Genomic DNA, 57,241 nt, shown 5'->3' with positions numbered 1-57,241 from the left:
ACGCCGTTCAGGCGAATGAGCTCGCGGAACAGCTCGCGCTCGCGCTTTTCGGCAAAACCGTAGAGCAGGTGGGCATCCTCGCGCACCACCAGGTGGGTGTGCACGGTTACCGGTTCGCCCACCTTGGGCAGACGGTACAGCGTGGTCATGGGAACTTCCAGTTCATAACCTACGCCGTTGACGTCGATAATCAGGTGCGGCGGCTGTTTTTCCGCCAGGGTGCCGCGCAAACGTCCAATCACGTTCCGATCCTTCCTCTCGGGGAGCCGGTCAAAGACCGCTCAACCCTATCAGCAAATGCAGCAGGTGAACGCATCACCCGAACAAAATGTGTATCAGCGCATGAAGCGCCTACAGACGCAAGCGCCCACCGCGCCGACGCGCCGTTGCCAGGCCATGCGGCACCAGGCTGGAGCGGGTGTGGGCGTGGCACAGGGCAATGGCCAGGGCGTCGGAGGCGTCGATCTGCGGCTTCTGCGTCAGTTTCAGCAGGTGCATGACCATCATCATCACCTGCTCCTTGTTGGCCCCACCGGTACCGGCTACCGCCTGCTTGACCTGGGTAGCGCTGTATTCGGCGATTTCCAGGCCGGCTTCGGCTGCCGCGACGATGGCCGCGCCGCGGGCCTGGCCGAGCTTGAGTGCCGAGTCGGCGTTACGGGCCATGAACACCCGTTCGATGCCCATGGTCACCGGGCCGTGCTGGCTGATGATTTCACTGACACCACGAAAAACGATCTGCAGCCGCTCGTGCAGCTCGCCGCTGCCGGTGCGGATACAGCCCGACGCCACGTACTCGCAACCACGGGCGGTCTGGCGCACCACACCATAACCGGTAATGCGCGAGCCGGGGTCGATACCAAGAATCAGAGTCATATTGCCTGTCAAAAAAATTGATGCATCTGTGCAAACTGTACCGGCCCTTTCGCGGGTAAACCCGCTCCCACAGGTACTGCACCGATTCTGAATGTGGTGCAGTACCTGTGGGAGCGGGTTTACCCGCGAAAGGGCCGGTACAGGCGCTGACAAACTTGAAGAACTGGCCTGGATAGCCAGGACACCTTAGCCGAGGTTTTCCATGATCTCATCGGAAATCTGGGCATTGGAGTAGACGTTCTGCACGTCATCCAGGTCTTCGAGCATGTCGATCAGCTTGAGCACCTTCTCGGCGCCGTCCTGGTCGAGTTCGGCGCTGGTGGTCGGCTGCATGACGATTTCCGCGTCAGCGGCCTTGAAGCCCGCCTCTTCCAGGGCATGGCGCACGGCATAGAAGCTGTTGAACGAGGTGAACACGTCGAACGAGCCGTCATCGTTGGCCACCACGTCGTCGGCATCGGCTTCCATCGCCGCTTCCATCAGCGCGTCTTCTTCCACGCCCGGGGCAAAGCTGATCTGCCCCTTGCGCTCGAACAGGTAGGCCACCGAACCGTCGGTGCCCAGATTGCCACCACACTTGGAGAAGGCATGACGCACGGCGGCGGCGGTACGGTTGCGGTTGTCGGTCATGGCCTCGACCATGATCGCCACGCCACCCGGGCCGTAACCTTCGTAGCTGAGCTCTTCGACGTTGTCGCTTTCGTTGGTGCCGGCACCACGGGCGACGGCACGATCGATGATGTCGCGACTCATGTTGGCGCCCAAGGCCTTGTCCAGCGCCAGGCGCAGGCGCGGGTTGGATGCCGGGTCAGCACCACCCTGCTTGGCAGCGACCGTCAGTTCGCGGATCCACTTGGTGAAGATCTTGCCTCTCTTGGCATCCTGGCGCTCTTTGCGGTGCTTGATGTTTGCCCACTTGGAATGACCAGCCATAACGACTCCGAATCCTTTGAATCACAAACAGCCCCGCCCCTGTTCGGGGCGGGACGGGAAATTGCCTGCGCCGAAACGCAAAGGCGCATCCATGTGGATGCGCCCGGGGACTGCTTACTCGACCTTGGTCTGTTCGCGCAGCCGGATGTGCAGCTCGCGCAGGGCCTTGGCGTCGACCATGCCAGGGGCCTGGGTCATGACGCACGCGGCGCTCTGGGTTTTCGGGAACGCGATCACTTCACGGATCGACTGGGCGCCGGTCATCAGCATGACCAGGCGGTCCAGGCCGAAGGCCAGGCCACCGTGAGGCGGCGCACCGAACTTCAGGGCGTCGAGCAGGAAGCCGAACTTCTCTTCCTGTTCTTCTGCCTCGATACCCAGCAGGCGGAACACCGCCTGTTGCATCTCCTTGCGGTGGATACGGATCGAACCGCCACCCAGCTCCGTACCGTTCAGGACCATGTCGTAGGCACGGGACAGAGCGGTGGCCGGGTTGGCCTCGAGCTCTTCCGGGGTGCACTTCGGCGCGGTGAACGGGTGGTGCAGCGCGGTGAAGCTGCCGTCTTCGTTCTCTTCGAACATCGGGAAGTCGACCACCCACATCGGTGCCCACTCGCAGGTCAGCAGCTCGAAGTCGTGGCCCAGGCGGATACGCAGCGCGCCCAGGGCTTCGCTGACCACCTTGAACTTGTCGGCACCGAAGAACACGATATCGCCGTCAACCGCGCCAACGCGGTCGAGGATGGTGTTGAGGTTGGCCTCGGGGATGTTCTTGACGATCGGCGACTGCAGGCCTTCGACGCCCTTGGCGCGCTCGTTGACCTTGATGTAGGCCAGGCCCTTGGCACCGTAGATGCCGACGAACTTGGTGTACTCGTCGATCTTGCTGCGCGGCATGCTGGCGCCGCCTGGCAGGCGCAGGGCGGTAACGCGGCACTTCGGATCATTGGCCGGGCCGGCGAACACCTTGAAGTCGACGTCCTTGAGCTGGTCGGCAACGTCGACCAGTTCCAGCGGAATACGCAGGTCCGGCTTGTCGGAACCGTAGCGGCGCATGGCTTCTTCGAAGGTCATGTGCGGGAATTCGCCGAATTCCAGGTCCAGCACTTCCTTGAACAGCTTGCGGATCATGCTTTCGGTCAGGCCCATGATCTCGCTTTCATCGAGGAAGCTGGTCTCGATGTCGATCTGGGTGAACTCCGGCTGGCGGTCGGCACGCAGGTCTTCGTCACGGAAGCACTTGGCGATCTGGTAGTAGCGGTCGAAGCCGGCGACCATCAGCAGCTGCTTGAACAGCTGCGGCGACTGCGGCAGGGCGAAGAAGCTACCGGCGTGGGTACGGCTAGGCACCAGGTAGTCACGCGCGCCTTCCGGGGTGGCACGGGTCAGGATCGGCGTCTCGACGTCGAGGAAGCCGTTTTCGTCGAGGAAGCGACGGATGCTGCTGGTAATGCGCGAACGCAGGCGCAGCTTGTCGGCCATTTCCGGGCGACGCAGGTCGATGAAGCGGTAGCGCAGGCGGGTTTCCTCGCCGACGTCGGAGTATTCGTTCAGCGGGAACGGCGGGGTTTCCGCTTCGTTGAGCACGTTCAGCTGGTAGCCGAGGATCTCGATGGCGCCGGAAGCCATGTTGGCATTCACCGCACCTTCAGGGCGCTTGCGGACCTTGCCGGTGATCTGCACGACGTATTCGCTGCGCACGCGGTCGGCAGCGGCGAAGGTTTCGGCGCGATCCGGGTCGAACACGACCTGGGCCATGCCTTCGCGGTCACGGATGTCGAGGAAGATCACCCCGCCGTGGTCGCGGCGACGATGGACCCAGCCGCAAAGGGTGACTTCCTGGCCGTCCAGGCTCTCGTTCAGTTGGCCGCAATAATGGCTGCGCATCATGATGGTGGTTTCGCTTCTCGTGATTCGTGTATTCGGTGGAGGCCTTGGCCGCCCGGAGAGGGCTAATACTGCAAGACCCGGTCACAGCATTCAACTCAGTCGGCTTTGTCGCCGCCTGCCAGATTCTTCTTCGCCCCGGTTTTGAAGTCGGTTTCGTACCAACCATTACCGCTCAGGCGGAAGCCTGGCACCGACAGCAGCTTCTTCAGCGCCGGCGCCTGGCAGGCCGGGCAATCGGTCAGCGGCGCGGCGCTGATCTTCTGCAGCACTTCCATGCGGTGCTCGCAGGATGCACATTGATAGTCATAAAGGGGCATGGGTGTCTCTCGTCAACCACAACGCTGGCTGCCGGGGCAGCAAAAAGCGGGATTATATATGGTTAACAAGCACTGCGCAGCCCGGCAGGCAATCAGCGCACACTTGGCGGGTCCTGAAGCCAGGCGACGCAGATCACCCGGATCAGCCCGCTGAAGTTGCGCACTCCACCCTGACGCAGGTGCACCTCGCGGTCCACATAAGACAGCACCGCACTGACCGAACAGCGGTTGGCCGCGGCAATGCGTTCCAGGATACCCCAGTAGACGGCCTCCAGCCGCAGGCAGGTGGAAAAGCCGTTGAGCCGCACCGAACGTGACACGGGCCGGGTCTGCAACATATCGAAATCCGCCTTGAACGGATCGATGCACTGTTTTCCCGGCCAGCGCCCCTGGCCAGCCACACGTTTGCTTGCTTGCATCATGCGCCACACTTCCTCGTCACAGGTACCAGGTGGCCTATGAAGCGCTGACGGGCGAGCTTAAAGCAGCGGCAAAATCTTCCTGCACAAACACTGATTGTTACGCACGACGCGGACCCTGTGGGAGCGGGCGAGCCCGCGAACACCGGCGGAGCCGGTGCCAACCACCGTGCTGGATTCTTCGCGGGCGCGCCCGCTCCCACAGGGTTACATGACAGCCTTCTACTCGCCGTCGAGCAGCACCCGCAGCATCCAGGCGGTTTTCTCGTGCACCTGCATGCGCTGGGTCAACAGGTCGGCGGTCGGCTCGTCACTGACCTTGTCCACAACCGGGAAGATACTGCGCGCGGTACGCACCACGGCTTCCTGGCCCTGCACAAGCTGGCGGATCATCTCGTCGGCAGGCGGCACCCCTTCCTCCTCCTTGATCGAGGAGTGTCGTGCATAAAATGCATAGGACCCCGGTGCCGGGAAGCCCAGGGCGCGGATGCGCTCGGCGATCGAGTCCACCGCCAGCGCCAGTTCGTTGTACTGCTCTTCGAACATCAGGTGCAGCGTGCGGAACGAAGGACCGGTGACATTCCAGTGGAAGTTATGGGTTTTCAGATACAGCACGTAGGTATCCGACAACAGACGGGACAGCCCATCAACGATGGACTTGCGATCTTCTTCACTGATACCGATATCGATTGCCATGAAGTTCCCCTTTTTCCATAAGGCTTGAGACCCAAGCGGGTGCCGTCCACTGTAGCAACACTTGGTGTACGCCGCCTGTGACATGGCGCAACACATCGCGCCTCGTGGCCTGCGGTTTGAGTAGCCTGCAGCTTTACTGTTAAATAGGCAGGGTGCCACCCGTGCGGACAGCAATTGCCGGGTGCATAGGCTGGCCTGTCACGTGTTCGCGCCCTACACCTCATGCGCACCGTGCCGCCAGCTCTTCCTGTGATCGGCCTTATCAACTGTGAGCCAACCCCATGTTCAAGATCGTCCATCTGGTGACGGGCGTGGCAGCCTTGCTGCTATCGCTCATGCCCAGCCTGAAAACTGATGCGATACCTTTCCTGCAACAACCCGACGCGGTCTACCTGGCCCTGCTCGGCCTGCTCAACCTGGTGCTGGCCCCGGTCGTGCCACTGTACTACCGTGGTGCACGGCAACAGCTGCAGCACCTGGCCTGCGCCCTGCTGGTAGTAGCCGTGGTGCTGCAGACCCTGACACTGCTGGCCCGCCCGGAAATGGGCAACCTGGCCGCACTGGTCTGCGCGGCGCTGGCCGTGGCCGTGCACCTGGCCGTGGGCTTTGCCCGCAGCCCGCGCAAGGCGCGCGCCGGCCAGCACACGGCGCAGGATACCGGCAATCGTGATACCGGTACCGTGAAGTGGTTCAACACATCCAAAGGCTTTGGCTTCATCTCCCGCGACTCGGGCGATGACATCTTCGTGCACTTTCGCGCCATTCGCGGCGAGGGCCACCGCATCCTGGTCGAAGGCCAGCGCGTGGAGTTTTCCGTGATGCACCGCGACAAGGGCCTGCAGGCCGAAGATGTGGTTGCGGTAACACGCCGCTGACTGCATTTGCACAACCATCCTTGTGTGGGAGCGAGCGTGCCCGCCCACACAAGGATCAATAATGAGGCGGCGGCGCCTCGTCCCCTTCGCTGCCGTACTGGCCAACCATCTCTTCGTAACGCTTGATCAGCTCGGCCATCTGCAACTGCAGCCGTTCGATCACTCGCCCCTGCTCGACCACCACATCATTCAGCGCCTGGATGGTGTCATCCTGGAACGCCTGGCGGGTTTCCAGTTCGACCACGCGCAATTCAAGCGACATGTCAGGCCTCCTGGTAACCGGCGAGCTGCAGCCCGCGCAGGCGCTGGCGAATAGCTTGCACCTGATCGTCGGTGTAGGCCAGCGCCGGGCACTTGCCCCACACCGGTGCCGGCCAGGCGGCGTCGTCGCGCTGGCGCACGATCACGTGCATGTGCAACTGGCTTACCACATTGCCCAGGGTCGCCACGTTCATCTTGTCGGCGCCGTAACTGGCTTTCAGCGCTTCGGCCAGGCGGGTGGTTTCCTGCCACAACTGCTGCTGCGCAGCAGCATCGAGTTCGAACAGTTCGCTGATGCCGGCGCGTTTGGGCACCAGGATGAACCATGGATAGTTGGCATCCTTGCTCAGCAGCAACTGGCACAGCGCAAATTCCCCCAGCACCAGCGAATCCTGCTGCAAACGCGAATCGAGGACGAACACGGCAAATCTCCTTCAGGCAGAACCAACCCGCTTCACGCGGAAAACAGGCCTGCAAGGATACCTTGCACGCTCCCGGTAACACAGCGCTACTTTTCGCACCAAAATGAGGCCGCCGGCACACCTCTCACCACACTTGCCACCCCACAAGTGACGCTGCATGAACAAGTTGCGGTAACACATTGACTTTCATGACAGCTTTCCAATTTTTAATGATTCTCGTCAGCAATACATGGCCAGGTCGCTCCCGCCCCGTGTTTACGGCACTTTCCGACCCCCGGTAGCGGGTTTTGTGAAAATTTCATGAAGCGTTGCGAATTTTGAGCACGCTTGTTGCATTCCTTTCACGCCAAGTCGGCACGACATCTGCAGTGGCAGGTGTACGCGACAAATAACAACAGCGGCATTGGTTACCAGGGAGTTCCACCCGCCGGAATCGGTAGTTACAGGTTGATTACGGTGGCAGGAACAGCGCTGGCGTTGTACGGCCCTTAAACCGGGGCGTGATTTGCGACATGGAAATACCTGAAAGCGACAGGGTGAAAAAGTTCCGCAAAGGATGTTTATACCCATATCGCCAACAACAGTCAGCGTGCTATACATTTTCGCCGACATAACAAGAAAGAGCTGCACCATATAACTAAAAGACTTGGACGCAGCGGTACTCTTCCTAAAAACCAAAGGAGCAAATCACGATGCGCGTGATGAAGTGGAGCATGATCGCCCTGGCCGTTGCGGCAGGGACCTCGCAGTTGGCAGTGGCCTCTTCCCAGGACGAGTCCAAAGGTTTCATCGAAGACAGCAAGCTGAACGTCAAGACCCGTATGCTGTACTTCAGCCGTGACTTCCGTAACAACGAAGGCGGCCAGAGCCGTCGCGAAGAAACCGGCCTGGGCTTCCTCGGTACCTTCGAGTCCGGCTTCACCCAGGGCACCGTGGGTGTGGGTGTCGATGCCATCGGCATGCTCGGCCTGAAACTGGACAGCGGCAAGGGCCGCGCCGGTACCGGCCTGTTCCCGACCGGCTCCGACGGCCGTTCGCAGGATGACTACTCCAAGGGCGGCGGCGCGGTCAAGTTCCGCATCTCCGACACCGTGCTGAAAGTGGGTGACCAGTTCACCGCACTGCCGGTCTTCGCCACCGACGACAGCCGCCTGCTGCCGGAAATCGCCCAGGGCACCCTGATCACCAGCAACGAGATCGAGGGCCTGACCCTGCACGCTGGTCACTTCACCAGCCTGACCGCCCAGGAGCAGACCGACCGCGACAGCTTCCACCTGAAGGAAGCCAACGTGGTCGGTGGTACCTACGCCTTCACCGACAACCTCAGCACCAGCCTGTACTACTCGAAGGTTGAAGACTACTGGCGCAAGTACTACGCCAACGTCAACTGGGCACTGCCGATCTCCGACAAGCAAGGCCTGGTGTTCGACTTCAACATTTATGACACCAAGAGCGAAGGCTCGGCCGAGTACCGCGCGTTCGATGGCGACAAGCTGGACAACCGCGCGTTCAGCCTGTCGGGCGCTTACAACATCGGCGCTCACACCTTCACCCTGGCCTACCAGAAAGTCACCGGCGACGGCGACTATGGCTATGGTATCGACGGTGGCGGCACCATCTTCCTGGCCAACTCCGTGGCCCGTTCCGACTTCAACGCCGAAGACGAGAAATCCTGGCAGGCTCGCTACGACCTGAACTTTGCCGAATACGGCATCCCGGGCCTGACCTTCATGACCCGTTATGTCCGCGGTACCGACGCCAACGTCGCCAGCACCAGCAACGGCAAGGAATGGGAACGCGACGTGGATATCAAGTACGTGCTGCAGAGCGGCCCGGCGAAAGACCTGAGCTTCCGCGTACGTCAGGCTACCTACCGTTCTTCCGATGGCACCTACTACGATTCCCCATCGATCGACGAACTGCGCCTGATCGTGGAGTACCCGCTGAGCATCCTGTAAGCCTGGCTTGCAGTGCCCCGCACCTGAAAAAGCCCGGCGATCACGCCGGGCTTTTTCTTGGCTGACAAGCGTCACGCCCTGGGGCATCCTGTACGCCTTCGTTTCGCCCCCGTACAATGCGGGGTCATTTCAATGTCTTAGGCAATCGACACGGCTCACCATGCGCACCAGTCAATATTTGCTCGCCACCCAGAAAGAAACCCCTGCCGACGCAGTGGTCATCAGCCATCAGCTCATGCTGCGTGCCGGCATGATCCGCAAACTGGCCTCCGGCCTGTACACCTGGCTGCCGATGGGCTTGCGGGTGATGCGCAAGGTCGAGGCCGTGGTGCGTGAGGAAATGAACGCCGCCGGCGCCCTGGAAGTGCTGATGCCCAGCATCCAGCCCGCCGAACTGTGGCAGGAATCCGGCCGCTGGGAGCAGTACGGCCCCGAGCTGCTGCGCCTGAAGGACCGCCACCAGCGCGACTTCTGTGTCGGCCCGACCCACGAAGAAGTCATCACCGACCTGGCCCGCAACGAGCTGTCCAGCTATAAACAGCTGCCGCTCAACATGTACCAGATCCAGACCAAGTTCCGTGACGAGATCCGCCCGCGCTTCGGCCTGATGCGCGGCCGCGAGTTCATCATGAAGGACGCCTACTCGTTCCATGCCGACCAGGCTTCCCTGCAGGAAACCTACGACCGCATGCACCAGGCGTACAGCAATATCTTCACCCGCCTGGGCCTGGACTTCCGCCCGGTGCAGGCCGACACCGGCTCCATCGGTGGCAGTTACTCGCACGAGTTCCACGTACTGGCCGAGTCCGGCGAAGACGACGTGATCTTCAGCGACAGCTCCGACTACGCCGCCAACATCGAGAAGGCCGAGGCCATCCCGCGTGAAACCGTGCGCCCGGCCCCTACCGAGGAGCTGCGCCTGGTCGACACGCCGAACGCCAAGACCATCGCCCAGCTGGTGGAAAACTTCGGCCTGCCGATCGAGAAGACCGTCAAGACCCTGATCGTGCGCGGCGCCGAGGAAGGCAAGCTGGTTGCCCTGATCGTCCGTGGCGACCACGAGCTGAACGAAATCAAGGCAGCCAAGCTGGAACAGGTTGCCGACCCGCTGGTCATGGCCACTGACGCCGAACTGCGTGAGGCCATTGGTGCCGGCGCCGGTTCGCTCGGCCCGCTGAACCTGCCGCTGGAAATCGTGATCGACCGTTCGGTTGCCCTGATGAGCGACTTCGGCATTGGCGCCAACATCGACGACAAGCACTATTTCGGCGTGAACTGGGAGCGCGACCTGCCGGTTCCACAGGTCGCCGACCTGCGTAACGTGGTCGAAGGTGACCCGAGCCCGGACGGCCAGGGTACCCTGGTGATCAAGCGCGGCATCGAAGTGGGCCACATCTTCCAGCTCGGCACCAAGTACAGCGAGGCGCTGAAGTGCCAGGTACTGGGCGAGAACGGCAAGCCGGTAACCCTGGCCATGGGCTGCTACGGCATCGGTGTGTCCCGTGTGGTCGCCGCTGCCATCGAGCAGAGCTACGACGACAAGGGCATCATCTGGAACGACGCCCTGGCCCCGTTCCAGATCGCCCTGGTACCGCTGCGCTACGAGACCGACGTGGTTCGCGAGGCAACCGACAAGCTGTACGCCGAGCTGACGGCCGCCGGCTACGAAGTGCTGCTGGACGACCGCGACAAGAAAACCAGCCCTGGCATCAAGTTTGCCGACATGGAGCTGATCGGTATCCCGCACCGCATCGTCGTCAGCGATCGCGGCCTGGCCGAAGGCAACCTGGAGTACAAGCACCGCACCGAGCAGGACGCCCAGCCGTTGCCGCTCAATGAAGTGCTGACCTTCCTGCAGGCCCGCGTTCGCCGCTGATAACCAATGCACGAGTGATCATGTTCAAGCGAAGTACCTTTCCCCTGGGGGGCGCCGCACTGTGCGGTGCCCTGCTCGTCAGCGGCTGCGCCAACCAGATGTCCCAACGCAGCGACCATGAGGAGCGCATCGAGCGCAAATTGCTCGAGCACACCCTGCAGATCGATGTCGGCGAGCCGAAGGTGATGGAGCTTCCGCAGCGACGTGTGCGGGTGCATGAGCAGAAGCGCTTCGAAGTCACCGAGTTCGAAGTCACCCGCAGCTATGACCGCTACACGCCTTACCAGCCATGGCGGGAGATTTACGAGATCCCGCTGGGTGCAGTGGCGGTGGTAGCGGGCGTCGGTGCCAACGTGGTCAACGTCTTCGCCTTGGGCAACCTGCCGGAAAGCATCACCCACGACTGGCTCAGCTACGGTGTGGACGGGCTCAACCCGTTCATGAACGTGCCGTCCAACGGCCGTGCCCAGCAGAACCTGGCCGGGATCAGCGAAGTGCAGAAAGGCAAGCGCGAAGAATCTACCAGCGTGCCCTGGAGCGAACGCCTGGTCGAGGTCAAGGCCGGCAGGATGACCCACGAGCTGACCACCGACAGGAACGGTGTGCTGCGCCTGAACCTGCTCGACAGCCCGTTCTCCGAGCAGAACCTCAACCACATCGGCACCCTGCACCTGCAGGTGCTGGACGAGGACAACGCGGTACGTGGCGATGCCAGCCTGCTGGTCAGCGCTACTTTGCGCAACAAGCTGCTCGAAGCCCATGAACTGATCTTCGATGACCTCGAAGATGACGATGTCGGCCAATGGGTACACCGGGTCAAGCGCTTGTCCGAACTGGGCCTGGAAGAGGAAGCCAGTGAAATGGAACAGAGCCTGATCGAACTGACCCGCAACGACCCGGAGCTGCAGCAGGAGTTTCTGCAGTCGCTGACCAAGGCCACTGGCCGGTTGGTGGCTGATCCAGGCGCGCAATAACCAGCATCACGCAGCCCTTGTAGGAGCGGCCTTGTGTCGCGATGGGCTGCGAAGCAGCCCCAGGAGTTCAGCTTTAATGCATGAATTGCCGGGTCTGCTTCGCAGCCCATCGCGACACAAGGCCGCTCCTACAAGGGCCACGTGAAGCTGCTCTCCTTATTCAGGCGGAAACAGCTCCAGCTGCTCATGCGCCCCGCGCAAGTCGCGCAACCTCACGCCTACCCCCAGCAAGCGCACCGGCTTGCCTCCACGGGCAAACGCCTGCCCCAGCAACTGCCGATAACTCTCCAGGTCCCTGCCCGCCCCCGCCTGCTCCAGGGTGGTCTGGCTGAAATCATGGAACTTGACCTTGACGAAGGGTTTGTCCGGCCGGTAACTACTGTCCATGCGGGCGATACGCTCGTTCAGGCTTTCCAGCAGTTCGGGCAGCCGTGCAAGGCAACTGGCCAGGTCCGGCAGGTCGGTGTCGTAGGTGTTTTCCACGCTGACCGATTGCCGGCGGCTGTCATTGTGTACCGCGCGCTCATCGATACCCCGCGCCAGCCCCCACAACCGCTCGCCAAAACTGCCGAACTCGCGCACCAGCGCCAGACGCGACCATTCACGCAGATCCAGGCAGGTTTCGATACCCAGCCGCGCCAGTTTGTCTGCCGTTACCTTGCCCACCCCGTGTAACCTGGCCACCGGCAGCGCAGCGATGAACGCCTCCACTTCGCCCGGGGTAATCACGAACAGGCCATTGGGCTTGCGCCAGTCACTGGCGATCTTGGCCAGGAACTTGTTCGGCGCCACACCGGCCGACACGGTGATATGCAGGGTGCGCGCGACGCGCCGGCGGATATCCTCGGCAATGCGCGTGGCGCTGCCCGAGTACCATTGGCTGTCGCTCACATCCAGGTAGGCCTCGTCCAGCGACAGCGGCTCGATCAGCTCGGTGTAATCGCGAAAGATCGCGTGGATTTCCCGCGAGGCCTCACGGTAGGCCTCGAAGCGCGGCTTGACGATCAGCAGGTCCGGACACAGCTTCAGTGCGTGCCGCGACGACATGGCCGAACGCACGCCGTAGGCACGCGCTTCATAGTTGCAAGTGGCGATCACCCCACGCTGGTCCGGCGAGCCGCCCACCGCCATGGGCCGCCCGGCCAGGCGCGGGTCGTCACGCATTTCGATCGCGGCATAGAAGCAATCGCAGTCGACGTGGATGATCTTGCGCAAGGACATGGATGACCGTCAGCACTGTAAATTCATACAGATAGTATCGCATGCCCCCTCGGGAGGCTGCAGCCTGTACGCGGCATTGCTCGATAATCGGCCTGAAAGCCCCGTCGCGCCTGAGCTGCGGGCCATATTCAAGCGCTAAGAGTTTGAACAGGAAAGGTTTTTTCAGGAAAAAGCTTGACACCCACCGGTAAATCCGTAGAATTCGATCTCACAGGCGCGGGATGGAGCAGCCTGGTAGCTCGTCGGGCTCATAACCCGAAGGTCGTCGGTTCAAATCCGGCTCCCGCAACCAGATTCGAGAAAAGGCCACTGTTCACACAGTGGCCTTTTTCTTTTGCGTCAAATAATGCTCTTGTAGAAATATTAAAAAAATCAACAAGTAGCGCTTGACGCTCATTCTGAAAGCTGTAGAATGCGCCCCACTGACGCGGGATGGAGCAGCCTGGTAGCTCGTCGGGCTCATAACCCGAAGGTCGTCGGTTCAAATCCGGCTCCCGCAACCATATTCGTCAGAACGAACCCCGCCTGTGTAACAGCAGCGCGGGGTTTGTTGCTTTTCCCTCCTGCTTTTCGTCGCTCCCAATCCCCCCGCCCTCCAGCCAACCCGCAGGCTTGAGAGGTCGTGCCCAGGATGAACTATCTTTAACCCTGCCAGGCCGCTGAAAGTGCCCGAGGCCGGAGTAACATTGGATACGTTTTCCTAAGGGACTTTCACTTGGCCGCACCTTCCCCTCACCTCGCGCTACATGCCGGGGGCAATCCATGACTTCGCACAACCCCGAACCGCCGGTGCCGCTCGCCTCGGCGCTGCCCGGTGCCGTGCAACGCCTGCCCTTGCTCGAACGCTTGAGCCGCTATCGCCAGCCCATTGGCCTGGTAGTGACGCTGGTGTTGTTCACCATGGCCCTGATCGCCTGCCGCCACCTGCTGAGCGAGTTGGACATCTATGCCTTGCACGATGCCATGCTCAGCGTGCCGACACAGTCGCTACTCGGCGCCTTGCTGGCAACCGTGCTCGGTTTCGTGATCCTGCTGGGTTACGAATGGTCGGCCAGCCGCTATGCCGGTGTGAAACTGCCGACGCGCAGCCTGGTGCTGGGCGGCTTCAGCGCCTTTGCCATCGGCAACGCCATCGGCCTGTCGATGCTTTCGGGCGGCTCTGTGCGCTATCGCCTGTATGCACGACAGGGGGTGGGCGCAGGTGAAGTGGCACGGATGACCGTTTTTGCCAGCCTGTCACTGGGCTGCGCGCTGCCGCCACTGGCGGCTTTGGCGACCTTGAGCGACCTGCCGGCAGCCTCGGCTGCACTGGGTTTGGCCCCTGGCTTGCTGGCCGGTATCGCCACAGCCGTACTGCTGGCTTGCAGCATGCTGGTGTTCGGCTTGTACCGCCGGCGCCTGGCTGAACAACCACTGGCCAATAACCTGCTGGTACAACTGGGCCGCCGCACACTGCGCCTGCCGGGCGCACGCCTGGCCGCCCTGCAATTGCTGATCACCGCACTGGATGTCGCCGCTGCCGCCACGGTGCTGTACCTGCTGTTGCCCGAAGCACCACCTTTCGGTGCGTTTGTCCTGGTGTACCTGCTGGCCTTGGCCGCAGGTGTGCTCAGCCATGTACCGGGTGGCGTCGGGGTGTTCGAAGCGATCCTGCTGGCGGCTTTTGCCGACCAGCTCGGCGCGGCGCCATTGGCAGCGGCACTGCTGCTGTATCGGCTGATCTACGTGGTGCTGCCGCTGCTGCTGGCCTGCGTGTTGCTGCTGGCCAACGAAGCCCGGCGCCTGCTGTTCGCGCAACAGGCGATCAAGGCCGCTTCCGGGCTGGCCGCGCCGATCCTGTCGATCCTGGTGTTCCTGTCCGGGGTGGTGCTGCTGTTCTCCGGGGCCACGCCCGAGATCGATACGCGCCTGGAACACATGGGCTTTCTGGTGCCGCACCGTCTGATCGATGCCTCGCACTTTGGCGCCAGCCTGATCGGCGTGCTTTGCCTGCTGCTGGCCCAAGGCCTGCGTCGGCGCCTGTCCGCCGCCTGGCTGCTGACTACCGTGCTGTTGCTGGTCGGCGCCCTGCTGTCGCTGCTCAAGGGCTTCGATTGGGAAGAGGCCTGCCTGCTGACCCTCACTGCCGCCCTGCTCGCTCTGTTCCGCCGTTCCTTCTACCGCCCAAGCCGCTTGCTCGAATTGCCGTTCTCGCCAGTATTTCTGGTGGCCAGTGCCTGTGTGGTCGGTGCATCGGTCTGGCTATTGTTGTTCGCCTATCAGGATGTGCCCTACAGCCATCAGCTGTGGTGGCAGTTCACTCTCGATGCCGACGCCCCGCGTGGCCTGCGCGCCGCCATGGGCAGCGCCTTGCTGCTGGCGGCCGTGGCCCTGACCTGGCTGCTGCGCACGGCACCGCCGGTGATCCACCTGCCTGACGAAGAAGAGCTGCAACGTGCCAACCGCATACTGCTGGCGTCCGACCAGCCCGATGGCGGCCTGGCCCTGACCGGCGACAAGGCATTGCTGTTCCATCCTCGCGACAACGCCTTCCTCATGTATGCCCGTCGCGGCCGCAGCCTGGTGGCCCTGTACGACCCGATCGGCCCGGCCCAGGAGCGTGCCGAGATGATCTGGCAGTTCCGCGACCTGTGCGACCTGCACCATGCCCGCCCGGTGTTCTACCAGGTGCGCGCCGAGAACCTGCCGTTCTACATGGACATCGGCCTGACCGCGCTGAAGCTGGGCGAAGAAGCCCGGGTCGACTTGCGCCGCTTCGACCTCGAAGCCAAGGGCAAGGAGATGAAGGACCTGCGCTACACCTGGAACCGTGGTGGGCGTGACGGGTTGAGCCTGGAAATCCACGAACCCGGCCATGCCCCGCTGACAGAACTGAAGGAAATTTCCGATGCCTGGCTCGGCGGCAAGAACGTGCGCGAGAAAGGCTTCTCGCTGGGGCGCTTCAGCCCTGAATACCTGCAGCACTTCCGTATTGCCCTGATCCGCTTCCAGGGCCGCCCGGTGGCTTTCGCCAACCTGCTGGAAACCCATGGCCACGAACTGGCCAGCCTCGACCTGATGCGTGCGCACCCCGAGGCCCCGAAGCTGACCATGGAATTCATGATGATCGGCCTGATCCTGCACTACAAAAACCATGACTACGCCCGCTTCAGCCTGGGCATGGTGCCGCTGTCCGGCCTGCAACCGCGGCGTGGCGCGCCCTTGACCCAACGCCTGGGCTCGATGGTGTTCCGCCGTGGCGAGCAACTGTACAACTTCCAGGGGCTTCGACGCTTCAAGGACAAATTCCAACCGGACTGGGAACCCCGCTACATGGCCGTGCCGGCCGGGCTCGACCCGCTGGTGGCACTGGCCGACACCGCCGCCCTGATCGCAGGCGGCCTGACTGGATTGGTGAAACGTTGATGACCCGACGCTTTTGGCTGTACCTGCTGGTTCCTCTGCTGTTGGCCACCCTGGGAGGTGCGCTGGCATTCTGGCTGTGGACGCGCCCGGCTCCCGAGGCACACCTGGAACAACTGAGCCTCAATGACACCCGCATCACCCGCGTGACCCCAGGCGTGCACCCCAAGGCCCGGGTGGCCATCGGTGTGCCCCAGGACCAGGCACTGACCGACAGGCAGCTGCTGGACCTGGCCCAGGCCGGTGAAGCGCAACTGGTGCAGGTGATCCTGCCGCCCAACGACTGCAGCAAGCAGCAACAGGCCATGGACCAGGCCTTGGGCCAGCTGTCGGAGAAGCCGACGCTGGTCGCCGGTATCGGCCCTGGCGCCGCCCAGGCCTGGCGCTGGCTGGCCAACCAGAACAACGACAAGGCGCGGGCGATTTCCGTGGACTTCAGCCTGGAACAACCTGGCTGCCAGGTCCCGCTGCCAAAATCTGCGGCCCATGGCCACTGGAATGTCGCCTGGAACGACAACCCGGATGACGCCAGCGCTGCCTTCGTACGCGACCAGGCCAATGCCGAAACCAGTATCAGCGACTACGACATCCACCTGCCACAAGTGCTCAAGGCCCAACTGACGCAGGCCCTGGTCGGCCACGACGGCAACGCACTGGCCATCCCGGTGGTCGAGGTGCCAGCCGGGCAGACCACCGACACGGTTACCCTGTTCCTTTCCGGAGATGGTGGCTGGCGTGACCTGGACCGCGACGTGGCCGGGGAAATGGCCAAGCTGGGCTACCCGGTGGTGGGCATCGACACGCTGCGCTACTACTGGCAACACAAGACCCCGGAACAAAGCGCCACCGACCTGTCCGAGCTGATGCAGCACTACCGGCAGAAGTGGGGCACCAAGCGCTTCGTGCTGACCGGCTATTCGTTTGGTGCCGACGTGCTGCCGGCGATTTACAACCGCCTGCCGGCCGAGGACCAGCAGCGGATCGACGCGGTGATGCTGTTGGCCTTTGCCCGCAGCGGCAGCTTCGAGATCGAAGTCGAGGGCTGGCTGGGCAAGGAAGGCCAGGAAGCGCCAACCGGGCCGGAAATGGCCAGGCTGCCGGCGTCCAAGGTGGTGTGCGTGTATGGCGTGGAAGAGGCCGACGAAAGCGGTTGCACCGACAAGACTGCGGTGGGTGAACGCCTGAAACTGCCAGGTGGGCACCACTTCGACGAAAACTACCCGGCACTGGCCAAGCGCCTGATCGGCGAGATCGAGACGCGCCAGGGCAAGTCGAGTGTGGCTGAGCAGAACTGATTAGACCTTGCGGCCCATTCGCGGGTACAGCGCAAGCCTTGAAAGCTATACGGGCCATGTGGGAGCGGGCATGCCCGCGAACACCGGCGAAGCCGGTGCCCTACACCGAGTTGCCGGCTTCGCGGGCACGCCCGCTCCCACATGGGGCGGGTACTGCCTTGAAATCTGTATTGTCCCTCAGATCTCGACCTGGGTCCCTAGCTCGATCACCCGGTTCAGCGGCAGGTTGAAAAAGCGCAAGTTGCCGTTGGCATTTTTCAGCAGGAACGCGAACAGGTTGCCCCGCCAGCGCGACATCCCCTCCAGCCGTGAGGCGATCACGGTCTCGCGGCTGAGGAAGTAGGTGGTGCGCATCGGGCTGAAGTCCAGCTCTTCCAGGTGGCAAAGCTTCAGCGCCGCCGGCACATCCGGTTCGTCCATGAAGCCAAAGTGCAGCAACACGCGGAAGAACCCGTCGCCATAAGCCTCCACTTCAAAACGCTCCTGCTCCGGTACCCGTGGCCGGTCCTCACTGACAACCGTCAACAGCACGACCTGACTGTGCAGCACCTGGTTATGCAACATGTTGTGCAACAGCGCATGGGGCACCGCATCGGAGCGCGCCGTGAGGAACACCGCCGTGCCTTCGACCCGGTGCGGCGGCTGAATGCGTATGCTGCTGATGAACAGCTGCAGTGGCAGCGCGCCTTCGTCGATACGCTCCATCAGGATTTGCTTGCCGCGCTTCCAGGTGCTCATCAACAGGTACAGCACGCCCCCTGCCAATACCGGGAAGGCACCGCCCTGGGCGATCTTCGGCACGTTGGCGGCAAAGAACAGCCCGTCGACGAACAGGAAGCCCAGCAGGATCGGCACTGCCAGCACCGGTGGCCACTTCCACAGCAGCAGCATCACCGCCGAGACCAGGATGGTGGTCATCAGCATGGTACCGGTCACCGCCACGCCGTAGGCCGCCGCAAGGGCTCCGGACGACTCGAAACCGACCACCAGCAGTACCACGCCGACCATCAGCGACCAGTTGATTGCGCCGATGTAGATCTGCCCCTGTTCGTCGCTGGAGGTATGCTGGATCTGCATCCGGGGAATGTAGCCCAGCTGAATGGCCTGGCGGGTCAGGGAGAACGCCCCCGAGATCACCGCCTGCGAAGCGATCACCGTGGCCATGGTAGCCAAGCCGACCATCGGCAGCAGCGCCCAGCCCGGCGCCAGCAGGTAGAACGGGTTACGTGCCGCCTCTGGGTCTTGCAGCAGTAACGCGCCTTGGCCAAAGTAGTTGAGCACCAGCCCCGGCAGCACCAGGGCAAACCAGGCCCGGGCGATCGGCTTGCGGCCAAAGTGGCCCATGTCGGCGTACAACGCCTCGGCACCGGTCAGTGCCAGCACCACCGCACCGAGAATGGCGACACCCATGCCGGGGTGAACCACGAAAAAGTTCACTGCCCAGACCGGGTTGAATGCCTTGAGCACTTCCGGGCTCTGCGAGATGCCATACACCCCCAGCGAGCCCAGCGCCACAAACCAGGTGACCATGATCGGGCCGAACAGCTTGCCGATCTTGTCGGTGCCGTGCTTCTGCACCAGGAACAACGCCACCAGTATCACCAGCGAAATCGGCACCACCCAGTGGTCGATACCCTCGAACGCCAGGCCCATGCCCTCTACCGCCGACAGCACCGAAACCGCCGGGGTGATCATGCTGTCGCCATAGAACAGCGAAGCGCCGATCAACCCGCACACCACCATCAGCGTACGCAACCTCGGATAGGCCGCCGTGGCCCGCCGTGCCAGCGCAGTCAACGCCATGGTGCCACCCTCGCCCTGGTTGTCGGCACGCAGGATGAACATCACGTACTTGAACGACACCACCCACAGCAACGACCACAGGATCAGCGACAGGATCCCCAGCACGCCGTCATGGTTGACCGGTACCCCGTACCCGCCACTGAAGACTTCCCTGAGGGTATACAACGGACTGGTACCGATATCGCCATAAACAACCCCGACTGCCGCTACGAGCAGGCTCAGCGACCGCGTCGCGCCCTGCTTCCCCTCGTGCCCGCCCTCGGCGTGACTGCTTGCCTGAACCATCGACCACTCCCGCAGACGGCCTTGCAAGGCCAGTAGAATTACCCATGCGCCAAGTGATACCGATACCCCCGACGCAATGGCGCGAAGCATAGCGCAGCGTTCGTCGCATTTCTGCTGGTCAAGCGATCCCGCGCTCGCTAGAATTGCGCACTTTTTGATCAGAGGCGCCAAAAGCGTCCGTCAAGATCGCCCCCGATTCCGGTCGGGCGACCTGCATTCAATACCGAGGTTAGTCATGTCCACCACGCCCGCCACCCCCAAGGTTGGTTTCGTAAGCCTGGGTTGCCCAAAAGCCCTGGTCGATTCCGAGCGCATCCTGACCCAGCTGCGCATGGAAGGCTATGAAGTCGTGCCCACCTACGAGGACGCCGACGTGGTGGTGGTCAACACCTGCGGCTTCATCGACAGCGCCAAGGCAGAATCGCTGGAAGTGATCGGCGAAGCGATCAAGGAAAACGGCAAGGTCATCGTTACCGGCTGCATGGGTGTCGAGGAAGGCAGCATCCGTGACGTGCACCCGAGCGTGCTGTCGGTCACCGGCCCGCAGCAGTACGAGCAGGTGGTCAACGCGGTGCATGAAGTGGTGCCGCCACGCCAGGACCACAACCCGCTGATCGACCTGGTACCGCCGCAGGGCGTCAAGCTGACCCCGCGCCACTATGCGTACCTGAAGATTTCCGAAGGCTGCAACCACAGCTGCAGCTTCTGCATCATCCCGTCGATGCGCGGCAAGCTGGTCAGCCGCCCGGTCGGCGAAGTGCTGAGCGAGGCCGAGCGCCTGGTCAAGGCCGGGGTCAAGGAGATCCTGGTGATTTCCCAGGACACCAGCGCCTACGGCGTCGACGTCAAGTACAAGACCGATTTCTGGAACGGCCGCCCGGTCAAGACCCGCATGCTCGAGCTGTGCGAAGCGCTGAGCAGCCTGGGCGCGTGGGTCCGCCTGCACTATGTGTACCCGTACCCGAATGTCGACGATGTGATTCCGCTGATGGCCGCCGGCAAGATCCTGCCGTACCTGGACATCCCGTTCCAGCACGCCAGCCCGAAAGTACTCAAGGCCATGAAGCGCCCGGCTTTCGAAGACCGTACCCTGGCGCGCATCAAGAACTGGCGCGAGCAGTGCCCGGAGCTGGTAATCCGCTCCACCTTCATCGTCGGCTTCCCAGGCGAGACCGAGGAAGATTTCCAGTACCTGCTGGACTGGCTGACCGAAGCCCAGCTGGACCGCGTGGGCTGCTTCCAGTACTCGCCGGTAGAAGGCGCCCCGGCCAACGACCTGGGCCTGGAAGAAGTGCCGGACGACGTCAAGCAGGACCGCTGGGACCGCTTCATGGCCCACCAGCAGGCCATAAGCGCCGCCCGCTTGCAACTGCGCATCGGCAAGGAAATCGACGTGCTGATCGATGAAGTGGAAGAGCAAGGTTCGGTTGGCCGCAGCTTCTTCGATGCCCCGGAGATCGACGGCAGCGTGTTCATTGATGGCGACCACGGCTTCAAGCCGGGTGACAAGGTGCGTTGCCGCGTGGTGGATGCCGACGAATACGACATGTGGGCTGAACCCATCCAAGGCCGCTGACAAAGCCTGTCAGTCAAGCAATTTGGGGCCGCTTCGCGGCCCATCGCCGGCAAGCCGGCTCCCACCTCGACCGCGCTGCCTTCAGGCCTGTGCAGTACCTGTGGAGCTGGCTTGCCGGCGATGAGGCCCTGACAGGCAACACAAGACAGTTGCTCCCGGGATCGGGCATTGCCGGGGCAGGGCTTGTTCTTCAGAACGCATGAAAAAGCATCAGACCGCCCTCTGCGTCCGGGCTGGCATCCGAGAAGCCTTTGACCGCATAGAGTTGCACTTTCCACTGCTGGTTGAGCTTGTGCGTCAGGAACAGGGTAAGTTCCCTGATCTGCGCGCCTGTCGAGACGACCTTCTGCCGCCAGTCGTAGGAGGCGCCCGCCGAAGTGCCTGCAGCCACGGGCATGGCGAAGCCGAGGCTGGCAAATATCGGGTCGTCGAAATCGCTGTCGGGCGGGTCACCGAACTTCTTCCAGCCCAGGGTCGCGAAGCCGGTCATCGGGCCAAAGGCCTTGGCGATGTCGACCTGGCCGGTGTAGTCGTATTCACCGGTGCCCAGGCACTGGTCTTCATCGGCAGTGGGGAATTTGACCTTGCCGATAAGGTCCACCATCAGGCCGCCGTCACTGCCGTCTAGCAGCGCATAACCGGCGCTGGCAACCGTGTCTCCCAACCCGCTTTCCACATCCCGGCAGCCACCGGGCAAGGGGTCACCATTGGGCCCCACTTCAGGGTTGGTGATACGCAGCCAGGGCACGGTGACCTTGTAGGTCATCGGGCCGGTTTCATACTTGCCGACCACGGGGACGTACCAGATTTCCGAGGTGGTACCGGTGCCATAGTCACCACTTGAATAGTCCATGCCTATGGCGGCGCTGAAGGTATCGCCCAGGGCCGACGCGCTGGCGCATGACAGCAAGCAGGCGAAAAGAGGGAGCGTGGGTCTCATCTGCACCTCGGTATCCCGGCGGGAAGCGTGATGGCACTTACCCAGCCTAGTTGCCTAATGCCCGGATCGCTCTGGATGCTCCACTTTTTCAGTTTTCTCTATTGTCTCGGGTCTTTCGACCTTTTCGACTTTTTCTACCTTCTCGAGTTTTTCTACCTTCTCGACTTTCTCAGGCTTCTCGACCTTCTCGACCTTCTCGACCTTTTCGGGCTTCTCGGGCTTCTCGGGCTTTTCTACTTTCTCGATTTTTTCTACTTTCTCTACTTTTTCTGGTTTCTGTATTTTTTCAACCTTCTCTACTTTTTCCACCCGCTCAAGCTCGACCCTCTCTACCCGACCAGAGCGTCCACTGTTGCTGCTCTCGGGCTGCTCCACGCTGTCGACATGTTCTGACCTCCCGGACTTGTCCAGGCTTTCAGTACTGTCACGACCACTGGAGCCGTCAACGCCACCGTGCCCGCTGTGATCGTCATTGCTTTCAAGGCGAACGCTGGTCGCATCGCGCCCGCCATGCCCGCTATTGCTGGCGCCTTCAGCGTCACTGGTCCCATGCTCGCTGCGCCGCCCCGAGTGCCCTCTGTCCGGGTTATCGGCACGGTCGCCATCGAACTCCACGCGGGTTGCCCGCAGCTCGTGCTTGCCACTGAACACCCCGCTCACCCGCACACGTTGATCGAGCGTAAATGCCGCGGACTGCTTGCCGACGATCACGGTGCCCTGCCCCAGCGTCACCTTGATCCCTGCCACCACCAGTTGTTGAGCGTGGCTGCGCTGTACCAGCCCCTCGATCACCGCCGCCTGTACACGGCCAGCAAAAGGCAGGCTCGGGTCTGGGCGGGTTTGCGCCACTTCCAGCTGACGCCCGGTCCACTGCCCACGCACCAGCACTTCCCGTGCGGGTGCCACGCGGGTTCCCAGCTTCAGCCCCTGGAGGCTGCCGGTACGATCAACCGCACCGATGGCACTGGCTTCCCTGAGCCCAGGCGCCCGTTCGATACGGCTGGCTACCACTTCGCCTCTGGCATCGCGCAAGCCACTGACCCTGACCGGTTCGCCCGGGCGCAGCCCTTCGGCCACCCGTGCCCCAGCAGCAAGGCGCACCGGTTGGCCCATGACCCGCAGGGGGGCCGAAGCATTGGGCAGTGCCGTCAGTGGCCCTTCGTAAACGTTGAGGATGGAGATGCGCCCTGCTTGCAGGCCGCGTTTGCCGGCAAATGCCTCCACCGCGACAACCTGCCCGATCGCCAGGTGAGCGCTACTGGCAGGCGCACCGTTTTCACTCACCGGCACATCTTTGCCGAAGTGCACTTCAAGGCCATTGACGCAGATCGAAGCGAACCCGGTGATGGTGCCGACGATGCCTGTGCCACCGCTGCCGCCCGGGCGCAGGATCGGCGCGCCGGTACCGCCGACACCACCGTGATCGATAAAGGTACCGTCCACACCGTCGGCCACCGCACCGGTCCCGCCTGTGCCACCAGGACGCTGCGGCTGCGGCGCACCGGTGCCACCCACACCACCGTTTTCACTGCGTACGCCTGTACCGCCGACACCGCCCGTCCTGGCCCCGGTGCCACCCATGCCACCCGGAAACTGCAAGCCCGCTGCTCCCGCCATACCCACTTCGTCACGGCTGACACACACCGGTGCTGCGGCCACCTCGGCAGGCGCCACCAGGTTCAGCCCGAAACCCAGGGCCAGTGCGACGACACTGAGGCAGCGCGCGAGGGAGGTCATGGGTCAGGTGTCTTCGACAAATCGGAGTCGGTGGTTTCAGTGTAGAAATAAAGCCCGACAGTGATGCGCTGACGCTGCCCGGCACTGGGCACATCGGCATCTTCCAGGTCTGATGCAAGCCGACTGAAGGCAAGCAGCATCTGCATGCCATCCTTGTCCACCGCTTCACGCAGATGGTCGACACTGGCCGGGCTCAAGGCGTCGTAGTGCACGCTGCGTTCAAAGAACGGCTGGCCTTCCCCGCTCAGGTTGTGCACTGCTGCGCAGGCATGATCATGCAGGTTGTGGCCAAAGTACGCGGCCTTTTCATCGAAGCCCTTCTGCGGCACGAATGCCTGGGCTTCCAGGTGGACACAGTCCTGTTCGTCGAGCCGGACGATACCCAGGCGCAACCACTCATCCAGCACCACCCTCCCGCGAATGTCGGTACTGATCTTCGCTACCAGGGCATCGAAGGAGCGATCGCCGCCGACACTCGCCAGGCGCGGCAACGGCAGCGGCTGGCCAGGCTCCGAGCAGAACGGCTTGGCAGTGGTCCACATATTGACCAGCTGCGCACCTAACGTGATGTTTTCCGGCAGCGCGACGAGCGATGTCCCCCCCTCGCTGCGCAAACGCCGAACGTCCTTGCGATGCACGCCCGTGAGCAGGCTGATACGGCTGTCGGTCGGCACGGTACCGTCCAGGCGAAACTCGCGATGGGCCACATCGACGAACACTTCCTTGAGCAGGTCGGCGAACATCGTGTAGGTGACCCCTTTGCGCAGCATCAGGCGCACCAGCGGACGCATGACGCGCCGCAGTGCACTTAACATCGAAGGGGGGATGGCAGGCGATTGCATTGAGCGCATTCCTTGACAGATGAACCCAGTATACGCCGTGGGAAAACATCCCACACAACCCCAACAAAATCAGGGATGGTCGTCAGCGCTCATTGCATTCGCGTTGAGTTCAGCGCCAGTCAACTCCTGCTGTTGTCATCACCCGGTTCGCCTGCGGCATGCTCACCGCGGTCATCACCCGGTTCGCCACCCATAGGGTCACCACGATCATCACCAGGCTCACCACCAACGTGATTGCCGTGGTCATCGCCAGGCTCACCGCCAACATGATTGCCATGATCGTCCCCGGGCTCACCGCCAACGTGATTACCGTGATCGTCACCGGGCTCACCGCCAACGTGATTACCGTGATCGTCCCCAGGCTCACCGCCAACGTGATTGCCATGATCATCACCCGCTTCAGCGTGGTTGCCGCTGCGCCCAGAGTTCGAGGCACCATCATGACCGCGCCCACTGTTACCGGCGTGGCCACCTCCATCTCCGCCAGCACCGTGGCCACCGCCTTCACCACCGTGGCCGCCACCACCGCCGCCGTGACCACCGCCACCACCACCATGACCGCCACCACCGCCGCCGTGACCACCGCCACCACCACCATGGCCGCCACCGCCACCACCATGACCACCGCCGCCGCCACCATGACCGCCACCACCTCCACCACCTCCACCACCGCCACCACCATCCTTGGCGTAGGCACTGGAGCCATTGGATATCGAATCAGGGACCAGAACGATGGAAGTCGACAGCACGCCAGCAACCGCGGCCGCCAATAGCGCCTTTTTGAACAACATAGGGATATGCATGTTTCGTCTCCAGGTCATCGCCATGAGAAACGCCAAATCAAGCCGGAAATTCTGGGTTCAGCTTTTGCTTATTATTGCGTGGGATTTTTTCCCACGTACAAGTAATAGTCTTCCACACCCCGAGGTTCAAGCACCGCGCGGAAAAGCCGACCGGTGGTTGGCCTGCTATGTTTGCCTTATCGTCACGGAGGAACACCGACATGCATGCGGTACTGACGCTGCAAACCCCGCGCTTGAGTGACTACGACGAACTGGTACAGGTATGGGAGGATTCGGTACGCGCCACCCACGACTTCTTGCCGGATGGCTATATCGTCTTGCTACGCGAACAGGTGCTGCGTCGCTACCTCGATGCCGTGATGCTGATCTGCTGCAAGGATCGCCAACGCATCTGCGGCTTCGCCGGGGTCGCCAACGGGCGCGTTGACATGCTGTTCGTCGCACCTGCCTACCGGGGCCAAGGGGTCGGCAAGCGCCTGCTGCACCATGCAATCGACGAGTTGAATGCCGAGCGCCTGGACGTCAACGAACAGAACCCGCAAGCCTTGGGCTTCTATCTGCATGAAGGCTTCGAGGTGATCGGCCGTTCGGAAACCGACGGCTTGGGGCAACCCTACCCGTTGCTGCACATGCGCCTGCGCAAAACGGCGTAAATGACACAGATTCCCAGCCCCTCTGCCGCGCGGGCAGGTACAATGCAGGTCTTTCCCTGCCTTTGCGAATTGCCGTCATGTCCGAACCCGTCCGCCTGTCCAAACGCCTTATCGAGCAGCTTGGCTGCTCTCGCCGCGAGGCCGAGCTGTATATCGAAGGCGGCTGGGTCACGGTCGATGGCGTGGTGGTCGAGCAGCCACAGTTCAAGGTCGAACAACAGCGCGTCGAACTGCTGCCAGGTGCCCGTGCCGAAACGCTGGAACCGGTAACCCTGCTGCTGAACCAGCCGGCCAGCGTGGACAGCGAAACCGCCCGCGCGAGCATGAACATGGGCACCCTCAGCGAAGCCCACCGCGAAGGTGTGCGCCCCCTGCACGGGCATTTTGCCCGGCAGGCCTGCGTGGCGCCGCTGGAGCGCGGTGCCAGCGGCCTGCAGGTTTTCACCCAGGACTGGCGGGTAACCCGCAAGATCGACGCCGACCTGCGCCGCCTGGAACAGGAGTTCATCGTTGAAGTGCGCGGCGAGACCACGCCCCAGGCGCTGGAACGCCTGGCACGCGGTGCCACCCGCAATGACCGCGAGCTGCCCAGGACCAAGGCCAGCTGGCAGAACGAGACCCACCTGCGCATGGTCCTGAAAAACCCGCAGCCGGGGCAGATTGCCGAGCTGTGCGCGTACCTGCGCCTGGAGCTGGTAGGCATGCGCCGCATTCGCCTGGGTGGTGTATCGATGGGCAAGCTGCCTTTGGGCCAATGGCGCTACCTGGCCACTACCGAACGTTTCTAAGCAATATGCTGCGCCCACCGGCGCGGCACCTGAACAGGATTCTGCAGCAATGAACCACAATGACGTCCTGCGTAGCCTGCGCTACATGCTCAAGGTGAATGACGCCAAGATGGTCGAGATCATCGGGCTATCCGGCCTCGACGTGCATCCCCTGGTGCTGGCCACCTACCTGAAGAAAGAAGACGAGGAAGGCTTCGTGCGTTGCCCGGAACGGGTCATGGCGCACTTTCTTGACGGCCTGGTCATCCACCGCCGCGGCAAGGACGACAGCCGCCCGCTGCAGCCGATCGAGCTGCCGGTGACGAACAACCTCATCCTCAAGAAGCTGCGGGTGGCCTTCGAGCTCAAGGAAGACGACCTGCATGCAATCCTCAAGTCGGTCAACTTCCCGGTCAGCAAGCCCGAACTCAGCGCGCTGTTCCGCAAGGCCGGCCACGACAACTACCGCCCGTGCGGCGACCAGTTGCTGCGCAACTTCCTCAAGGGCCTGACCTTGCGCGTGCGCGGCTGAGTGGCCATGCAGCATACGGTTACTCCGGTCGGCATTCTCCGCTCCTGTTTCAAGGAGAAATTCGCCATCCCGCGCCAGCCACAACTGGCGCCCGCCGCACGCGGCGTGCTCGAACTGCTGCCACCGTTCGACCAGGGGGATGCGGTCGAGGGCCTGGAGCAGGTCAGCCATATCTGGCTGCTGTTCCTGTTTCACCAGGCACTGGAAGACAAACCCCGCCTGAAGGTGCGGCCGCCGCGCCTGGGCGGCAACAAGAGCATGGGCGTGTTCGCCACCCGCGCCACTCACCGGCCCAATGGTATCGGCCAGTCGGTAGTGCGCCTGGAAGGCGTGGAGCCCGGGCGCCTGCTGCTGTCCGGGATAGACCTGCTCGATGGCACCCCCATACTGGACATCAAGCCGTATGTGCCATACGCCGACAGCATCGCTGGTGCCAGCAACCAGATGGCCAGCGAAGCACCTGTCGCGATCGCCGTGCAGTGGGGCGACAACGCCCTGCCCCAGGCCCGTGAACATGCGCTGCGCCTGGGTGAACCGTTGGTGGAACTGATCGAGCAATGCCTGGCGCAGGACCCCCGGCCGGCCTACCAGGTGCCGCCGGCCGAGCGGGTGTATGGGGTGAAGTTCTGGGATGTGCAAGTGCGTTGGCACTACCCGCAACCGGACGTGATCCGGGTGCTGGAGGTGGTGCTGGCCTGACCTCGACTCAGGCCTGTACGCGATCCCTTGTAGGAGCGGCCTTGTGTCGCGACAGGGCTGCGTAGCAGCCCCGGCAATCTTGCAGGGTGGCGGAAATCCTGGGGCCGCTACGCGCCCCGATCGCGACACAAGGCCGCTCCTACAAAGGGACCGCGCAGGCATGAAAAAGGCGACCTCCAGGGTCGCCTTTTTCTTTTCATCGCTCCGCTATCAGCGAGCCGGGCCTTCCGCCACGCCCAGGTCGTCGGTCGGACGGTTATCGACCAGCGGCGCACCACCGGAGGCCAGCTCCGATGCCAGCTTGTCGTTGTCCATTTCCTTTACCCACTTGGCCACGACCACGGTGGCAACGGCGTTGCCCACCAGGTTGGTCAGGGCGCGGGCTTCAGACATGAAGCGGTCGATGCCGAGGATCAGCGCCAGGCCGGCAACCGGCAGATGGCCAACCGCCGACAAGGTGGCAGCCAGCACGATGAAGCCCGAGCCGGTAACGCCGGCAGCACCTTTGGACGCCACCAGCAGCACCAGCAGCAAGGTGATCTGGTGAGTGATGTCCATGGTGGTGTCGGTGGCCTGGGCGATGAACACCGCAGCCATGGTCAGGTAGATCGAGGTGCCGTCAAGGTTGAACGAGTAACCGGTCGGGATGACCAGGCCCACTACCGACTTCTTCGCACCCAGGCGCTCCATCTTGGCCAGCATGCGTGGCAGGGCCGATTCCGAGGAGGAAGTACCCAGCACGATCAGCAGTTCTTCACGGATGTAGCGGATCAGCTTGAGGACACTGAAACCGTGGGCGCGGCAGATACCGCCCAGCACCACCAGCACGAACAGCAGGCAGGTGATGTAGAAGCAGGCCATCAGGTAGCCCAGTTGCACCAGCGAACCAACGCCGTACTGGCCGATGGTAAAGGCCATCGCACCAAAGGCACCGACCGGGGCCAGCTTCATGATCATGTTGATGATGTTGAACATGACGTGGGCGAAGCGGTCGATCATTTCCAGCACCGGCTTGCCGTAGCTGCCCAGGCGGTGCAGGGCGAAGCCGAACAGCACGGAGAACATCAGCACTTGCAGGATGTCGCCATTGGCGAAGGCGCCGACTACGGTGTTGGGGATGACGTTGAGCAGGAAGCCGACGGTGGTCTGCTGCGCGCCGGCGGCGGCATAGGCAGCCACGCTGCTGGCGTTCAGGGTGCTGACGTCGATGTGCATGCCAGCGCCCGGCTTGACCACGTTGACGACGACAAGACCGATGATCAGGGCAATGGTAGAGACGATTTCAAAGTACAGCAGCGCGTAGCCACCGGTCTTGCCGACCGACTTCATGCTCTGCATGCCGGCGATGCCGCTGACCACGGTGCAGAAGATGATCGGGGCGATGACCATCTTGATCAGTTTGACGAAGCCGTCACCCAAGGGTTTGAGGGCAACGCCCGTCTCCGGATAGAAGTGGCCGAGCAGGATACCGATGGTGATGGCGACCAACACCTGGACATACAGGGATTTGTACAGCGGCTGACGTGTCGTCATGGCTAATTTTCCTCAAGTGTGCCGGGTCACCCTTCCCAGGGCGATGGGGCACCTGAATCGCTAACCCTCCTGCACCCGGAGGGATTTGTCGTTGTGTTCGAGCTGCCTGGGCAGGCCTCTGCGAGGATCAATAGCAAGGGTGGTGCCAAAATGCCCACGAAGGGTGCAAGGGCCGTATTTGCAAGGGATAAACGCCCAACGACGGGGCGATTTGCTTGAGAAAGGCTGGCGGATTTCCGCCCGGTGGCGGGTTTTGTACAGGGGCATTGGCGGGAATCCGCCCATCGTGGTTTGCCTGTGCCGGCCTCTTCGCGGGTAAACCCGCTCCCACAGGAACCGCACAGGGCTCGAGTGCAGTGCGCCCCTGTCGGAGCGGGTTTACCCGCGAAGAGGCCGGCCAAGCCAGCAAATCACTCGAGGTTGAAGGTGATCCTGAACGCCGCGCCCCCCAGAGGAGAATCCCCCAGGCTCAACTCGGCGTCATAGCTGTCGACGATGTCCTTGACCACCGCCAGCCCGATCCCCTGCCCCGGATGCTGGCTGTCCAGCCGCTCCCCACGCTCCAGAATCCGCTCACGCTGGTCCACCGGTACCCCCGGGCCGTCGTCCTCGATGCACAAGGTCAACTGCCCAGGCGCCTGCTCCAGGCTCACACGCACCTGGCCCAGGCTCAGGCGGTAGGCGTTTTCCAGCAGGTTGCCCAGCAACTCCAGCAACGCGCCCTGCTCCATCGGCACCTGCGCCGACTCGGGCAGTTGCAGGCTCACCTCCACCCGCTTGTCCCGGTACACCTTGGCCAAGGTGCTGCACAGGCTGTCGAGCAACGGTCGCAGCAGCACGCTGTGGCGTACCAGGCCGCTCTTGCGCAGGCTGGCGCGTTGCAACTGATAGTCGATCTGCTGGCTCATGCGCTCGATCTGGCTCTGCAGCACGCGCGCCTGTTCGCGCTCGCCACTACGCTGCTGCAGGCTTTCCCCCACCCCCTGCAACACCGCCAGCGGCGTCTTCAGGCTGTGCGCCAGGTCATCGAGCGAATCGCGGTAGCGCTGACGCTGCTCGCGCTCGCTGCGCAACAGGCGGTTCAGCGAGCCGGTCAGGCGCAGCAGTTCACGCGGGTGTTCGCTACTCAGCCCATCCCGCGCGCCAGACTCTACGTCGTCCAGCTCCCGGCTAAGCCGGCGCAACGAACGCAGGCCCCAGGTCAGGCCGGCCCACAGCAGCACCAGCAGCACCAGCAAGGCCGCGCCAAAGCCCAGATAGAGCTTTTCGCGCAGGCCGTCGAGAGTGTGCTGGTACTCGCGCACCGGTTGCAGGGCAACGATGCTGTAGGCGGCGCTCTGGCCACCCAACAGCTTGATCTCGACGTCGTAGACGAAGAATTCTTCGCCATCGGCCTGCTGAATGCGGGCGAATTCGTTGCCGCGGCCGTCGTAGCGCGGGCGGTAGTTGATGTTCTGCGCGGCGGTGGCCCGCGACTGCCAGACCAGCGTGCCGTCGCGGTCGAAGATATAGCCGAGCAGCCCGGTGTACGGCAGGTTGTAACGCTCGTCCGGCAGCAGCGTCGGCATCTGCAGCTGGCCGTGCTCGATGCGTGCAGCGGAAATCAGCGTGGTCACATCCGAGGCCAGGCGTTGTTCGATCGACTCCTGCAGGGCCAGGCTGAAGGCCTTCTGCAATGCCGGCAGCAGCGCCAGCATGAACAGCAGCGCCAGCACCGCGGCCGCCAGCATCAGGCGCACCCGCAGCGAACGGATCATCGGCAGCGCTCGGTGAACAGGTAGCCCAGGCCGCGCACGGTGTCGATCGGTTTGAAGCCGTGCTCGCCCTCGAGCTTGCGCCGCAGGCGACCGACCAGCACTTCGATGACATTGGGGTCACGCTCCTCGTCCCCCGGATACAGCTGCTCCATCAGGCGGTCCTTGGCCACCACCTGCTGGTGATGGCGCATGAGGTATTCGAGGATGCGGTATTCGTAGGCGGTCAGGGCCAGGGGCTGCTCGTCCAGCGTTGCCTGCTTGCGGTTGAGGTCGAGCATCAGCGGGCCGGCGGCTATGGTCGACTGGGTGAACCCGCTGGAGCGACGCAACAGGGCGTTCAGGCGTGCCTCGAGCTCTTCGAACTGGAACGGCTTGACCAGGTAGTCGTCGGCGCCGGCGGCTAGGCCTTCGACCTTGTCTTGCCAGTTGCCGCGTGCGGTGAGGATGAGAATGGGGAAGGTCTTGTCCTGGCTGCGCAGGCGGGTGATCAGCTCCAGGCCGCTGATGCCAGGCAGGCCCAGGTCGATGATGGCCAGATCGAAGTGGTATTGCCCGGCCTGGTACAACGCCTCTTCGGCGTCGGCGACCGCCTCGACCACATGGCCGCTTTCGCCCAGGCGGGTGTAGAGGTGATGGCGAAGCAGGGCTTCGTCCTCGACCACCAGCAGTTTCATGTGCAGCTCCTTGTTTGCATTGCCTGTACCGGCCCTTTCGCGGCTAAAGCCGCTCCCACAGGTACTGCACAGGCTTCAAGTCCTTTGCGATCCCTGTGGGAGCGGCTTTAGCCGCGAAGAGGCCGGTACAGGATAACCCGGCTCGCCCGTCAGAACTTGTAGCTTGCAGCCAGGTAGGTCTGGGCGCTGCTGGTCAAGCGCAGGGTGCCATCCTTCGGCCCGCCGTGCGCACCCACTTCGGTGGCGGCATTGGTACGCAGGTAACGGTAGCCCAGTTCCACCGAAGCCTTGTCGGTAATGTCCTGAATCACGCCGGCCTGCAGGCCATACGCGTAACCGTAGTCGGTATCCCGGCTGGCGCCTGGCGAGTCCTGGGTCAGCTTGGTCACGCCCAGGCTGCCACCGCCGAACAGTTTGGTGGTATCGCCCACTGGCAGGAACAGGTCATAGCTGCCCAGCAGGTTTTCCTGGCGCAACTTCAGCCCGCTGTGGTCGCCCGATACATTGTCGTAAGTCATGTAGTAGCGGCCCTGGTCATTGATCTTGCCCACACGCACGCCCCAAGTGTCGTCCTTGCCGATGATGCCGTCGGCATTGAGGTGGTCGGTGTTGCGCTGCAGCAGGCCGGACTTGCGAACCTTGTCGCTGGTCTGGCCGTAGGTCAGGCTGGCGAAGTTGTCGTCGGCGGCCTGGGCGGTGGTGATGCCAGCGGCGCAGACGGCCATGGCGGCAAGCAGGGTATTGAAGGTTTTCATGGCGGGATACTCCGGTTGAGTGCGCTGTTGCGGTCTGGAAGCTAGAGTAAGCAGGGCACCCTGAACCGCGACTGAACCCTGGCTGAACCCTGGCTGAACGAACTGTTTGCAGAACTATTTGCAGAACTAGGAGTAGTGACCATGCGCGCCCTGCTGGCCTTGACCCTGATGTGCGGCGCCGCCCTCGCTCAAGCGGCGGTGCAAACTCGCGAAATTCCCTACCAGGACGCCGATGGCAACCGCCTGGTCGGCTACTACGCCTATGACGACGCCATCGAGGGCAAGCGCCCCGGCATTGTCGTGGTGCATGAATGGTGGGGGCTGAACGACTACGCCAAGCGTCGCGCCCGCGACCTCGCGGCGCTGGGCTACAACGCGCTGGCCATCGACATGTATGGCGACGGCAAGCAGACCGAACATCCCGCCGATGCCCAGGCGTTCATGGCCGAGGTGATGAAGGACCCGAAAGCTGCCGAGCGCCGCTTCGACGCCGGGCTTGAACTGCTGAAACTGCAGCCCAATACCAACAAGCACCAGCTGGGTGCGGTAGGCTACTGCTTCGGTGGCAAGGTGGTGCTGGATGCCGCGCGGCGCGGGGAGAAGCTGGATGGCGTGGTGAGCTTCCACGGCGCGCTGGCCACGCAGACCCCGGCAAAGCCTGGCGTGGTGCGGGCGGATATCCTGGTCGAACATGGTGCTGCGGACAGCATGGTTACCCCGCAGCAGGTAGCAGCGTTCAAGGCCGAAATGGATGCGGCTAAGGTCAACTACCAGTTCGTCAGCATCGACGGGGCCAAGCACGGGTTTACCAACCCGGACGCGGACCGCTTGAGCCATGGCGAGCATGGCGGGCCGGATATCGGCTACAACAAGGCAGCGGATGAAAGCTCCTGGGCGGACATGCAGGCGTTCTTCAAGAAGGTGTTCAAGTAAGCAACGCGAGGGGCCGCTTTGCGGCCCAATCGCCGGCAAGCCGGCTCCCACAAGGACCGCGCAAAACCTGAGACATACGCTGTACCTGTGGAAGCCGGCTTGCCGGCGATTGGGCTGCAAAGCAGCCCTCTGCAATCCCACCTCCCACACCACCGCCGCGGCTGGCACAATAGCCCCATGAACACACTCCCCGCCTGCTGCGCCCCGCTCCAGCACCACTGGCCCCTGCCCCGCCCATTACCCGGCGCGGTACTGGTCAGTTGCACCTTCGACCCCACCCGCCTGGTCCCCGACGACTTCCAGCGCGCCGGCGTCGTGCCAAGCGCCAGCCTGCAACGCTCGGTGGCCAAGCGCCAGGCCGAGTACCTGGCCGGCCGGGTATGCGCCCGCGCCGCGCTGCAGCGCCTGGACGGCCGTGACTACGTGCCCGGTACACACGAAGACCGCTCGCCCATCTGGCCCGCCGGCATTCATGGCTCGATCACCCACGGCAAAGGCTGGGCTGCTGCCGTGGTCGCCGCCGAAGGCAGTTGCCAGGGCCTGGGCCTGGATCAGGAAGCGCTGCTGGATGATCAACGCGCCGAGCGGCTGATGGGCGAAATCCTCACCCCGCCCGAGCTCGAGCGCCTGGACCGCCACCAGCTCGGCCTTGCAGTCACCCTGACCTTCTCGCTGAAGGAAAGCCTGTTCAAGACGCTCTACCCGCTGACCCGTCAGCGCTTCTACTTCGAGCACGCCGAAGTGCTGGACTGGTCCGCCGAAGGCCTGGCCCGCCTGCGCCTGCTCACCGACCTGTCGCCGCAGTGGCGGCATGGCGCCGAGCTGCAGGGCCAGTTCTGCCTGCAGGACGGCCACCTGCTCAGCCTGGTCAGCGTCTGACCGTCACAACGGTGCCTGCTGCCGTGGCCAGTTCAGGCTGAAGCAGGCACCACCCAGCGCGGCGCTGCGCCCCACCGTGGCCCGGCCCGCGTGCCAGTAGATGATCCGCCGCACGATCGACAGGCCCAGGCCATGCCCGCCCGAGGCGCGGGTGCGGCTGTCGTCGAGGCGGGTGAACGGTGTGAAGATACGGTCCCAGACACCCTCGGGGATCCCAGGCCCGTCATCCTCCACATCGATGCGGCAGCGTTGCTGCCCCAACTGGTAGCTCAGGCGCACCTCGGCCTCGGCATGGCGCATGGCATTGCCCACCAGGTTCTGCAGGGCCCGGTGCAGGTAGCGCGGTTCGGCCTCGACCCAGGCGCCTTCGCCATCGGCGCCCTGGCACTCACCCCGCACCACCCGTACCTCGGCACGCAGCGGCGCCAGCTCTTCGATCACCCGGTCGAGCAAGGCATCCAGGTCGACCCGCTCGAACTTCAGCGCCGGAGCGCCCTGCTCCAGGCGAGCGTAGGTCAGCATCTCGTCGACCAGCTTGTCGAGGTCCTGGATATCGCCGTCCATGCCCGCCAGGTGCTTGGCCCGAGCCAGCTCGGTGGGGGCATTTTCGATCATCTCCAGGCCAAAGCGCAGGCGTGCCACCGGCGTGCGCAGCTCATGGGAAACCGCCCGCACCAGCTCGCGCTGCATGGTCAGCGAGCGCTGCAGGTGCTCTGCCATGCCGTTGAAGGCCGCAGCCAGGCGCCCTACCGAGTCGGCATCGCCGGCCGGCACCCGGGTGTCCAGGCTGCCCTGGGCGATGCGCGTGGCGGCAATCTCCAGGCCCGACACACGCCGCTCCAGTTGGCGTACCAGCAGGTAGACCACCAGGCCGATCAGGCACAGGCCGAGAAAGGCGATCAGGATCAGCAACTGCGGCGGATACGGGTTGAGCTGGTACAGCGGGCCGATTTCCAGCACCCAGGGCGAGCCAGCCAGCCCGGCGAACACGCGGATCGAGTCACCATCCTTGCCCAGGGCCATGACCGTGTCGCCCTCCTCGACCCGGCGCCGCTGGTCATCGTCCAGGCTCACCCGCTCGATGCGCTGCAGAGCCACGCCAAAGCCGAAGCCCTTTTCTTTCTTGATCTGTGCCAGGCGCTGCTGCTGTTCGGTTACCGGGTAGCGCACCAGTTCGTCGGCCAACAGGTAGAGGGTGGCTCGCGCCAGTTGCTCGCTGATCTGCTTGATCTGCGCTACCAGCATCAGGTCTTCCTGGCCGACCTTGCGCAGCACCTGGGCTGCATGCGGGCCGGTCTTCTCGACCACCACCAGGCCGCGGTACAGGCGCGCCCGCTGGCCACCATCGAGGGTATGCGCGGTCATTGGCTGCAGCGCCAACGGCACGCCTAGCAGGCGCTCCCAGATCAGCAGCGAGCGCTTGCGTTCGGTGTCGTTCTGCAGCGCCAGGTTGTCGGCCATCAGGCTGAACGTACCCTGGGCCAGGCCCTCGCGATGCTGGGCGGCACGCACTTCGTTGACCAGGTGCAGGCTGAGCACCCCTAGCAGGGCCACCAGCACCAGCACGGCCAGCATGCCGCCATAGATGCGCAGGAAGATCGCGTTCTTCATGGGGCCTCGCCGACGAACAGGTAGCCCTTGCTGCGCAGGGTCTTGATCAACCTTGGCTGGAGCGGGTCGTCGCCGATCCTGGGGCGGATCCTGGAGATGCGTATGTCGATGGAGCGGTCCTGGCCGTCGTAGCCGACGCCACGTAGCGCCGTGAAGATCTGCTCGCGTGTCAGCACCCGGCCGGCATTGCTGGCCAGCAGCCAGAGCAGGTCGAACTCGGCACCGGTCAGCTCGATCAGCTGTTCACCCAGACGCGCCTCGCGCAGGCGATTGTCGATGCGCAGCGCGCCGAAGACCAGCTCCTGGCGCTTGCTGTCCGGTGCTTCGCTGCGGCGCAGCAGGGCCTGAACGTGCGCCAGCAGCAGGCGTGGGCGTACGGGTTTGCAGACGTAGTCGTCGGCCCCCAGGTCCAGGCCCTGGACCTGGTCGAGTTCATCGCTGCGGGCGGTCAGCATGAGGATCGGGCCGGGGTACTGGCCGCGCACCCGGCGGCAGATGCTCAAGCCGTCCTCGCCAGGCAGCATCAGGTCGAGAATGACCAGGTCGGGCTGGCTGTCGACGATGCGCCGCGCGGCGCGGGCGCCATCGCCCTCGACGCTGACTTCGTAGCCGTTGGCCTGGAGGTACTCGGCGGTGAGCTCGGCCAGGCGCTGGTCGTCTTCGACGATGAGGATGCGGGGTATTGGATGGTCCATGGCCTCTGCCTTTGCTTGTTGTTTTTCTGTGGCCTGTACCGGCCCTTTCGCGGGTGAACCCGCTCCCACAGGGACCGCGCCGCTTTCGAACCCTGCGCAGTACCTGTGGGAGCGGGTTTACCCGCGAAGAGGCCGGCACAGGCAACATAACCCTTTAACCCAAAAGCAACATCTCCTGTGGATACTACGGCTGCCAACCGGTACGGCCAACCTGCCAGCAGGCCAATCGACTGAACCGTTTTTTGTGATCGGGTTGGCGCCCGGAAAATTCTGCCAGAGGGCGGCAAGGCGCAGAAAAATACTGCAAACCACTTGGCACAAGGCCTACAGCGAATACCCACCATTCACTCACAAAGTACGCACAAGTTATCCACAGGCGCTCGCCTTGCAAAGCCCCCAATACCGCATTATCTTGTATCCCGATCGCAGCGAACCACTAGATATAGGGGTTCGTGCAAAATCACACACAAAAGTCAACCCGCAAAATCAAACGATTTTTCGGCTGAACTTCAAGTGATTTCAGCAGCCAAACCGCTCCTGCGGAGGCGACCGAGGCAAGCCCCTCCAGGGCCTTGTTCGGGTATGGGTGTGGCAGGCCAGGCCTGGCATCCATCAGCAACAGTTTTTGGGCCCGGCCCAAAACCTTTGACTTCGGCCAGGGAGCGGCAAGCCATTGCCCCTTATTCCTGAGTCTGTCCCGAAGTCGGTACGCCCGCGCGGGCGGATGCGCATGCATTGCCCATCCCCGCCGGGCCATCGAGCAAGTGGACGGAACGGTGGGCGCCCAAAAGGCGCCTGAACAATATAGAAACTGTGGAGACACCCACCCATGCAAACCGACACAACTCGCGAGAACCCGCAGGCCAAGGTGCCGCAGGCCGCCGATTCCAACCAGGATCTGGCCGCCACCGCTCCCGGCCAACTGCGCGTGATCAAGCGTAACGGCACTGTCGTCCCCTACACCGACGACAAGATCACCGTTGCCATCACCAAGGCGTTCCTCGCAGTTGAAGGCGGCACCGCCGCCGCTTCGTCGCGCATCCACGACACCGTCGCGCGCCTGACCGAGCAGGTTACCGCCACGTTCAAGCGTCGCATGCCATCGGGTGGCACCATCCACATCGAAGAAATCCAGGACCAGGTCGAACTGGCCCTGATGCGCGCCGGCGAGCAGAAAGTCGCCCGTGACTACGTGATCTACCGCGAGCAGCGCGCCAAGGAGCGTGCCACCCGCGTCAACAGCGAGTCCGTGGTCGAGCCGCACCCGACCATCCGCATCACCCTGGCCGACGGCAGCCTGGCGCCACTCGACATGGCCCGCCTGAACACCATCATCAGCGAAGCCTGCGAAGGCCTGGCCGAAGTCGATGGCGACCTGATCCAGCGCGATACCCTGAAGAACCTGTACGACGGCGTGGCCATCAAGGACGTCAACACCGCCCTGGTGATGACCGCCCGTACCCTGGTCGAGCGCGAGCCGAACTATTCGTTCGTTACCGCCCGCCTGCTGATGGACACCCTGCGCGCCGAAGGCCTGGGCTTCCTGAACGTGGCCGAGAGCGCCACCCACCACGAAATGGCCGACCTGTACGCCAAGGCCCTGCCAGCCTATGTCGACAAAGGCGTCGAGTTCGAGCTGCTGGACCCGGCCCTGAAAGGCTACGACCTGGACCGCCTGGGCAAGGCCATCGACCACGAGCGTGACCAGCAATTCACCTACCTGGGCCTGCAGACCCTGTACGACCGCTACTTCATCCACAAGGATGGCGTACGCTTCGAGCTGCCACAGGTATTCTTCATGCGTGTGGCCATGGGCCTGGCGCTGGAAGAGAAAGACAAGGAAGCCCGTGCGATCGAGTTCTACAACCTGTTGTCGTCCTTCGACTACATGGCCTCGACCCCGACCCTGTTCAACGCCGGTACCCTGCGCCCGCAGCTGTCCAGCTGCTACCTGACCACCGTGCCGGACGACCTGTCGGGCATCTACCACGCGATCCACGACAACGCCATGCTGTCGAAATTCGCCGGTGGCCTGGGCAACGACTGGACCCCGGTGCGTGCACTGGGCTCCTACATCAAGGGCACCAACGGCAAATCCCAGGGCGTGGTGCCGTTCCTGAAAGTGGTCAACGACACCGCCGTTGCCGTGAACCAGGGTGGCAAGCGCAAGGGCGCCGTGTGTGCCTACCTGGAAACCTGGCACCTGGACATCGAAGAATTCATCGAGCTGCGCAAGAACACCGGTGATGACCGTCGTCGTACCCACGACATGAACACCGCCAACTGGATCCCTGACCTGTTCATGAAGCGTGTCTTCGATGACGGCAAGTGGACCCTGTTCTCGCCTTCGGAAGTGCCAGACCTGCACGACCTGACCGGCAAGGCCTTCGAAGAACGCTACGAGTACTACGAAGCCCTGACCGAGTACAACAAGATCAAGGTGTTCAAGACCATCCAGGCCAAAGACCTGTGGCGCAAGATGCTGTCGATGCTGTTCGAGACCGGCCACCCGTGGCTGACCTTCAAGGACCCGTGCAACCTGCGTTCGCCGCAGCAGCACGTGGGCGTGGTCCACAGCTCGAACCTGTGCACCGAGATCACCCTGAACACCAACAAGGACGAGATCGCGGTCTGCAACCTGGGCTCGATCAACCTGCCGAACCACATCGTCGACGGCAAGCTGGACACCGCCAAGCTGCAACGCACCGTGAACACCGCCGTGCGCATGCTCGACAACGTGATCGACATCAACTACTACTCGGTGCCGCAGGCGCGTAACTCGAACTTCAAGCACCGCCCGGTCGGCCTGGGCATCATGGGCTTCCAGGATGCGCTGTACCTGCAGCACATTCCGTACGGTTCCGATGCCGCCGTCGAATTCGCCGACAAGTCGATGGAAGCGGTCAGCTTCTACGCCATCCAGGCGTCCTGTGACCTGGCCGACGAGCGTGGTGCGTACGAGACCTTCCAGGGCTCGCTGTGGTCCAAGGGCATCCTGCCGCTGGATTCGCAACAGATCCTGATCGAGGCCCGTGGCGCCAAGTACATCGACGTCAACCTGGAAGAGTCCCTGGACTGGGCCCCGGTGCGCGAGCGCGTCAAGAAAGGTATTCGCAACTCGAACATCATGGCCATCGCGCCGACCGCGACCATCGCCAACATCACCGGCGTTTCGCAGTCGATCGAGCCGACCTACCAGAACCTGTACGTGAAATCGAACCTGTCGGGCGAGTTCACCGTGATCAACCCGTACCTGGTCCGCGACCTGAAGGCCCGTGGCCTGTGGGACTCGGTGATGATCAACGACCTGAAGTACTACGACGGTTCGGTGCAGCAGATCGAGCGTATCCCGCAAGAGCTGAAGGACCTGTACGCCACCGCGTTCGAAGTCGAGACCAAGTGGATCGTCGATGCCGCCTCGCGTCGCCAGAAGTGGATCGACCAGGCCCAGTCGCTGAACCTGTACATCGCCGGCGCCTCGGGCAAGAAGCTGGACGTGACCTACCGCATGGCCTGGTACCGTGGTCTGAAGACCACCTACTACCTCCGTGCCTTGGCCGCGACCAGCACCGAGAAGTCGACCATCAACACCGGCAAGCTCAACGCCGTTTCCAGTGGTGGCGACAGCGCCCCGGTCCAGGCAGCGGGCCCTGCACCAGTGCCGAAGGCCTGCGCGATCGACGAGCCTGACTGCGAAGCCTGCCAGTAAGGCCTGAGTGCCGCGCAGGGTGCCCATGGGTGCCCTGCGCGGCATTTTTGTATCTGCGCCCCGGAGAAACCTTGCCCTTTGCCCACTGTTCGCGCAGCTCGGTAAAAGGACAGGACCTCTCAAAAAAGGACGTAAGCCCATGGCGCGGAAAAAACTGGCAACTCGCAAGATCGGTCGCAATGCGGAAACCGGCCGCTTCACCTCGGTCGAAGAAGCACGCAGGCATCCCAAGACACACATTGTCGAAACGCTGCACCACTCACGCAGCTAGTGGTTGCCTGGCCTGGGCTCATAGCCGGCAAGCCGGCTCCCACGGTGTTAATCGCCCTCCGGCGTGACGCGGTATCTGTGGGAGCTGGCTTGCCGGCGATGAGGCCAGGCCAGGCAACACAAAACCCCACGAAAACACCATATGGTGTGCCTGAAATTTAAACTGGCACAACATATAGGTTGACGCTAAACTCTCCCCCCGTAGAAAACTACACAGGATTTCGTGAACGGACGCACGTCAGACCGGTCGAAAAAGTTACCCTCGCCCGCCAGACACGCGCCCCGATCGAAGGCGAATTCCGGTATACTTCGCCCCCTCTGAAAAGGGCACCTATCAATTGTCCCTGGCCCCTCACGAAGGCCTGGCCAGGTACAAGCCAGAACACACCAGATGTAAACGAGAGTCAGCCTCTCGAGCTGTCCATTCGCCGTTACGGCCTTGCGTCAGGCATCACATTCTTAAAATCCAACCGGTTGCCCCAGGGCGACCCTCAAGCAGGAGCCAAACCATGCTGAGCTGGGACGAATTCGACAAGGAAGACGGCGAAGTAGCCGCCAAAGGCAACACCCCTGCGCAGGCTGCTGCCGCCGCTACCCTCGACAAGCTCGACAGCGCCGGTGGTGCCGCCGCCCTGGAAGCCCGTGCCGCCACCGCCGACGACTCCGACGCGGTCAAGCGTGCCAAGGCTGCCCTGAACGACCTCGACATCGCCGAAGGCCTGGCCGAGCTGGAAGGCTCCGGCGCCCGCGTGCGTGTTGACGAAAAGCGCATGATCAACTGCCGCGCCGACCTCAATCAGCTGGTACCGTTCAAGTACGACTGGGCGTGGCAGAAGTACCTGGACGGCTGCGCCAACCACTGGATGCCGCAAGAGGTCAACATGACCGCCGACATCGCCCTGTGGAAGAGCATGGACGGCCTGACCGAAGACGAGCGCCGCATCGTCATGCGCAACCTCGGCTTCTTCTCCACCGCCGACTCGCTGGTCGCCAACAACCTGGCCCTGGCCGTGTACCGCCTGATCACCAACCCGGAGTGCCGCCAGTACATCCTGCGCCAGGCCTTCGAGGAGGCGATCCACACCCACGCCTACCAGTACTGCATCGAGTCGCTGGGCATGGATGAAGGCGAGATCTTCAACATGTACCACGAGATCCCGTCGGTCGCGAAGAAAGCCGCCTGGGGGCTGAAGTACACCCGCGCCATCTCCGACCCGGAATTCAACACCGGCACCGTCGAAACCGACAAGGAGCTGCTGCGCAACCTGATCGCCTACTACTGCGTACTGGAAGGCATCTTCTTCTACTGCGGCTTCACCCAGATCCTGTCCATGGGCCGCCGCAACAAGATGACCGGCGTGGCCGAGCAGTTCCAGTACATCCTGCGTGACGAGTCGATGCACCTGAACTTCGGTATCGACGTGATCAACCAGATCAAGATCGAGAACCCGCACCTGTGGGACGCGGCGATGAAGGAAGAAGCGACCCAGATGATCCTGCAAGGGACCCAGCTGGAGATCGAATATGCCCGTGACACCATGCCACGCGGCGTGCTGGGCATGAACGCAGCGATGATGGAGGACTACCTCAAGTTCATCGCCAACCGTCGCCTGACCCAGATTGGCCTGAAGGAAGAGTACCCAGGGACTACCAACCCGTTCCCGTGGATGAGCGAGATCATGGACTTGAAGAAAGAGAAGAACTTCTTCGAGACGCGAGTGATCGAGTATCAGACTGGTGGGGCATTGAGCTGGGATTGATCATCCAGGCTGAGCATCGGGAAGGCTGCCAATTGGCAGCCTTTTTTATTGGCAGGGAAAAAGCCGAACAGGAAGCTTCCTACACGGTTTTCATTATTACTTTTGCTCTGCGCCCACGAACTCGACCGGCTGAGCGGTGTGTTGGCCTGGGAGGCCCTCTTCGCGGGTGAACCCGCTCCCACAGGTATTATGCAGACGTCGGGTTAACACTGTACCTGTGGGAGCGGCTTTAGCCGCGAACACCGGCGCAGCCGGTGCCATGCACCGCGTCGCCTGCTTCGCGGGCTGGCCCGCTCCCACAGGTACTGCGCTGGTTTCTAGTTCACGCTGCACCTGTGGGAGCGGCCGTGGCCGCGAACACCGGCGCAGCCGGTGCCATGCACCGCGTCGCCTGCTTCGCGGGCTTGCCCGCTCCCACAGGTACTGCGCTGGCTTCTAGTTCACGCTGCACCTGTGGGAGCGGCCGTGGCCGCGAACACCGGCGCAGCCGGTGCCATGCACTGCGCGGCGCGCATTCATGCAGAAGCCTCGCTACACCAGCAAAAATGCTACTTGGCAGCTTTCGCCGCCTGCCGGTTGGTCTTGCGAATGTCCCGGTAGCCCACCAAACGTACGCGCATTTCCCGGTAGCGCTGGGTGTTGATGACCAGCAAGGCCAGCAGCCCGAACAGTAAAACCGAGACGTAGCCGCCCATGTGCGGCCGGTAAGCGTAGCTCGGCAGCGCGGCCAACACGGCCAGCCCGTTCAGGCCGACCAGCCCCCGCAGGCCCCAGGCGTATCCACGCACCAGCGCGATATGCGAAGCGGCGCTCACCGCCCATGCCAGCGCCAGTGCCAGCACCGACAGCGACCGGTCCGGACTACGCAGATAGGTGGAGAACACCAGTGACACACAGCCGCCGATGGCAAAGCAGGACAGCAGAAATTCGGCGATGAAAACGCCGAAATAGCGGGTAAGAAATCTTTGCAGTTCCTGCCCCTTTTGAAACTTCGATCCATTCATATGAGTAAGCGCTGTCATCCTTGAAAGCCGTGGTGCGCAGGTAGCTTACCTTGACAACCGGAAATGAATAAACCATAAAAAGCCGACTTCCAAGTGCCTGTCAGCGCGATATCACTTCGGCACTTATGTAAGTTTCGCACCTGTGCACGTTAGCAACTCCGCACAGGCACACGCCCTCACCCAGGGCCGATAGGAGATCGAAATCTGGTGAATGAATCGCCGTTGCTCTCGCTGTTCCCGCAGGCCAGTTCCGGGGAACTGAAATGAATCGTGTGTCCAGAACCCTGCCGACGCTGCTGGCTGCAATCGCTCTGAATGCAGGCGCGCAGGCGCCTGCCCCGTCATCGAATGCAGGGCCTGAAGTTACCCTTGCCGGGCACAAGCTTGCACTAGTGAACCACGAAGGTCGTTGCGCACTGCGCAGCTCCGATGCATCACTGCTACAGCTCGAAATGCCCTGGCCCTGCCAATTCAGCCCGGAACGGGATGGAGGCAAGCCTCGCGTGGAACAGTTCAATGGTGTGCAGATCATCATTGTCAGCCATGTGCAGCCAGCCCCGTCGCTGCCCGGACGTTGCGATAGCCAGTACCAGGCTGTTCGCCAGATGGGCAACCGCCTCGAGCCTTCCATCCTGGCACGTGGCGCCAGTTGCTCGAGCGGCCCCGTGGACCAGAAGAACTTCGTAGGGCTGTTCGAGTGGTAAACGAAATCGCTGACTACCCGTCGCTACGCCAGGTCGTCCGCCAGTGCAAAGGGGGGTTCCAGCCATGAAGAAAATCCTCTTGTCCCGACACGATCGCGGCTTCGGCCAGGTCGGTGGCGCGGCTTTGCTCAAGGACCTCTCCTTGTGGCCGACAAACCCGGAAACCGGCATGTTGATGACACCCATCCTGACCCTGAGCGAGCGTTTCCAACCGGCCACGTTCGTCCCGCCAGGCATGGCGATCACGGTTTTCCTCGCCGTCAACCAATATCAGGATGGCAGTTTCAGCCGCCCCCTCCAGCGTCGCTATACGGTCAATCAACAGGCGGAGCTGCAAGACGTCATCAGCAGCGGCTTTGCCCGGGTCATTCTGCATGAACTCGCCAACCAGCCCCTGGAACCTGGCAATCCCCCCTTGCTGCTGGAGCGAGCATTCATCGATTTTGAAGAGATGACCGACGAGGAGCATGACGAGGAACATCATGACGAGGACAGCGGGATCGGCCTGAGCAAGCCCAGCGGCAGGCCCTGCTGGCTGCAAGACCCGATTTACGAACCAGCGCGCTACATGTTCATGATGCAACTGGTAGATGCAGATGTGGCCGAAGCCAGCCCTCAGCATGTTGGGCTGTTCGGCGAAGGTATCGGCTATCTGTTCGTGGACATGCAGGCGCGCCGTGGCAAGCAAGGCGACGACGCCGGTTTCTTCTTCATTCAGTTCACCTAAACCATGAAAATTGTATTTACCGAAAAAGACAAAGGCCTCGGTCAGCTAGGTGGCAGCGTACGCATGGACGACCCAGGCCTGTGGCCTTTGGCACCCGACACCCAGGAGCCGATGACGCCTCTGTGTACGGTCACGGAAAACTTCCTGCCAGCTAAAATCTTCCCACCCGGCATGGCTGCCACGGTATTCATCACCGCTCGAAAGCAGCGTGCCGGCGGCTTCAAACAGTCTGTCGTCAGCCGCTACTCACTTCATGAGCAAGCGGAGCTACCCGGTATCCAGAAGGGTTATGCGCGGTTCATTCTCCACCGGCTGTGCGAGGAGGAGTTACCAGCCCCGCCTGGAACGCTCTTGCTGGAGCGCCGTTATATCGACTTCCAGCCGATGACCGAAGAGGAATTCGCCGAAGAGCACGCTGACGAAGACTCCGGTCTGGGCATCAGCAAGCAACTCGGTCGAGCCGCCTGGATGCAAGATCCCATCTATGTTCCAAACCGGTACTTGCTCCTTTTGCAACTGACCGACTACGAAATCAGCCGCTGGGCTCCCCAGCAGGAAGGGATCTTCCTGGATGGCATCGGTTACATCTATCTGGACAAGCAAGCCCGGCGGAAAAACCAAGGCGACGATGCCGGGTTCTTTTTCGTTCAGTACGCCTGAATGAAGTACCGATTTCAAACCCCTGTATCTCGCCCCAACAAGAACGGCAAGGGCTGAGGAGGCTCACCTGAAAATCTATCACCTGGACAACGCGCCAACACCCTGGGGCGACTGGGGCGCGGCTCTGGTCCAGGGTCTGATCGCCTGGGATGAAAACACCGACATGGACAGCATCAACCGCGCCGGGCCATACACGCCGGCTGCGTATATCCGTTCGGGTTCACTGGTGCTCACCCAGCCGGTCAAGGCAGCCCTGGAAAAAAGCGGTCTGAAGGGCATTAGTCGTTATGAGCACCTGGAGAAAACCCACATCGTGCACCTTGACTGGCTGCACTGGGACACCAGCAAGCCCATTACCGAACACCTGGACCTGGAGGGCGGGCCGGCCTCGATCATCGAGTCCCTGCCGCATGACCCGGAGCTTGCCAAACACATGCCGGAGTATTGGCAAGCATTCGTCGTGGGCAAACTCAACCTGCTCAAGGACCCAAAGCAAGAACCTGCTGACCTCGGCCTGTACCTCAAGGTGCTCAAGGCCGACGAGCAAGCCGATTTTTTCAAAGGTGATGTCTATCGAGGGTACTTTCTTAGCGAGCGAGCCAAAGCGTGGTTGGAGCAGCAATGCCCAGGTTGCTTTACATTCACCCTGCTCCGTTGAGCAGTTCAGTTGACAGGCCCTGAGCGCCTGCGCGGATAAGGCGTCACAGGCAGTCGAATCTTCACTCGTTGCGGGAAGGCAAGGCGGTTTCGGATCTTTTCAAACAGGCGGGATAAGAGAGGCCTCGCCCACGCCGACAAGGGGGTACGGCACAACGAGGTGCCGGGACTGGACATGCCAGTCTACGTGGTCGAGGGCGAGGCCAGTACTGAAAATAGCTGAGGGCAGCGATACTGTCCACTTCAATCCAGCTGCTGGGCCCGCAAATCCTGCGCCAGCATGTCGATAAAGGCCCTGACCTTGGACGAGCCGTATTTGCTCTCCCGGTGCAATACATGAATCGGCCAGGGCGCCTCTTCATACTCGGCCAGGATCACCTGCAACTGCCCGCTGGCCAGTTCATCCGCCACCTGATACGACAGCAGGCGGGCAATCCCCAGTCCGCCGCTAGCGGCCGCTATTGCCCCGTCATTGCTGGTCACCGTCAGGCGGGGTTTCATGCGCACCAGGGTCGGCTCATCGGTCACCCCGAAGCGCCAGCCGGCTCGCGGCGACAGGTTGGGCGTGCCGATCACCACATGGCCCGCGAGGTCCGACGGGTGCTTCGGCACGCCATGACGCGCCAGGTAGCCAGGGGATGCACATAACATGCGCCGCACCCTGCCGACCCGCAGCGCTTTCAGGCCAGAGTCGGGCAAGGGACCGATGCGTACGGCCACGTCCATGCCCTCCTCGACCATGTTCACGATGCGATCGAGGAAGTAGGCGGAAACGTCAACCTCGGGGTACTGCTGCAGGTAGCGGACGATGCACGGCATGACGTACTTCTTGCCAAACAGGATCGGCGCGGTGACGGCTAGGTCGCCTTTGGGTGTGGCGTTGATGCCGGCAGCCGCTTCGTTGGCCTCGTGAATACTGGCGAGAATAAGCCGGGTGTCTTCCAGGTAGCGGCCACCGGCTTCGGTCAGGCGCACGCTGCGGGTGGTGCGCAGCAGCAACTTGACCCCAAGCTGCTCTTCCAGGGCGCTTACCGCGCGAGTGACTGCGGCCGGGGAGATGTCCAGACGGCGGGCAGCGGCGGCGAAGCTTTCCAGTTCGCCTACGGCGACGAACACCTTCATCAGGTGGATCTGGTCCATGCGGGCTCCTGGGTTTGTGAGGTGCCGGGATTATCTTTCATCTGGGCATTTTGTGTTGCCAATACCGGCCCTTTCGCGGGCTTGCCCGCTCCCACAGGTCATTCACCGTTCCTGAGGGCAGTGGAGTACCTGTGGGAGCGGGCAAGCCCGCGAAAGGGCCGGGACAGGCTACCTTACAGATCCAGCACCAACGCCTGCGCCCCCTCCTCCACCCTCGCCGGCACGGCACAACAGATCAACACCGCCCCCGCTTCCGGCTGCTCGGCCGGGGGGGCAGGGTAATGCACCTGTCCGCTGACCAACCGGGTCTTGCATGTACCGCACGACCCGCCCCGGCAACTGAACTCCGGTGCCAGCCCTCGCGCCTCGGCCAGCTCCAGCAGCGTCCCGCTACCGGGCGCCCAGCGCGCCTCCTTGGCCGAAGCCGCAAAGTACACTGGCACCGGTTCGCTGGCAGCGGGTGGCTGTTGCAGTGTGGGTTGGCCATCGTCGGTGTGCCGTCGGAGTGTCGACGGGCCGAAGGCTTCGGCATGGATCCGCGCATCCGGCACATGCACGCCGCGCAACCCTTCATACAGGTCCTGGGTAAAACTGCCCGGGCCGCACAGGTAGAAATCGTAGTCGTCCAGCGCCAGCGTCGCCTTGATCTGCTCGATACCCAACCGACCGGCGAACTCATAATCACGCCCCACCCGCGCATGCGCTTCCGGCTGGCTCAGGGCGCGGTGCACCTGCAGCAGACCACCAGCCTGTAGTCGCAAGCTCGCCAGTTCCTCACGGAACGGCAGGTCGGCCTGGCTGCGCGCACCATGGAACAGATGAATGCGTCGTGCCCGCCCGCTGTGCAACTGCTCACGCAGCATGGCCAGTAACGGCGTGATACCCACGCCCGCGCCGATCAGCACCAGCGGCCGTGTACTCTGCTGGTCCAGCGTGAAGCTGCCCATTGGCGGGCGCACGTTCAGCACATCGCCGGCCACAACGTGCTCATGCAGGTGCCGCGAAGCAGGGCCCTGGGCTTTGACGCTGATGCGCAGGTAGCCATCGGAAGGCGCGCTGGAGAGGCTGTAGGTACGGATCACCACCACCTCGCCATCGAGCCGCACTTGCACCGGAACATGCTGCCCTGGCGCAAAGGCAACCGCCGTGTCGCCCGGTGACTCAAGGTAGAACGAACGTATATCACGGCTCTCCTGCTCTACCCGCAGCACACGCCAGGCCTGCCATTGGCGCTGCCGCTGGCGTTGCTGCAGGCGTGCATCGGCCTCGGCCCAGGTGCCGGTCATCAGGCTGGTCGGCGCGTACTCCTTGAAGGCCCAACGCAGGGAAACAGCAGCCGGGCGCCACACCACCTGCTCGACCTCCAGCGCCCACAAGCGCTCAGCGCCCTCGAACGCCTGGATGGCGGGGCTGTCCAGCAGCAGCTCGGCATGCCCGTAAAGCTGCAGCACGTTGCCGTTGCTGAAATCGATGAACAGCAACCCTGCTTGCGGGTTAACCAGCAGGTTGCCCAAGGTATTGAAGTGCAGGTTGCCAGCATAGTCGGGAATGGTCAGGCGGTTGCCTTCGACCTTGACGAACCCGGGCCGCCCACCACGGTGGGAGACATCCACCGAGCGCTGGCCGTCGCCATGCTCGACATAGCTGGCGACAAAGAAAGTGTCGGCTGCCTGGATCATGCTGACAGCCGAGGCATCCAGTGCCGTCGCATCGACACGCCCTTGGGCGGGTTCCGCGACGCGAGTGTAGTCACGCAGCTGGATGTACTGCGGGCAGTTACCGAACGACTGCTCCACAGTCACCTGCAGTTGCCCGTCGCCGGCTTCGCGGATCTGCCCGTTGAGGCGGTTGCGCCGGCGGGTATGCAGTTCGATACCCAACAGGCCGACCGCTTGCCCGGCAGACAGCCCCGTGGTAGCGGGATCGTCTGCCGGCAGTCGAGTGTCGATCGTCAGCTGGCGCGGGTCCGGCGAGCTGACGAAGCCTTCCGGCCCTTCCAACAGCGTCGCCCAAGGCCGTCCCAGTGCGTCTACACTGGCGGCGACCATGAATGGCAACTGGTGATAGAAAATACGATGCTGGTCGGGCATGTAGTCACGAATGACCTTCTGCCCGAACGCCTCCATGCGCTCCGCGACACCGGCTTTTTCCTGCAGGGCCTTCTCTCCCGCATGCCAGGGCGAGGAGTGGTGGTCCGGGTTCTGTTGCATGGCGGCGTTCCTCGCAGTGGCGGAATGTCAGGCGCTGGTCTGCAGGCCGATCACGGTGCGTGGCATGGGCACGAAGCGCGGCAGCGCCTCGATCCGCGCCAGCCAGCCGCGCACGTTGGCATAGGGCTCCAGCGACACATTGCCCTCCGGTGCGTGGGCGATGTAGGAGTAGTTGGCGATGTCGGCAATGGTGGGTGTGCTACCGGCCAGGAAGGGCGTTTTGGCCAGCTCGGCGTCGATCACTTTCAGCAGGGTGTGGGCGCGGGTAATGACTTCATCGGTGTTGAACGAGGCACCGAACACCGTGACGAGACGCGCAGCAGCAGGGCCGAAGGCCAACGGGCCGGCAGCGACCGAAAGCCAGCGCTGGACGCGGGCGGCGGCAGCGGGTTCCTCGGGGAGCCAGGTGCCGTTGTCGTACTTCTTGGCCAGGTACACCAGGATGGCATTGGAGTCGGCGACCACCGTGCCGTTGTCATCGATGACCGGGACCTGGCCGAACGGGTTGAGGGCGAGGAAGTCCGGCTGCTTGTGCGCGCCTTTGGCAAGGTCGACGAACACCAGCTCGGTGGGAAGGTTCAGCAGCGAGAGCATCAGCTCGATGCGGTGGGCGTGGCCGGACTTGGGGAAGTTGTAAAGCTTGATCGGGTTCGACATGGGCTTGGCTCCTCGTCAGCACCGGGATGGGCTGGTGGAGCACATGCTGCACTGGTTCTGCTGACAGCAGAATCCGCGTAGCGGGGAAACCATAATTTCGCGGGGCGGAATAATGCACTCAGGCTTCTGCCCTCTTCGCGGGCAAGCCCGCTCCAAAAGCATTACACCCTCCGTGGGAGCGACTTTAGCCGCGAAGAATCCAACACGGTGCCTGGCACCGGCTGCGCCGGTGTTCGCGGCTAAAGCCGCTCCCACAGGTCCCTGCTAAATCAGAGAAATCAACCCAATCGCTGCTGCCGTTGGTAGAGGTAAAGAACATGCACAGCATCAACCACCAACGGCACAGTGGCCTGGTGTTCTTCGAGGCTCATCTTGTCCAGGACGGAAAAATTTTCCTCCGAACCGTGCAAGGCAATAGCGTCGAGATATTCTTGAAGATGGGCAGATAATTCTGTCCATCGTCCCAAACGAACACCCCGCATGTACCCGAAGCACCACTCTTCAAGCACTACAATTTCGCCCTGCGCAGTATCTCTGACCTCAAAGAACAGATTCAGCTCATCCGTGGCTTCGCTGAGCATAATCGCGACGGTGTTGTAAAACTTGATGATCAAATCCGTGTAGCGCTGAGCCTGGGCCTTGCTTTTGAACCGAGGCAGTTTGCCGCCAGAAACCTCCGGCAACCACTCACTTGGTGGCAGCAGATGCGGCGAGCTGCATAGGGCATTCACAAAGCCATCGAGTTCACTGACATCAAGTATCGCGTCATCATTGCCATACTTGAAAAGCAGCTCTCCCAGCTCGTCCAACTCCTGGTCGGTGATGGGGTTACTCATAGAGGTCAATCCTGCAGCCGGTGGTAACGGTAAAGCTTGCGTGCCGCCTCGGTCACCTGAGGCACGCAGGCCTGGATATCCGCTTCGCTCATCTGGTCCAGCAGCTCGAAGTTGTCCTCCAGCCCATGCAGCGAAATGGCCTTGAGCAGTTGGTCCTGCTCCGGCGGCAGCTCAGCCCAACCAGCGACCTGAGTGCCGCGCATGTAGCCAAAGCACCACTCCTCCATGATGATCACACTGCTCTCTTCGCCTTCGCCTTCTTCGAACAGCGGCTCAAAGTGGTCCACATCGTCGCCCAACTCCTCTGCCACCTGGCTGGCGTAGCGCAGCATCAACGCCGTATAGGCTTCTTCATGCGCCGGCTTCTTGAATTTCGGCACCTTGCCGCCGGCCACTACGGGCAGCCACTGCTCCGGCGTGACGGTGACTGGCGAGCTGGCCAGTGCAGTGAAAAAACCATTGAGCTCGGCCAGGTTGAGTACCGAGTAGTCATTGCCGTAGGTGATCAGCAGGTCTTCAAGGCGGTCGAGTTCTTTTTCGCTGAGTGCGGGGAGCATGGGCGGACATCCTGGGAAGCAAAAGTGTGTGCACCCTAGCACAGCAGCGCCCGAAGGGCTGCCCGCGCTTGCAGCTACGCGGGCAGATTGCTTAACGTGGCAACAAGCCATGCAACTGCTGCTGCCTGCCTGTGCCGATCAACAGCCACAGCAGAATGCGGCATTTGCGCGGGCAGAGCTGCCCGGCCATGTGTATCCCCTTGGCCTGGAGGTCGATCTCGGCCCCGGCAAAACCGTAGGAGGCCGAGGCTGTGGGACCACTGCCTGTACGGGTGGCAACAATCACAGGCAAGGTGGGCACAAGACAGCCGAGCACTTCGGACCAGCTAGCGGAAACGTGGCCAGCGCCAAAACCGGCAATGACCAGTCCTTCGTAGCCCAGTGTCGCTGTGGCCTCCAACAACGCCGTGTCTGCATCCAGGCACGCTTCCAGCAGTGCAACCCGATGCTCGGTGCGTTGCGGCAATGGCAACACCTCTCGTGGCCCAGGCGGTTGACGATATACCACAACACCCTCCACAACATCGCCCAGCGCTCCGCAGCCGGGCGATTCGAATGCAGCTATCGCCAAACTGGCCGTCTTGCGAACCCTCGCGGCACAGTGGACCTGATCATTCATCAGTACCAGAACACCGCGCCCACGGCTGCTCGGCGCCAGGGCAACCCGCGCAGCAGCCAGCAGATTGGCCGGGCCGTCGTTGCCCGGCTGGCTGGCCGCGCGCATGGCTCCGGTCATCACCAACGGCGCATCGAACGGCCAGAGCAGATCGAGGAAATACGCCGTTTCCTCGAGGCTGTCGGTACCTTGGGTCAGTATCACCGCCTGCGCCCCGCGCTCCACCTCTCCCCGGGCCCAGGCCAGCACCTCGAGCAGCGCTGCAAAGCCCAACGAGGCACTGGGGAGCAGGCCCAGAGTGGCAACTTCAAGGTGGGCCATCTCGCGTAGTTGTGGCACTTTTGCCAGTTGCTCGTCGCAGTCCAGCTTTGGCCTCACCGCGCATTCGCGGCCACTTGCCTGCATGCTCACCGTGCCACCCAGGCTGGCGATCGAAAGCCTGGGCAGGCTTGTTTGCTCATTCATGCGCCACCTCCCGCAAGCATCCCAACCAGTGGCACGATCCCCAGCGTGCTGATGGCCATCGACAGCACATTACCGATATAGCCGTGCATGTAGGTCGGCAAGCGCTGAGTAATGGCTACCGCCAGCGGTGGAGCCACCAGCGCACCGAGCACTGCGCTGACCACAACCACTTGCCAGCTACCACCATGGGTAAGCACAGTGGCCGGGACGATAGAGACGATGGGAATGTAGGTGGGATACCAGCCGCGCACCTGCCACTGGCGACGCCAGAGCACGACCCCGACCAGTGACGCCAGCGCCTGCCCGACGATCATCGGTATCAGCAGCAGCGAACCGTAGGCCGGCGCTCCGGGGGCCAGCATATAAGCCAGGAGCACACCCAGTAGTAGCCCGAGGCTGGCCAGTTCATTACCGAAGAATGGCGCTTCGCTGAAATCGGCAAGCACACGACGCAGGGTCCACGCTACGCCGTAATCGGCTTGGGCCATAACGGGTTCGGACACGGCGGGCTTGTGGCTGGGCCGCACCCATGACGGAAAGCGCCGGCACAGCATGAACGCCAAAAGGCTTGCCAGCGCCATGCCAGTCACGTTGCCGACTACCACCGGCAGCTGCAGGGGGTAGCACAGGTAGTTGACCATCAGCAGGCTGGCTGGTGTTACCAGCAGTGCCCCCAGCAGTGCACCGCTGATCGCCACCTGCCAGCCCGCGCCAAACAGCAGCACCATGGCCGCCGGCAATGACACGAAGGCAACGAAGGTCGGTTGCCAGGTGCCACTGGCCAAGGTCCATCCCCACAGCGCGTGGCTGAGCAGCAGGCCCAACAGCGAACTAGTGAACACCCATGGCCATAACCCGCTGCCGTAACAGATGGCAAAGCCCTGCCAGCGATACCTGCGCACATGCGCCCAATGCGCCAGGCCAGCCCCTAGCAGCAAGCCGAGGGCGGGCAGTTCATGCTTGTAGAAAGCCACCTCGCTGATATCACCGACTATCCAGCGCAGGCGGCTCAACGGCTGATCGAGCGTCGCCGCCATTTGTGCGTAGTCCGGCCATTGGCCGTGGGCGAGGCTGACAGCCAGCGGCACCAGCAGGCAGGCGAGGATCAACAGCGGCGCACGTTGCCGAGTCGGGAAGAGTAGCGTTTTCATGGGCGACTCCTCAGCGCGGAATCGGGGCATGCAGGCGATAGCCAAGGGTCGCATCGTAGAGGTCGGTGCGCCGGTCTCGTGGCAGATCATTGAGGTTGTTCCAGATTGGCGCCGAACGTGCACTGCTGAGGTCGACATCGGCGTAGAGAATGCCCTCCTCCTCTGCGCTGGCCACCTCACCGATGGGCCAGCCATTGGTACCGGCGATCAGCGAACAGCCCAGGAAGCGCCCGCCCCGCTCGTTGCCTATGCGGTTGGCGGCGGCAATGTAGACGTTATTGACGTGTGCCGCCGTCATGGTCAGGTAGGACGCCATGCAGCGCCCTGATTCATCGAACAGCGGTGGTGGGGTCCATACCCAGTTGTTCAGGCTGCAGATGATGTCGGCGCCTTGCGCGGCCATCAGCCGCGGCACCTCCGGGAACCAGATATCCCAGCAGATCAGCAGGCCGATACGGCCGATCGGCGTCTCGAACACGGGGAAGCCCAGGTTGCCAGGGGTGAACCAGAGCTTTTCCTGGTTCCACAGGTGGGCCTTGCGGTAATGCCCGAGCAGGCCTGCGGGGCCGAACAGTACGGCACTGTCGTAGAGCTTCAGCCCTTCGCGTTCGGCAAATCCCGCAACCAGGTAGACCTGATACTCCCTGGCGAAATCCGCCCAGACTTTCAGGCTGCCACCTTCCTCCAGCGTTTCGGCATGGGCATAGGCCTCTGCACGGGAGTGGAAGGTGTAGCCGGTGTTGGCCAACTCGGGCAGCACGATCAGGTTGGCGCCTTCACGCGCTGCCCGCCGGGCCAATGCCAGGCCTCTGCTCAGGTTACCGTCGCAATGCTCGAGCCCGACCTGAGGGTCGTACTGGATGACAGCGATGCGTACGGGGCTGACGGGGGTGCAATGTTCAGACATGGCGGCTTCCTTCTTATGGTTGTTTTGGAAGGGCGCCAGTAAAGCTGGGTTGGGCTGGGGAGTGACAGTCGGGGAGTTCCTATGGGATCGAAGGACAAGAGAAGTGTGCCAGTAGGAAACTTCCCACAAAAACTCCCGGATGCAGCTATTTCCCAGCTTGATAATGTGGGTAGTCGTTCAGGGTAAAGCCACCGTTGAAGGATGCCGATGTTCTGTTGCACAGGTTGATGACTGCATCAAGTGCCGTGCGTAAACACGGCTCGGTCCAGCCGGCGTCAACAGAGAAAGACTCTCCAGCCAGATACAACCCTGAACCGGCACTCAGATCACGGTTGTATTTCATCAGGCTCACTGCATCGTAATAGGTACCAGCCCGATACAACTTTGCGCAGCCAAGGGCGTTTCGGTCTGTCATCCAACGCTGTATGCGAATGTTTCGAGTATCGATATAAGGCGATATGGGTTCAGCCACGTTGCTGCAGCGAAGGAGGATCCGATCGAGTTCCTTCACGCACTTGACGCCCAGTTCTTCATCTGAGAACGCGGCCAGCTTCGTTGCATCGTCTTCCCAGGTGTAACTGAGCAGGATGCAGTCATCCGCGTAATGGTCGTTGTAGCGATAGGCATAGACATCGTGAACGAAACTGTCAGTGACCAAGATTTGCGGAAAGGCTGGGTTGCGGTCCAGGAAGCTCTTCTTCAGCGGAGCATAGACCTTGCAACTGGTCTCCCAATGAGCATGCTTCCAGGCATCCATGATGGTCTGCGGCAATATCTGACGGCTGAAACCTTCGAGGCAGATGTTGGTTTCGATCAGCCAGGAAGGGATAGTCAAGATCACACTGTCGAAGTCTTCGTATTGGACGTTATCCTGCACCGGATCACTGCAATGCCAACGATATCCGACCCGTACGCGCCCCCCTTCCAGCTTCTGTAGCGAACAGACCGAACTGTCGGTCAGTAGTCCATCATCTCGTTGTAGCAGATGATCATATAGCGAGGAACCGCTCATCCCGACGTTCAGAAACATGAGGCTTTCGTCCATCGCCGCAAGCCCGATATACGCTGGCGCCCGAAACATCAACCCTTTACTGTCAGGGATGCTGCTGGATTCAAGATAGGGTGCAGCGTAAGGCACACCGTCCTGATCAACACGCCCATGCACCAACTGCAAGTGACTGCTGAAGCCAAAGATTGCTGTGCGCAGCGGATACAGGCAGCAGACGTCATAAAACGCTCCCCAGCTACCATCTCCAATACCGATTGCATAGAAGATGGCCGACTCGTCGCCACTCATGTCTAGACCGCCAAAATCACCAGGGTTTGCAGGGTCCCAAACCGTAAGAGCAGGTAAATGCACCAGATCTCTAAAAGATAATCGATGATAGCGCTCGACGATCGCCGACCACATCGATTCCCAACCATAAGTGCCATAAACCGCAGCAATACGCTCGGCGAACTGCTCCGCGAAATGGCGCCATTTATCGTAGACCTGCTGAAGCATCGCAGTGGGTGGTGGTGTCTTTCCTTCGGGATTGCGCCAGATCAACAGCTCTGGGCCTCTGTCACCCTCCAATTGCCCATCACGAAGATATATTCCAGTGGCATTCACCCAAGGTGTCCCGGGATTTGGAAAATCGGAAATTCGTAGCCTGAACAGCTTGGCGTAATAGGCCATAAGCGAACGCCCCTCTTTTGGGTGCTCACCAGTCCTGTTGAAGAACGGCATGCGCATGGCCCCCATTTCAAAAGGGGTTACAGGCTGCTTGTGATCTCCTGCGTTATTCACCAGCGTGAGGTGACGTCCACCCACACGTTGGGACTGCTCGATCAAGGTGATACGGGTAAAGCCGCAACGTAGCAATTCGCGGGCTGCAGTTAGCCCGGTAACACCAGCACCGACAATACAGATCCGGTGTTCCGGCTGAGTGGCGTATGCAACTCCACCCTCTTGTTCGAGTAGACGGCGGTAATCAAAGCAAAGATCAGGAGGGTTAGGGTAACGCGCAGCCCACGGCTTTACGGACAGGGATGGCTCGATAGCCAGATCGGCAGGATGGTTGTGTGTTGAGCCGATGGTCATGGTCTCGTGTTCTCAATGAATTGGGAACATGAGAGTGGTCAATCAAGAGGTGCGTCAGGAGGTTGTTAATTAGCACCAACCGGCCACCACAGATCGTGAGATATCTGTGGTGGCCGGGTTGATGTCAATAAAGCCGTTACGCCTTACACCGCCAGCGCGCGCTCACGCAGCTCGCTGTTGAGGATGCGGTCGTTCTCGCTGTAATCGACCGGGCAGTCGATCACGTGCACGCCCGGGGT

The 57,241-nt window shown here is 62.4% G+C and carries 52 protein-coding genes and 2 tRNA genes (1 of these 54 cut by a window edge); 22 read left to right on the top strand and 32 right to left on the bottom strand.

Annotated elements, in window-relative coordinates:
* The 7 genes from ruvA to CAF70_RS10930 form a co-directional block, all read right to left on the bottom strand.
* Nucleotides 1-242, bottom strand: the beginning of a protein-coding gene (ruvA, locus tag CAF70_RS10965) for a Holliday junction branch migration protein RuvA (RefSeq protein WP_015271473.1). 376 nt of this gene lie to the left of the window's left edge; 242 of the gene's 618 nt are visible here — the first part of the coding sequence; its start codon is at nt 240-242; its stop codon lies beyond the left edge, outside the window.
* Between the two features lie 109 nt (nt 243-351).
* Nucleotides 352-876, bottom strand: a complete 525-nt coding sequence (ruvC, locus tag CAF70_RS10960; RefSeq protein ID WP_085622805.1) for a crossover junction endodeoxyribonuclease RuvC — start codon at nt 874-876, stop codon at nt 352-354.
* A gap of 186 nt (nt 877-1,062) precedes the next feature.
* Nucleotides 1,063-1,809, bottom strand: a complete 747-nt coding sequence (locus CAF70_RS10955; protein ID WP_085622803.1) for a YebC/PmpR family DNA-binding transcriptional regulator — start codon at nt 1,807-1,809, stop codon at nt 1,063-1,065.
* A 114-nt stretch (nt 1,810-1,923) separates the two neighbouring features.
* Nucleotides 1,924-3,699 (bottom strand): aspartate--tRNA ligase, encoded by a 1,776-nt coding sequence (gene aspS, locus CAF70_RS10950; protein WP_085622801.1) that lies wholly within the window; start codon nt 3,697-3,699, stop codon nt 1,924-1,926.
* 95 nt (nt 3,700-3,794) lie between these two features.
* Nucleotides 3,795-4,016: an FmdB family zinc ribbon protein gene (locus CAF70_RS10945; RefSeq protein WP_003254776.1), complete on the bottom strand. Its 222-nt coding sequence runs from the start codon at nt 4,014-4,016 to the stop codon at nt 3,795-3,797.
* 92 nt (nt 4,017-4,108) lie between these two features.
* Complete coding sequence (locus CAF70_RS10940; protein ID WP_085622798.1) at nt 4,109-4,438, bottom strand: ribbon-helix-helix domain-containing protein; 330 nt, start codon at nt 4,436-4,438, stop codon at nt 4,109-4,111.
* A 219-nt stretch (nt 4,439-4,657) separates the two neighbouring features.
* Complete coding sequence (locus tag CAF70_RS10930; RefSeq protein ID WP_012051474.1) at nt 4,658-5,131, bottom strand: Dps family protein; 474 nt, start codon at nt 5,129-5,131, stop codon at nt 4,658-4,660.
* 281 nt (nt 5,132-5,412) lie between these two features.
* Here CAF70_RS10930 and CAF70_RS28030 point away from each other — a divergent pair, with 281 nt between their 5' ends.
* Nucleotides 5,413-6,006 carry a cold shock domain-containing protein gene (locus tag CAF70_RS28030; RefSeq protein ID WP_085622796.1) on the top strand — a complete coding sequence of 198 codons (594 nt, stop codon included), beginning with the start codon at nt 5,413-5,415 and terminating at the stop codon, nt 6,004-6,006.
* Between the two features lie 55 nt (nt 6,007-6,061).
* Here CAF70_RS28030 and CAF70_RS10920 read toward each other — a convergent pair whose 3' ends face one another.
* Nucleotides 6,062-6,268, bottom strand: coding sequence for a SlyX family protein (locus CAF70_RS10920; protein WP_063913024.1), 207 nt, complete (start codon nt 6,266-6,268; stop codon nt 6,062-6,064).
* Nucleotide 6,269: 1 nt separating this feature from the next.
* Nucleotides 6,270-6,689 carry an HIT domain-containing protein gene (locus CAF70_RS10915; protein ID WP_085622794.1) on the bottom strand — a complete coding sequence of 140 codons (420 nt, stop codon included), beginning with the start codon at nt 6,687-6,689 and terminating at the stop codon, nt 6,270-6,272.
* Between the two features lie 692 nt (nt 6,690-7,381).
* Here CAF70_RS10915 and CAF70_RS10910 point away from each other — a divergent pair.
* The 3 genes from CAF70_RS10910 to CAF70_RS10900 all read left to right on the top strand — a co-directional run bounded on the left by CAF70_RS10910 (nt 7,382) and on the right by CAF70_RS10900 (nt 11,497).
* Nucleotides 7,382-8,647, top strand: a complete 1,266-nt coding sequence (locus tag CAF70_RS10910; protein ID WP_085622792.1) for an OprD family porin — start codon at nt 7,382-7,384, stop codon at nt 8,645-8,647.
* Between the two features lie 160 nt (nt 8,648-8,807).
* Nucleotides 8,808-10,523, top strand: coding sequence for a proline--tRNA ligase (locus CAF70_RS10905; RefSeq protein ID WP_085622790.1), 1,716 nt, complete (start codon nt 8,808-8,810; stop codon nt 10,521-10,523).
* Nucleotides 10,524-10,543: 20 nt separating this feature from the next.
* Nucleotides 10,544-11,497: a hypothetical protein gene (locus CAF70_RS10900; protein ID WP_085622788.1), complete on the top strand. Its 954-nt coding sequence runs from the start codon at nt 10,544-10,546 to the stop codon at nt 11,495-11,497.
* Between the two features lie 156 nt (nt 11,498-11,653).
* Here the strand turns inward: CAF70_RS10900 and dinB are convergent, their stop codons facing one another.
* A complete protein-coding gene (dinB, locus tag CAF70_RS10895; RefSeq protein WP_178076377.1) occupies nt 11,654-12,712 on the bottom strand; it encodes a DNA polymerase IV in 1,059 nt (352 codons plus the stop codon).
* Between the two features lie 221 nt (nt 12,713-12,933).
* On the opposite strand from dinB, the gene CAF70_RS10890 reads away from it, so the two are divergent.
* The 4 genes from CAF70_RS10890 to CAF70_RS10875 all read left to right on the top strand — a co-directional run bounded on the left by CAF70_RS10890 (nt 12,934) and on the right by CAF70_RS10875 (nt 17,415).
* A tRNA-Met gene (locus tag CAF70_RS10890) sits at nt 12,934-13,010 on the top strand.
* Between the two features lie 134 nt (nt 13,011-13,144).
* A tRNA-Met gene (locus tag CAF70_RS10885) sits at nt 13,145-13,221 on the top strand.
* A 259-nt stretch (nt 13,222-13,480) separates the two neighbouring features.
* Nucleotides 13,481-16,123 (top strand): bifunctional lysylphosphatidylglycerol flippase/synthetase MprF, encoded by a 2,643-nt coding sequence (gene mprF, locus CAF70_RS10880; RefSeq protein WP_085622784.1) that lies wholly within the window; start codon nt 13,481-13,483, stop codon nt 16,121-16,123.
* Nucleotides 16,123-17,415: a virulence factor family protein gene (locus CAF70_RS10875; RefSeq protein WP_085622782.1), complete on the top strand. Its 1,293-nt coding sequence runs from the start codon at nt 16,123-16,125 to the stop codon at nt 17,413-17,415. The genes mprF and CAF70_RS10875 overlap by 1 nt, the downstream gene beginning before the upstream one ends.
* A gap of 177 nt (nt 17,416-17,592) precedes the next feature.
* On the opposite strand, the gene CAF70_RS10865 is transcribed toward CAF70_RS10875, so the two are convergent.
* Nucleotides 17,593-19,503, bottom strand: a complete 1,911-nt coding sequence (locus tag CAF70_RS10865) for a potassium transporter Kup (RefSeq protein ID WP_085622780.1) — start codon at nt 19,501-19,503, stop codon at nt 17,593-17,595.
* A 235-nt stretch (nt 19,504-19,738) separates the two neighbouring features.
* Here CAF70_RS10865 and rimO point away from each other — a divergent pair, with 235 nt between their 5' ends.
* A complete protein-coding gene (gene rimO / locus CAF70_RS10860; RefSeq protein WP_085622778.1) occupies nt 19,739-21,079 on the top strand; it encodes a 30S ribosomal protein S12 methylthiotransferase RimO in 1,341 nt (446 codons plus the stop codon).
* 190 nt (nt 21,080-21,269) lie between these two features.
* Here rimO and CAF70_RS10855 read toward each other — a convergent pair whose 3' ends face one another.
* From CAF70_RS10855 to CAF70_RS27870, 4 genes are all read right to left on the bottom strand, one after another.
* On the bottom strand, nt 21,270-22,019 hold the full coding sequence (locus CAF70_RS10855) for a hypothetical protein (RefSeq protein ID WP_085622776.1): 750 nt from the start codon (nt 22,017-22,019) through the stop codon (nt 21,270-21,272).
* A 54-nt stretch (nt 22,020-22,073) separates the two neighbouring features.
* Complete coding sequence (locus CAF70_RS10850) at nt 22,074-23,756, bottom strand: DUF5666 domain-containing protein (protein ID WP_085622774.1); 1,683 nt, start codon at nt 23,754-23,756, stop codon at nt 22,074-22,076.
* Nucleotides 23,753-24,598 (bottom strand): DUF6502 family protein, encoded by an 846-nt coding sequence (locus tag CAF70_RS10845; RefSeq protein WP_085622771.1) that lies wholly within the window; start codon nt 24,596-24,598, stop codon nt 23,753-23,755. The genes CAF70_RS10850 and CAF70_RS10845 overlap by 4 nt, the downstream gene beginning before the upstream one ends.
* 119 nt (nt 24,599-24,717) lie before the next feature.
* A complete protein-coding gene (locus CAF70_RS27870) occupies nt 24,718-25,389 on the bottom strand; it encodes a hypothetical protein (RefSeq protein ID WP_371915948.1) in 672 nt (223 codons plus the stop codon).
* 212 nt (nt 25,390-25,601) lie between these two features.
* Between CAF70_RS27870 and CAF70_RS10835 the strand changes: the two genes are divergently transcribed.
* From CAF70_RS10835 to tsaA, 4 genes are all read left to right on the top strand, one after another.
* Nucleotides 25,602-26,054: a GNAT family N-acetyltransferase gene (locus CAF70_RS10835; RefSeq protein ID WP_085622767.1), complete on the top strand. Its 453-nt coding sequence runs from the start codon at nt 25,602-25,604 to the stop codon at nt 26,052-26,054.
* 77 nt (nt 26,055-26,131) lie between these two features.
* Nucleotides 26,132-26,842 (top strand): rRNA pseudouridine synthase, encoded by a 711-nt coding sequence (locus tag CAF70_RS10830; protein ID WP_085622765.1) that lies wholly within the window; start codon nt 26,132-26,134, stop codon nt 26,840-26,842.
* Between the two features lie 49 nt (nt 26,843-26,891).
* A complete protein-coding gene (locus tag CAF70_RS10825) occupies nt 26,892-27,353 on the top strand; it encodes a DUF1456 family protein (protein WP_085622763.1) in 462 nt (153 codons plus the stop codon).
* A gap of 6 nt (nt 27,354-27,359) precedes the next feature.
* Nucleotides 27,360-28,052, top strand: coding sequence for a tRNA (N6-threonylcarbamoyladenosine(37)-N6)-methyltransferase TrmO (tsaA, locus tag CAF70_RS10820; RefSeq protein WP_085622760.1), 693 nt, complete (start codon nt 27,360-27,362; stop codon nt 28,050-28,052).
* A 210-nt stretch (nt 28,053-28,262) separates the two neighbouring features.
* Here the strand turns inward: tsaA and CAF70_RS10815 are convergent, their stop codons facing one another.
* The 4 genes from CAF70_RS10815 to CAF70_RS10800 all read right to left on the bottom strand — a co-directional run bounded on the left by CAF70_RS10815 (nt 28,263) and on the right by CAF70_RS10800 (nt 32,771).
* Nucleotides 28,263-29,585: a dicarboxylate/amino acid:cation symporter gene (locus tag CAF70_RS10815; RefSeq protein ID WP_085622758.1), complete on the bottom strand. Its 1,323-nt coding sequence runs from the start codon at nt 29,583-29,585 to the stop codon at nt 28,263-28,265.
* A 410-nt stretch (nt 29,586-29,995) separates the two neighbouring features.
* On the bottom strand, nt 29,996-31,342 hold the full coding sequence (locus tag CAF70_RS10810) for an ATP-binding protein (protein ID WP_085622756.1): 1,347 nt from the start codon (nt 31,340-31,342) through the stop codon (nt 29,996-29,998).
* A complete protein-coding gene (locus tag CAF70_RS10805) occupies nt 31,339-32,016 on the bottom strand; it encodes a response regulator (protein ID WP_085622753.1) in 678 nt (225 codons plus the stop codon). The genes CAF70_RS10810 and CAF70_RS10805 overlap by 4 nt, the downstream gene beginning before the upstream one ends.
* A 149-nt stretch (nt 32,017-32,165) precedes the next feature.
* Nucleotides 32,166-32,771, bottom strand: a complete 606-nt coding sequence (locus CAF70_RS10800; protein ID WP_013973837.1) for an outer membrane beta-barrel protein — start codon at nt 32,769-32,771, stop codon at nt 32,166-32,168.
* Between the two features lie 141 nt (nt 32,772-32,912).
* On the opposite strand from CAF70_RS10800, the gene CAF70_RS10795 reads away from it, so the two are divergent.
* Together CAF70_RS10795 and CAF70_RS10790 are read left to right on the top strand one after the other, a co-directional pair.
* Nucleotides 32,913-33,704 carry a dienelactone hydrolase family protein gene (locus CAF70_RS10795; RefSeq protein WP_085622751.1) on the top strand — a complete coding sequence of 264 codons (792 nt, stop codon included), beginning with the start codon at nt 32,913-32,915 and terminating at the stop codon, nt 33,702-33,704.
* Nucleotides 33,705-33,881: 177 nt separating this feature from the next.
* Entirely contained in the window at nt 33,882-34,583 is a 702-nt protein-coding gene (locus tag CAF70_RS10790; protein WP_085623158.1) for a 4'-phosphopantetheinyl transferase, read from the top strand.
* 3 nt (nt 34,584-34,586) lie between these two features.
* Here the strand turns inward: CAF70_RS10790 and CAF70_RS10785 are convergent, their stop codons facing one another.
* Nucleotides 34,587-36,194 (bottom strand): ATP-binding protein, encoded by a 1,608-nt coding sequence (locus tag CAF70_RS10785; RefSeq protein ID WP_085622749.1) that lies wholly within the window; start codon nt 36,192-36,194, stop codon nt 34,587-34,589.
* Nucleotides 36,191-36,889 (bottom strand): response regulator transcription factor, encoded by a 699-nt coding sequence (locus CAF70_RS10780; RefSeq protein WP_085622747.1) that lies wholly within the window; start codon nt 36,887-36,889, stop codon nt 36,191-36,193. Before CAF70_RS10780 ends, CAF70_RS10785 begins: the two co-directional genes overlap by 4 nt.
* Nucleotides 36,890-37,718: 829 nt before the next feature.
* Here CAF70_RS10780 and CAF70_RS10770 point away from each other — a divergent pair.
* From CAF70_RS10770 to CAF70_RS10765, 3 genes are all read left to right on the top strand, one after another.
* Nucleotides 37,719-40,598, top strand: a complete 2,880-nt coding sequence (locus CAF70_RS10770; protein WP_085622742.1) for a ribonucleoside-diphosphate reductase subunit alpha — start codon at nt 37,719-37,721, stop codon at nt 40,596-40,598.
* A 25-nt stretch (nt 40,599-40,623) separates the two neighbouring features.
* The gene (locus CAF70_RS26640) at nt 40,624-40,869 is read left to right on the top strand and encodes a hypothetical protein (protein WP_143491545.1); all 246 of its coding nucleotides are present in this window, start codon (nt 40,624-40,626) and stop codon (nt 40,867-40,869) included.
* A gap of 508 nt (nt 40,870-41,377) precedes the next feature.
* Nucleotides 41,378-42,628: a ribonucleotide-diphosphate reductase subunit beta gene (locus tag CAF70_RS10765; protein ID WP_024087598.1), complete on the top strand. Its 1,251-nt coding sequence runs from the start codon at nt 41,378-41,380 to the stop codon at nt 42,626-42,628.
* 548 nt (nt 42,629-43,176) lie between these two features.
* Here the strand turns inward: CAF70_RS10765 and CAF70_RS10760 are convergent.
* The gene (locus CAF70_RS10760) at nt 43,177-43,632 is read right to left on the bottom strand and encodes a hypothetical protein (RefSeq protein ID WP_085622740.1); all 456 of its coding nucleotides are present in this window, start codon (nt 43,630-43,632) and stop codon (nt 43,177-43,179) included.
* Between the two features lie 503 nt (nt 43,633-44,135).
* Between CAF70_RS10760 and CAF70_RS27865 the strand changes: the two genes are divergently transcribed.
* The 4 genes from CAF70_RS27865 (at nt 44,136) to CAF70_RS10740 (ending at nt 46,381) form a co-directional block, all read left to right on the top strand.
* Complete coding sequence (locus tag CAF70_RS27865) at nt 44,136-44,336, top strand: hypothetical protein (RefSeq protein ID WP_085622738.1); 201 nt, start codon at nt 44,136-44,138, stop codon at nt 44,334-44,336.
* A 64-nt stretch (nt 44,337-44,400) separates the two neighbouring features.
* Entirely contained in the window at nt 44,401-45,063 is a 663-nt protein-coding gene (locus tag CAF70_RS10750; protein ID WP_085622736.1) for a hypothetical protein, read from the top strand.
* Between the two features lie 3 nt (nt 45,064-45,066).
* On the top strand, nt 45,067-45,723 hold the full coding sequence (locus CAF70_RS10745) for a hypothetical protein (RefSeq protein WP_143491543.1): 657 nt from the start codon (nt 45,067-45,069) through the stop codon (nt 45,721-45,723).
* Between the two features lie 163 nt (nt 45,724-45,886).
* Nucleotides 45,887-46,381, top strand: coding sequence for a hypothetical protein (locus CAF70_RS10740; RefSeq protein ID WP_178076371.1), 495 nt, complete (start codon nt 45,887-45,889; stop codon nt 46,379-46,381).
* A gap of 242 nt (nt 46,382-46,623) precedes the next feature.
* On the opposite strand, the gene CAF70_RS10735 is transcribed toward CAF70_RS10740, so the two are convergent.
* The 10 genes from CAF70_RS10735 to CAF70_RS27860 form a co-directional block, all read right to left on the bottom strand.
* Complete coding sequence (locus tag CAF70_RS10735; RefSeq protein WP_085622730.1) at nt 46,624-47,520, bottom strand: LysR family transcriptional regulator; 897 nt, start codon at nt 47,518-47,520, stop codon at nt 46,624-46,626.
* Nucleotides 47,521-47,693: 173 nt separating this feature from the next.
* Nucleotides 47,694-49,730, bottom strand: a complete 2,037-nt coding sequence (locus tag CAF70_RS10730) for a pyridoxamine 5'-phosphate oxidase family protein (protein ID WP_085622728.1) — start codon at nt 49,728-49,730, stop codon at nt 47,694-47,696.
* 27 nt (nt 49,731-49,757) lie between these two features.
* Nucleotides 49,758-50,387 carry a glutathione S-transferase family protein gene (locus CAF70_RS10725; protein ID WP_085622725.1) on the bottom strand — a complete coding sequence of 210 codons (630 nt, stop codon included), beginning with the start codon at nt 50,385-50,387 and terminating at the stop codon, nt 49,758-49,760.
* Between the two features lie 278 nt (nt 50,388-50,665).
* Nucleotides 50,666-51,223 (bottom strand): UPF0149 family protein, encoded by a 558-nt coding sequence (locus CAF70_RS10720; protein ID WP_085622723.1) that lies wholly within the window; start codon nt 51,221-51,223, stop codon nt 50,666-50,668.
* Between the two features lie 5 nt (nt 51,224-51,228).
* Nucleotides 51,229-51,780, bottom strand: coding sequence for a UPF0149 family protein (locus tag CAF70_RS10715; RefSeq protein ID WP_085622721.1), 552 nt, complete (start codon nt 51,778-51,780; stop codon nt 51,229-51,231).
* A 91-nt stretch (nt 51,781-51,871) separates the two neighbouring features.
* Nucleotides 51,872-52,861, bottom strand: a complete 990-nt coding sequence (locus CAF70_RS10710; RefSeq protein ID WP_085622719.1) for an asparaginase — start codon at nt 52,859-52,861, stop codon at nt 51,872-51,874.
* The gene (locus tag CAF70_RS10705) at nt 52,858-54,012 is read right to left on the bottom strand and encodes a hypothetical protein (protein WP_085622717.1); all 1,155 of its coding nucleotides are present in this window, start codon (nt 54,010-54,012) and stop codon (nt 52,858-52,860) included. Before CAF70_RS10705 ends, CAF70_RS10710 begins: the two co-directional genes overlap by 4 nt.
* 10 nt (nt 54,013-54,022) lie before the next feature.
* On the bottom strand, nt 54,023-54,919 hold the full coding sequence (locus CAF70_RS10700; RefSeq protein ID WP_085622715.1) for a nitrilase family protein: 897 nt from the start codon (nt 54,917-54,919) through the stop codon (nt 54,023-54,025).
* Nucleotides 54,920-55,064: 145 nt separating this feature from the next.
* Nucleotides 55,065-57,002: an FAD-dependent oxidoreductase gene (locus tag CAF70_RS10695; RefSeq protein ID WP_085622712.1), complete on the bottom strand. Its 1,938-nt coding sequence runs from the start codon at nt 57,000-57,002 to the stop codon at nt 55,065-55,067.
* 143 nt (nt 57,003-57,145) lie between these two features.
* Nucleotides 57,146-57,241 (bottom strand): hypothetical protein (locus tag CAF70_RS27860; protein ID WP_256573270.1); only part of this gene is annotated, 96 nt, incomplete at its 5' end.

It is taken from the genome of Pseudomonas sp. B19(2017) (genome assembly GCF_002113165.1).
Taxonomy (GTDB): Bacteria; Pseudomonadota; Gammaproteobacteria; order Pseudomonadales; family Pseudomonadaceae; genus Aquipseudomonas.
Note: the sequence above shows the minus strand (reverse complement) of the source record. Positions and strands in the feature narration are given on the sequence as shown.

Coding starts and splice junctions, on each gene's coding strand:
- CAF70_RS10835 (WP_085622767.1), top strand. CDS start 25,602: ATGCATGCGGTACTGACGCTGCAAACCCCGCGCTTGAGTGACTACGAC.
- CAF70_RS10770 (WP_085622742.1), top strand. CDS start 37,719: ATGCAAACCGACACAACTCGCGAGAACCCGCAGGCCAAGGTGCCGCAG.
- CAF70_RS10750 (WP_085622736.1), top strand. CDS start 44,401: ATGAAGAAAATCCTCTTGTCCCGACACGATCGCGGCTTCGGCCAGGTC.
- CAF70_RS10805 (WP_085622753.1), bottom strand. CDS start 32,016: ATGAAACTGCTGGTGGTCGAGGACGAAGCCCTGCTTCGCCATCACCTC.
- CAF70_RS10725 (WP_085622725.1), bottom strand. CDS start 50,387: ATGTCGAACCCGATCAAGCTTTACAACTTCCCCAAGTCCGGCCACGCC.
- CAF70_RS10850 (WP_085622774.1), bottom strand. CDS start 23,756: ATGACCTCCCTCGCGCGCTGCCTCAGTGTCGTCGCACTGGCCCTGGGT.
- CAF70_RS10845 (WP_085622771.1), bottom strand. CDS start 24,598: ATGCAATCGCCTGCCATCCCCCCTTCGATGTTAAGTGCACTGCGGCGC.
- CAF70_RS10730 (WP_085622728.1), bottom strand. CDS start 49,730: ATGCAACAGAACCCGGACCACCACTCCTCGCCCTGGCATGCGGGAGAG.
- CAF70_RS10875 (WP_085622782.1), top strand. CDS start 16,123: ATGACCCGACGCTTTTGGCTGTACCTGCTGGTTCCTCTGCTGTTGGCC.
- CAF70_RS10720 (WP_085622723.1), bottom strand. CDS start 51,223: ATGAGTAACCCCATCACCGACCAGGAGTTGGACGAGCTGGGAGAGCTG.
- CAF70_RS10735 (WP_085622730.1), bottom strand. CDS start 47,520: ATGGACCAGATCCACCTGATGAAGGTGTTCGTCGCCGTAGGCGAACTG.
- CAF70_RS10700 (WP_085622715.1), bottom strand. CDS start 54,919: ATGTCTGAACATTGCACCCCCGTCAGCCCCGTACGCATCGCTGTCATC.
- CAF70_RS10900 (WP_085622788.1), top strand. CDS start 10,544: ATGTTCAAGCGAAGTACCTTTCCCCTGGGGGGCGCCGCACTGTGCGGT.
- CAF70_RS27870 (WP_371915948.1), bottom strand. CDS start 25,389: ATGTTGTTCAAAAAGGCGCTATTGGCGGCCGCGGTTGCTGGCGTGCTG.
- CAF70_RS10710 (WP_085622719.1), bottom strand. CDS start 52,861: ATGAATGAGCAAACAAGCCTGCCCAGGCTTTCGATCGCCAGCCTGGGT.
- CAF70_RS10695 (WP_085622712.1), bottom strand. CDS start 57,002: ATGACCATCGGCTCAACACACAACCATCCTGCCGATCTGGCTATCGAG.
- CAF70_RS10715 (WP_085622721.1), bottom strand. CDS start 51,780: ATGCTCCCCGCACTCAGCGAAAAAGAACTCGACCGCCTTGAAGACCTG.
- aspS (WP_085622801.1), bottom strand. CDS start 3,699: ATGATGCGCAGCCATTATTGCGGCCAACTGAACGAGAGCCTGGACGGC.
- CAF70_RS10740 (WP_178076371.1), top strand. CDS start 45,887: ATGGACAGCATCAACCGCGCCGGGCCATACACGCCGGCTGCGTATATC.
- CAF70_RS10855 (WP_085622776.1), bottom strand. CDS start 22,019: ATGAGACCCACGCTCCCTCTTTTCGCCTGCTTGCTGTCATGCGCCAGC.
- CAF70_RS10905 (WP_085622790.1), top strand. CDS start 8,808: ATGCGCACCAGTCAATATTTGCTCGCCACCCAGAAAGAAACCCCTGCC.
- CAF70_RS10955 (WP_085622803.1), bottom strand. CDS start 1,809: ATGGCTGGTCATTCCAAGTGGGCAAACATCAAGCACCGCAAAGAGCGC.
- CAF70_RS10815 (WP_085622758.1), bottom strand. CDS start 29,585: ATGACGACACGTCAGCCGCTGTACAAATCCCTGTATGTCCAGGTGTTG.
- CAF70_RS10830 (WP_085622765.1), top strand. CDS start 26,132: ATGTCCGAACCCGTCCGCCTGTCCAAACGCCTTATCGAGCAGCTTGGC.
- CAF70_RS10940 (WP_085622798.1), bottom strand. CDS start 4,438: ATGATGCAAGCAAGCAAACGTGTGGCTGGCCAGGGGCGCTGGCCGGGA.
- CAF70_RS10705 (WP_085622717.1), bottom strand. CDS start 54,012: ATGAAAACGCTACTCTTCCCGACTCGGCAACGTGCGCCGCTGTTGATC.
- ruvC (WP_085622805.1), bottom strand. CDS start 876: ATGACTCTGATTCTTGGTATCGACCCCGGCTCGCGCATTACCGGTTAT.
- CAF70_RS10760 (WP_085622740.1), bottom strand. CDS start 43,632: ATGAATGGATCGAAGTTTCAAAAGGGGCAGGAACTGCAAAGATTTCTT.
- CAF70_RS10945 (WP_003254776.1), bottom strand. CDS start 4,016: ATGCCCCTTTATGACTATCAATGTGCATCCTGCGAGCACCGCATGGAA.
- CAF70_RS10765 (WP_024087598.1), top strand. CDS start 41,378: ATGCTGAGCTGGGACGAATTCGACAAGGAAGACGGCGAAGTAGCCGCC.
- CAF70_RS10780 (WP_085622747.1), bottom strand. CDS start 36,889: ATGGACCATCCAATACCCCGCATCCTCATCGTCGAAGACGACCAGCGC.
- CAF70_RS10795 (WP_085622751.1), top strand. CDS start 32,913: ATGCGCGCCCTGCTGGCCTTGACCCTGATGTGCGGCGCCGCCCTCGCT.
- rimO (WP_085622778.1), top strand. CDS start 19,739: ATGTCCACCACGCCCGCCACCCCCAAGGTTGGTTTCGTAAGCCTGGGT.
- tsaA (WP_085622760.1), top strand. CDS start 27,360: ATGCAGCATACGGTTACTCCGGTCGGCATTCTCCGCTCCTGTTTCAAG.
- CAF70_RS10790 (WP_085623158.1), top strand. CDS start 33,882: ATGAACACACTCCCCGCCTGCTGCGCCCCGCTCCAGCACCACTGGCCC.
- CAF70_RS10930 (WP_012051474.1), bottom strand. CDS start 5,131: ATGGCAATCGATATCGGTATCAGTGAAGAAGATCGCAAGTCCATCGTT.
- mprF (WP_085622784.1), top strand. CDS start 13,481: ATGACTTCGCACAACCCCGAACCGCCGGTGCCGCTCGCCTCGGCGCTG.
- CAF70_RS10745 (WP_143491543.1), top strand. CDS start 45,067: ATGAAAATTGTATTTACCGAAAAAGACAAAGGCCTCGGTCAGCTAGGT.
- CAF70_RS10785 (WP_085622749.1), bottom strand. CDS start 36,194: ATGAAGAACGCGATCTTCCTGCGCATCTATGGCGGCATGCTGGCCGTG.
- CAF70_RS28030 (WP_085622796.1), top strand. CDS start 5,413: ATGTTCAAGATCGTCCATCTGGTGACGGGCGTGGCAGCCTTGCTGCTA.
- CAF70_RS10810 (WP_085622756.1), bottom strand. CDS start 31,342: ATGATCCGTTCGCTGCGGGTGCGCCTGATGCTGGCGGCCGCGGTGCTG.
- CAF70_RS10865 (WP_085622780.1), bottom strand. CDS start 19,503: ATGGTTCAGGCAAGCAGTCACGCCGAGGGCGGGCACGAGGGGAAGCAG.
- CAF70_RS10920 (WP_063913024.1), bottom strand. CDS start 6,268: ATGTCGCTTGAATTGCGCGTGGTCGAACTGGAAACCCGCCAGGCGTTC.
- CAF70_RS26640 (WP_143491545.1), top strand. CDS start 40,624: ATGGGTGCCCTGCGCGGCATTTTTGTATCTGCGCCCCGGAGAAACCTT.
- CAF70_RS10910 (WP_085622792.1), top strand. CDS start 7,382: ATGCGCGTGATGAAGTGGAGCATGATCGCCCTGGCCGTTGCGGCAGGG.
- CAF70_RS10825 (WP_085622763.1), top strand. CDS start 26,892: ATGAACCACAATGACGTCCTGCGTAGCCTGCGCTACATGCTCAAGGTG.
- CAF70_RS10800 (WP_013973837.1), bottom strand. CDS start 32,771: ATGAAAACCTTCAATACCCTGCTTGCCGCCATGGCCGTCTGCGCCGCT.